40 protein-coding genes (2 of these 40 running past the window's edge) are annotated in these 57,671 nt (G+C 56.3%); 21 read left to right on the top strand and 19 right to left on the bottom strand.

Annotated elements, in window-relative coordinates; translation table 11 throughout:
- Nucleotides 1–494: the beginning of a DUF1559 domain-containing protein gene (locus ACGY09_RS22875; protein ID WP_397569582.1), read on the bottom strand. Its footprint begins 1,810 nt before the window's first position; 494 of the gene's 2,304 nt are visible here — the first part of the coding sequence; the start codon lies at nt 492–494; its stop codon lies beyond the left edge, outside the window.
- A 682-nt stretch (nt 495–1,176) separates the two neighbouring features.
- Between ACGY09_RS22875 and ACGY09_RS22870 the strand changes: the two genes are divergently transcribed.
- A complete protein-coding gene (locus ACGY09_RS22870; protein WP_397569581.1) occupies nt 1,177–2,139 on the top strand; it encodes an amidohydrolase family protein in 963 nt (320 codons plus the stop codon).
- Nucleotides 2,140–2,266: 127 nt separating this feature from the next.
- On the opposite strand, the gene lnt is transcribed toward ACGY09_RS22870, so the two are convergent.
- The gene (gene lnt, locus ACGY09_RS22865; protein WP_397569580.1) at nt 2,267–4,120 is read right to left on the bottom strand and encodes an apolipoprotein N-acyltransferase; all 1,854 of its coding nucleotides are present in this window, start codon (nt 4,118–4,120) and stop codon (nt 2,267–2,269) included.
- Between the two features lie 266 nt (nt 4,121–4,386).
- Here lnt and ACGY09_RS22860 point away from each other — a divergent pair, with 266 nt between their 5' ends.
- Nucleotides 4,387–5,343, top strand: a complete 957-nt coding sequence (locus tag ACGY09_RS22860; protein WP_397569579.1) for a radical SAM protein — start codon at nt 4,387–4,389, stop codon at nt 5,341–5,343.
- 442 nt (nt 5,344–5,785) lie between these two features.
- Here the strand turns inward: ACGY09_RS22860 and ACGY09_RS22855 are convergent, their stop codons facing one another.
- The gene (locus ACGY09_RS22855; RefSeq protein ID WP_397569578.1) at nt 5,786–6,766 is read right to left on the bottom strand and encodes a choice-of-anchor A family protein; all 981 of its coding nucleotides are present in this window, start codon (nt 6,764–6,766) and stop codon (nt 5,786–5,788) included.
- Nucleotides 6,767–7,468: 702 nt separating this feature from the next.
- On the opposite strand from ACGY09_RS22855, the gene ACGY09_RS22850 reads away from it, so the two are divergent.
- Entirely contained in the window at nt 7,469–8,614 is a 1,146-nt protein-coding gene (locus tag ACGY09_RS22850; RefSeq protein ID WP_397569577.1) for a lactonase family protein, read from the top strand.
- Nucleotides 8,615–8,711: 97 nt separating this feature from the next.
- On the opposite strand, the gene ACGY09_RS22845 is transcribed toward ACGY09_RS22850, so the two are convergent.
- The 6 genes from ACGY09_RS22845 to lexA form a co-directional block, all read right to left on the bottom strand.
- A complete protein-coding gene (locus ACGY09_RS22845; protein WP_397569576.1) occupies nt 8,712–9,467 on the bottom strand; it encodes a DUF3891 family protein in 756 nt (251 codons plus the stop codon).
- A 3-nt stretch (nt 9,468–9,470) separates the two neighbouring features.
- The gene (locus ACGY09_RS22840) at nt 9,471–10,397 is read right to left on the bottom strand and encodes a hypothetical protein (RefSeq protein WP_397569575.1); all 927 of its coding nucleotides are present in this window, start codon (nt 10,395–10,397) and stop codon (nt 9,471–9,473) included.
- A 10-nt stretch (nt 10,398–10,407) separates the two neighbouring features.
- Complete coding sequence (locus tag ACGY09_RS22835) at nt 10,408–12,258, bottom strand: HEAT repeat domain-containing protein (protein ID WP_397569574.1); 1,851 nt, start codon at nt 12,256–12,258, stop codon at nt 10,408–10,410.
- Nucleotides 12,259–13,050: 792 nt separating this feature from the next.
- Nucleotides 13,051–15,147, bottom strand: coding sequence for an FHA domain-containing protein (locus tag ACGY09_RS22830; protein WP_397569573.1), 2,097 nt, complete (start codon nt 15,145–15,147; stop codon nt 13,051–13,053).
- 314 nt (nt 15,148–15,461) lie between these two features.
- A complete protein-coding gene (locus ACGY09_RS22825; protein WP_397569572.1) occupies nt 15,462–16,079 on the bottom strand; it encodes a leucine-rich repeat domain-containing protein in 618 nt (205 codons plus the stop codon).
- A 104-nt stretch (nt 16,080–16,183) separates the two neighbouring features.
- On the bottom strand, nt 16,184–16,867 hold the full coding sequence (gene lexA / locus ACGY09_RS22820; RefSeq protein WP_397571901.1) for a transcriptional repressor LexA: 684 nt from the start codon (nt 16,865–16,867) through the stop codon (nt 16,184–16,186).
- Between the two features lie 176 nt (nt 16,868–17,043).
- Here lexA and ACGY09_RS22815 point away from each other — a divergent pair, with 176 nt between their 5' ends.
- A complete protein-coding gene (locus ACGY09_RS22815; protein WP_397569571.1) occupies nt 17,044–18,318 on the top strand; it encodes an acyltransferase family protein in 1,275 nt (424 codons plus the stop codon).
- Between the two features lie 272 nt (nt 18,319–18,590).
- Here ACGY09_RS22815 and ACGY09_RS22810 read toward each other — a convergent pair whose 3' ends face one another.
- Entirely contained in the window at nt 18,591–19,667 is a 1,077-nt protein-coding gene (locus ACGY09_RS22810) for a PIN/TRAM domain-containing protein (protein ID WP_373652667.1), read from the bottom strand.
- A gap of 156 nt (nt 19,668–19,823) precedes the next feature.
- Between ACGY09_RS22810 and ACGY09_RS22805 the strand changes: the two genes are divergently transcribed.
- The 3 genes from ACGY09_RS22805 (at nt 19,824) to ACGY09_RS22795 (ending at nt 24,308) form a co-directional block, all read left to right on the top strand.
- A complete protein-coding gene (locus ACGY09_RS22805; RefSeq protein WP_397569570.1) occupies nt 19,824–21,809 on the top strand; it encodes a GTPase in 1,986 nt (661 codons plus the stop codon).
- A gap of 62 nt (nt 21,810–21,871) precedes the next feature.
- Complete coding sequence (locus ACGY09_RS22800; RefSeq protein WP_373652669.1) at nt 21,872–23,338, top strand: serine/threonine-protein kinase; 1,467 nt, start codon at nt 21,872–21,874, stop codon at nt 23,336–23,338.
- Between the two features lie 214 nt (nt 23,339–23,552).
- Nucleotides 23,553–24,308 (top strand): hypothetical protein, encoded by a 756-nt coding sequence (locus tag ACGY09_RS22795; protein ID WP_397569569.1) that lies wholly within the window; start codon nt 23,553–23,555, stop codon nt 24,306–24,308.
- Between the two features lie 290 nt (nt 24,309–24,598).
- Here ACGY09_RS22795 and ACGY09_RS22790 read toward each other — a convergent pair whose 3' ends face one another.
- On the bottom strand, nt 24,599–25,798 hold the full coding sequence (locus ACGY09_RS22790) for a ribonuclease D (RefSeq protein ID WP_397569568.1): 1,200 nt from the start codon (nt 25,796–25,798) through the stop codon (nt 24,599–24,601).
- Nucleotides 25,799–26,171: 373 nt separating this feature from the next.
- On the opposite strand from ACGY09_RS22790, the gene malQ reads away from it, so the two are divergent.
- From malQ to ACGY09_RS22745, 9 genes are all read left to right on the top strand, one after another.
- Nucleotides 26,172–27,719 carry a 4-alpha-glucanotransferase gene (gene malQ / locus ACGY09_RS22785; RefSeq protein WP_397569567.1) on the top strand — a complete coding sequence of 516 codons (1,548 nt, stop codon included), beginning with the start codon at nt 26,172–26,174 and terminating at the stop codon, nt 27,717–27,719.
- Between the two features lie 544 nt (nt 27,720–28,263).
- The gene (locus tag ACGY09_RS22780; RefSeq protein WP_397569566.1) at nt 28,264–29,661 is read left to right on the top strand and encodes a hypothetical protein; all 1,398 of its coding nucleotides are present in this window, start codon (nt 28,264–28,266) and stop codon (nt 29,659–29,661) included.
- Nucleotides 29,662–30,030: 369 nt separating this feature from the next.
- The gene (locus ACGY09_RS22775) at nt 30,031–30,531 is read left to right on the top strand and encodes a VOC family protein (RefSeq protein ID WP_373652674.1); all 501 of its coding nucleotides are present in this window, start codon (nt 30,031–30,033) and stop codon (nt 30,529–30,531) included.
- A gap of 1,597 nt (nt 30,532–32,128) precedes the next feature.
- Complete coding sequence (locus ACGY09_RS22770; RefSeq protein WP_397569565.1) at nt 32,129–32,659, top strand: PEP-CTERM sorting domain-containing protein; 531 nt, start codon at nt 32,129–32,131, stop codon at nt 32,657–32,659.
- Nucleotides 32,660–33,178: 519 nt separating this feature from the next.
- Nucleotides 33,179–34,609 carry a cardiolipin synthase gene (gene cls / locus ACGY09_RS22765; protein WP_397569564.1) on the top strand — a complete coding sequence of 477 codons (1,431 nt, stop codon included), beginning with the start codon at nt 33,179–33,181 and terminating at the stop codon, nt 34,607–34,609.
- A gap of 201 nt (nt 34,610–34,810) precedes the next feature.
- Nucleotides 34,811–35,863 (top strand): type II secretion system F family protein, encoded by a 1,053-nt coding sequence (locus ACGY09_RS22760; RefSeq protein WP_397569563.1) that lies wholly within the window; start codon nt 34,811–34,813, stop codon nt 35,861–35,863.
- A 210-nt stretch (nt 35,864–36,073) separates the two neighbouring features.
- Entirely contained in the window at nt 36,074–36,580 is a 507-nt protein-coding gene (locus ACGY09_RS22755; protein ID WP_397569562.1) for an acetolactate synthase, read from the top strand.
- 463 nt (nt 36,581–37,043) lie between these two features.
- Entirely contained in the window at nt 37,044–38,702 is a 1,659-nt protein-coding gene (locus ACGY09_RS22750; RefSeq protein WP_397569561.1) for a S41 family peptidase, read from the top strand.
- Nucleotides 38,699–39,598, top strand: a complete 900-nt coding sequence (locus ACGY09_RS22745; protein ID WP_397569560.1) for a hypothetical protein — start codon at nt 38,699–38,701, stop codon at nt 39,596–39,598. The genes ACGY09_RS22750 and ACGY09_RS22745 overlap by 4 nt, the downstream gene beginning before the upstream one ends.
- A gap of 126 nt (nt 39,599–39,724) precedes the next feature.
- Here the strand turns inward: ACGY09_RS22745 and ACGY09_RS22740 are convergent, their stop codons facing one another.
- Nucleotides 39,725–40,621: an ADP-ribosylglycohydrolase family protein gene (locus ACGY09_RS22740; protein WP_397569559.1), complete on the bottom strand. Its 897-nt coding sequence runs from the start codon at nt 40,619–40,621 to the stop codon at nt 39,725–39,727.
- A 372-nt stretch (nt 40,622–40,993) separates the two neighbouring features.
- Between ACGY09_RS22740 and ACGY09_RS22735 the strand changes: the two genes are divergently transcribed.
- Nucleotides 40,994–41,428, top strand: a complete 435-nt coding sequence (locus tag ACGY09_RS22735) for a hypothetical protein (RefSeq protein ID WP_397569558.1) — start codon at nt 40,994–40,996, stop codon at nt 41,426–41,428.
- A 371-nt stretch (nt 41,429–41,799) separates the two neighbouring features.
- Here ACGY09_RS22735 and ACGY09_RS22730 read toward each other — a convergent pair whose 3' ends face one another.
- Together ACGY09_RS22730 and ACGY09_RS22725 are read right to left on the bottom strand one after the other, a co-directional pair.
- Nucleotides 41,800–42,423, bottom strand: a complete 624-nt coding sequence (locus ACGY09_RS22730; RefSeq protein WP_397569557.1) for an FMN-binding negative transcriptional regulator — start codon at nt 42,421–42,423, stop codon at nt 41,800–41,802.
- A gap of 250 nt (nt 42,424–42,673) precedes the next feature.
- Nucleotides 42,674–43,675, bottom strand: coding sequence for a GlxA family transcriptional regulator (locus ACGY09_RS22725; RefSeq protein ID WP_397569556.1), 1,002 nt, complete (start codon nt 43,673–43,675; stop codon nt 42,674–42,676).
- Nucleotides 43,676–43,878: 203 nt separating this feature from the next.
- Between ACGY09_RS22725 and ACGY09_RS22720 the strand changes: the two genes are divergently transcribed.
- Together ACGY09_RS22720 and ACGY09_RS22715 are read left to right on the top strand one after the other, a co-directional pair.
- Entirely contained in the window at nt 43,879–44,331 is a 453-nt protein-coding gene (locus ACGY09_RS22720; RefSeq protein WP_397569555.1) for a DUF6010 family protein, read from the top strand.
- Nucleotides 44,332–44,413: 82 nt separating this feature from the next.
- Nucleotides 44,414–45,238 (top strand): DJ-1/PfpI family protein, encoded by an 825-nt coding sequence (locus ACGY09_RS22715; protein ID WP_397569554.1) that lies wholly within the window; start codon nt 44,414–44,416, stop codon nt 45,236–45,238.
- Between the two features lie 434 nt (nt 45,239–45,672).
- Here ACGY09_RS22715 and ACGY09_RS22710 read toward each other — a convergent pair whose 3' ends face one another.
- Entirely contained in the window at nt 45,673–45,996 is a 324-nt protein-coding gene (locus ACGY09_RS22710) for a polyhydroxyalkanoic acid system family protein (protein ID WP_373652685.1), read from the bottom strand.
- 2,530 nt (nt 45,997–48,526) lie between these two features.
- On the opposite strand from ACGY09_RS22710, the gene ACGY09_RS22705 reads away from it, so the two are divergent.
- Nucleotides 48,527–51,319 (top strand): cation-translocating P-type ATPase, encoded by a 2,793-nt coding sequence (locus tag ACGY09_RS22705; protein ID WP_397569553.1) that lies wholly within the window; start codon nt 48,527–48,529, stop codon nt 51,317–51,319.
- A gap of 159 nt (nt 51,320–51,478) precedes the next feature.
- On the opposite strand, the gene ACGY09_RS22700 is transcribed toward ACGY09_RS22705, so the two are convergent.
- From ACGY09_RS22700 to dgoD, 4 genes are all read right to left on the bottom strand, one after another.
- A complete protein-coding gene (locus ACGY09_RS22700) occupies nt 51,479–52,471 on the bottom strand; it encodes a universal stress protein (RefSeq protein ID WP_397569552.1) in 993 nt (330 codons plus the stop codon).
- Between the two features lie 585 nt (nt 52,472–53,056).
- Nucleotides 53,057–54,487, bottom strand: a complete 1,431-nt coding sequence (locus tag ACGY09_RS22695) for an MFS transporter (protein ID WP_397569551.1) — start codon at nt 54,485–54,487, stop codon at nt 53,057–53,059.
- Between the two features lie 46 nt (nt 54,488–54,533).
- Complete coding sequence (locus ACGY09_RS22690) at nt 54,534–55,457, bottom strand: dihydrodipicolinate synthase family protein (protein WP_397569550.1); 924 nt, start codon at nt 55,455–55,457, stop codon at nt 54,534–54,536.
- 162 nt (nt 55,458–55,619) lie between these two features.
- Complete coding sequence (gene dgoD, locus ACGY09_RS22685) at nt 55,620–56,798, bottom strand: galactonate dehydratase (RefSeq protein WP_397569549.1); 1,179 nt, start codon at nt 56,796–56,798, stop codon at nt 55,620–55,622.
- A 99-nt stretch (nt 56,799–56,897) separates the two neighbouring features.
- On the opposite strand from dgoD, the gene ACGY09_RS22680 reads away from it, so the two are divergent.
- Nucleotides 56,898–57,671: the 5' portion of a GntR family transcriptional regulator gene (locus ACGY09_RS22680; RefSeq protein ID WP_397569548.1), read on the top strand. 105 nt of this gene lie beyond the right edge of the window; the window shows 774 of its 879 coding nt (coding positions 1–774); its start codon is at nt 56,898–56,900; its stop codon lies beyond the right edge, outside the window.

Here is a 57,671-nt window from a genome sequence, read left to right as displayed (position 1 = left end):
CGAGGAAACTTCCCGTATGTGTCGTGGTAATTGTGAAAGGCCAGCGCAATCTGCTTCATCGCGTTCTGGTACTGGTGGTCACCTTGCTGTGCCGGCGCGGCCAGATTTGCAACCGGGAGACCGACCTGCTGTGCGATCCCTGTCACCAGCGATTGATCGATCGCGACGGTCACTCGTTCGAGGTCAGAGAACTTGAGCCCCAGCCGGCGCAGCAGATCGCTGGGAGTACCCGACTCAGTCTCAAATCCCAGCTCAATCAGCAATCGCCCCATTTTGGTCTCAAAGTATGCCTTGGGGTGAAGGACCGAAATGCCGACAAGATTGTCCGGAAGAAAGACGGCTTCAGTGAGCGGCTTTGGCGGCGTGCGAACAGGCGACTCCTGGGTTTGCGCTGTCGTCGCCGTAGACTCCCCGCCGGTCGGTTTCAATGAATTCGCGTTCTCAGACGCATCCTTCACAGGGGTTTGACCGGGGGTCTCAGCCTTCGTTGCCACAGCGGGTTCGTTGTGATCGGATGGGGACGCCGCTGGCTTTATCGCACTTTCGCCTGCTTGGTCGCTGTCCGTCACGGCAGCTTTTTTCTGCTCTCCGCAGCCTGCCATTAGACTGATCGACAGTAAGAGAAACGTCAAACTCGCGGGAACTTTGTACATGACACGCCTGCTATCGGGGAGAAGTAAGCATTTCGAAGTGAGGAGCACAGTTCGCGACAACTGTCGCACGTCATAAACTAAAGCACAATGATGCCCCTCAACATCGACCCCAGACTATGAGACACAACGTCTGATTTCAAGGACATTGATGACGGACCGCCTGACATTCACCCGTGACGGCACCACCTTGAACAACGCCACGTGGCCAAGGCTCACTCCGATTTGAGTCCAAAACGAACTCAACCTGAAGCAGGCCCTGTGTTCCTGCCGCGCCGGGTGCGCGCCCGAGTCGTGAACAACGACTCAAGACCGGATGAAGACCAGGGCATGCTACAGTTGTTTCCCACTCCGTTTTTCGCAATGGTGTTTCAGCGGCAGCAAGCCTCGCGTGGGTGACGCGCCTACTCGATCTGAGCCATCGCTCGGGCCTTGTTAACGCCAATCCGACTTGCCGTGCTGTCGGGACTTCATATCTGTCGGGACTTCATAAAAGTGAACTGACCATCCAGGGGAGAGCCAATCGATGCAGATCAATCGCCGCGATTTTATGACCTCCAGTTTGATCGCCGCTGCGGGACTGACTAACACCCTGGGCACGATCGCAAGCGGGGCCAACGAAGAACGCGACAAGTATCCTATCATCGATGCGCATACGCACTTTTATGACCCTTCACGTCCCGAGGGTATTCCCTGGCCATCAAAAGAAGATTCCGCACTTTACCGCACAGTGCTCCCCCCTGAGTTTCGTCGAGCCACCGCCCCTTATGGAGTCACCGGCACGGTCATCATCGAAGCCAGTCCGTGGGTTGAGGACAACCAATGGCTGCTCGACCTGGCGGATGCGGACCCGTTCGTAGCAGGGATCGTTGGGAACCTGTCACCGGGTGAAGAATCGTTCGGAAAACTGCTGGCCCGCTTCTCAAAGAATCCCCTTTATCGTGGCATCCGGATTGGCTCCGATCTCCTCGCCAGCGGATTAGAGAAACCGTCGTTTCTCGCCGATCTCCGAAAGATGAACGACGCCAACCTGCAACTCGATGTGAATGGCGGAATCGAGTCGCTGCCGCTGGTGGACCGATTGGCGAAACTGCTTCCCGATTTCCGGATCGCCATTAATCATCTCGCCAACGTTCGTATCGACGGGAAGGAACCTCCTGCGGAATGGTCACGTGGGCTAAAGGATTGCGCTGCTCATCAGAATGTGTTCCTCAAAGTTTCCGCGCTGACGGAAGGAGCACGGACAGCAGAACACATGCCCCCCGTCGAAACAGACTACTATCGCCCGATTCTGGAGACCGCCTGGAAGACGTTCGGCGAGGATCGTCTGATTTACGGCAGCGACTGGCCGGTGAGCGATCGGGCGGCCCCCTACAAAGTCGTGATCCAGATCGTGAAAGATTTCTTCGGCGATAAGGGGCAGACCGCTACCGAAAAGTTCTTCGCCAAAAATGCGACCGTCGCGTACGGATTACGCGCACGAACATAGCTGCGCCTTGACCTTTTTCCCGGGCAGATGCGCCGGAAGAAATTCGAATGCGCGGGGGATCCTCAATGGAGAGGGCTCAGGCCGCAGTCCCGGCTTGAGCCCTCATCCCACAGAGAAAGACGTCCGGTTAGGCCAGAGAGGGCGTCGATTCCGCAACTTTTCGAGTCGGAACAAAGCCGAACAGGCCGAAGCCCACTGCCGCGGCGGCACACAGCGCGGCGAACCAGTCACCGTACTGCACATACAGACTGCGGCGAGCATCCAAAGGAACCGTCTGGATGACCGCGGCGTTCAGGTTCTTGTGCCAGGCCCCTGTCTTGGGATCGCGCAGTGTGGTCCGGGGCGGGGCGTCACCGTTCTTGCGTGCATCACCATCAATAAACACGTCCGGTTCGCGAATCGCTCCATCCCCATCAATCACTGCAGAAATCCCGGTGTTCACAGCACGCACCACCGGAGTGCGACATTCCACGGCGCGAAACGCCGCGGTAATCAAGTGCTGATCCAATTCACTGGAACCGTGAAACCACCCGTCATTCGTCATGTTGACCAGAACATCGACCGGCTGCCCCCGCTCAAAATCGGACCCCGATGCGACGATCCTTCGCACCAGGTGCGGCACGGTGTCCTCGAAGCAGATCACCGGGGCCATTCGCCAGCCCAGATATTCAAAGATCGCGGCCGATTTTCCCGCCGACAATCCGTGCGATTCATTATAGGGCGAGAACGCTTTCAGGAATGGAAGCACGTTCACGAGTGGGATATACTCACCAAACGGGACCAGGTGAATCTTGTCATAACGTCCGGCGATGCCGACGTCAGGACGGACAAACACGGCCGAGTTATGTTGCGAGACGATTCCCGGCTTGGCTTCGGCGGAGTGGATCCCGAAAATCAACGCGGCACCCGAGCGCTGACTCTCTTCCGTCAGAACAGAGCGGACCGTGGTATCACGCCACATCGCGGGATTCACTGTCGGAACCAGTTCCCGCAGTTGGTCATTCGACAGTTCTTCTGCGGGCGTCATTAAGGGCCAGGGAAACATCGCTTCCGGCCAGACAATCACCTGTGCCTGCTCACGGACAGCGCGGGCATTCAGTCGAAGATGCGTAAGATAGATGTCATCCTGCGACGCTGGTTCTTCTCGCAGCGACGCCACAAAATTCCCTTGAATCAACGCCATGCGTGGACCGGGCTGAAAGTCGGCCTGCCCCCTTCGAACGTACCCGTAGACCAGAACGGAGGCAAACACACTGAAGGTCGCCGTGACTTGGACCAGATCAGACAGCGTCAATCCGGAAGCGGTTACTGGTCCGGTTGACGGCAGAACCAGATTGAGGCGAATCAACCAGCGATGGGGCACCATCAATGCCAGCGCCGCCGAAGTCATGACGATCAAAAAGCTGACACCGTACGCCCCCACAATGTCACTCACCTGAATCAGTTCCAGCCAGCGGTACTGCGAGTGCCCGAGGAAGTACCACGCGAATCCGGTCATCAGATGAGCTCTGAGATATTCCAGGCCGGTCCAGACAGCCGGACCAACCAGGGCGAGCGGCAACGCACATCGGTGCACGGCGACGCGTGAGATCAGTACAAATGCGACGGCATAAAATGCGAGGTAGATCGAAAGGGCAATCCACGCGATGTACATCGTGGGATCACCCAGCCGCATCCACTGCAAAGTTGCCAGTTGACTGATCAGGCTTCCGACATAGATTGAAGGATACATCCATCCCGTCCGATCCGGGATCCTGACGAGGAGCAGCAGCGGAATCGTGGCGAACCACGCCAGCGGACTGGCATCAACAGGAGTGAAGCAAAGCCATAGCAGCAGTCCCGACAGGCACGACATCCCCAGGGCACCGACCAGGCCGACCCGCGATTTCGCCTGCTTCCGGACCGACCGGGCCGAAGCGATGATCTGGCGTACCGATCGATCGGAATCGTTCCTGGTTTCTCTCATTGTGACCGTCGCCATCTCCGATTCCCTCCGTGGACTATTGGATGGGGTTAAGTTAATCCAATGCTGGAAATCAGGGAAGCCGATGTTTTCGAGCCGGTCCTTTTCGAGTTCAATGCACCGGTAAAGACTCCGCCACCTCGCATTCCGGACATCGTCACTGGCCTTACTTCAGTGTGCCTGTGTTCAGGTTGCAACCTTTGGCAAGCGAATGATTTATCACATTCCACGCACAGCGTTTTCCAGGACCGCCAGCACAGGGAAACCCCCGCTGAGGATCAACAATGTTCAGCCTTCCCATCAGCGATGCCGAGGTCGTGGCCACCCGCCCGACAAAGAATCGTCTCGACCCCTGGAAACCCTATTTGACCCTGATTGAGCCGGAACGATCGTCACAGGGTCGGATCGAAGATGTTCTGACGATCTTCCTCACCAACCGGGAGTGTCCGTTCCGCTGCACCATGTGCGATCTGTGGAAGAATACTCTGGACGAACGAGTCCCCCTGGGAGCGATTCCCGCACAAATTCGACACGCGTGTACTCCGCAGTCTGCTGCGAAGCATGTCAAACTGTACAACGCGGGAAGCTTCTTCGATCCCCAGGCGATTCCGCGGGAAGACCACGCCGAAATCGCCTCGCTCGTGTGCAGCTTCGAAACGGTCATCCTGGAAAACCATCCTCGACTGATCAATCACCGCTGCCTCGAGTTTCACGACCAGGTCCAGACCGGGTTGGAAATTGCACTGGGACTGGAAACCGTTCACCCCGCAGCACTGGCATCCCTTAATAAGCGGATGACCGTGGAAGACTTCGACGACGCGGCACAGTTTCTTGTAAAGAACGGAATCGCCGTCAGAGCCTTCGTCCTGCTGAAGCCACCGGGCATGGACGAAGAGCAGGGGATGGAATGGGCTCTCCGTTCGGTCCAACATGCGGTCGAACAGGGTGCCAGGTGTGTCAGCATTATTCCAACACGGGGGGGAAATGGGATGATGGAGCGGCTTCAGGCCACAGGCGACTACTCTCCCCCTGTCATCCACAGCATGGAACGAACGCTGGAACGGGGTCTCGACTACGCGAACCAGCAAAGTTCGAAGCCCCGCGTCTTCATGGACACCTGGGACAGTGCCCGTTTCTTCGATTGTCCTGAATGTGGGCCGGCCCGAGCCAAACGGATTTGTGAGATGAACCTGACGCAGCTAATCCCGCCCACCGTCACTTGTGCCAAGTGCCATTCCTGAGCGGGAAGATTTTCACCGACGTTCGCAATCAGGCCACAAGTGAGTGAGCATCGCCATCAGAGCCTCTTCGAGGCCGGGCTTCAGTTACCGGAGATGGACACACGCACGCGGAAACTTGCGCATCCCGGTCTCAACTCGGGGGACGGGTGCACAGGAAATGCAATAGCCGTTCGCAGGGGGGGGAAAGGGAACTGACGCATTCTCAAAGTGGTCCGCGACGACTTCGGGCAAAGTTGAGGGTCCGAAGTCGCCGGAAGCTGGTGAGAAAGAGTCCGTTCCCTGCGTCGCCTGCGAACGGCTACTGTCGGGAAACCGCAAAACAAATTCAGCGGGAAAGTGCCTCTCCCTCCTTCTCCCGAGCAATCTCAGGTCGAAGAGAGAGGGGGGGGAGGAAGAGGAAGAACTCCAGAAGTTCTTCCCTGTGATTGTGCAAGAACCTGGATCAGACCGCGTTCTTTCGACGACGGTAGGAATAGACACTGAACATCACAGAAGCGATCGACCCCAGGGCCAGCGTACTTGGCTCAGGAACAGGCGAAGGATTCAGCGGTCCGTTACCTGCATAGAGTGGATAGTGAACCTCACCACCCGCCTTCAGAGAGTTCGCCCAGATCGACCCATCCATCGAAGGACCTGTCTTCACGTCAGCAAAAGGGGCCAGAATTGCACCGTGCATATTAGCTCCTGCGTTGAGCTTGGTTGTATCGGTAAAGTTCCAGATCAGGTGCGACGTCAAATAGGAATTGTTCTGAAAGCCGTTGAAGTGAATACTGCTACCGATATCAATATCTCCGGCCCCGGTGACGTTAATCACCAGCGATGAGATGGACGCCAGCGGGACGTTGAAGTTAATACCAAAATTCGCATTCATTGCGGTCAAGGCACTGCCTGCAATGGATGCAATCGCGTACCCATCGGAGTCAACATAGTTGATCTGAAAGACGTTGGAGGCATTCAGTGTGTTCTGGGCGAACAGCGAGTTATCAGCATACATCTGAGCGAAACCGGACGAGACCGATTTGATCTCTTGAATGGCAGAAGCCAGCGTCGAAACCTCGGAACTACTCAGATTAATCTGGCTGCCGCGAACACCATTTGAGTCGGAATTGTAGTTCACATTCGCGTTGCGGGTACCGCCGATGGCCAGGCTGCCGCCACTGTTGATATTCAGGTTCTGACCATTCAGATTCCCCAGAACAGTCACCAGTGGAGCTCCCCCCTGCGGCGGGGCATTATTTCCGACCGTGGCGAGGTTGGCGTTACCACCGATCAAAGAAGGCCCCTCAATGTCATTCTGGGTATTAACGTCCTTCACGGTAATAACGTTATACTGATGGATAACGCCAGCCGAAACGATCAGATTACTAAATCCGACCATCACTCCACCGATGAGTGCGGGCAGTTTCTTACTAAAACGTCGCAATCCACAAAATTCCATTGAGCCGAATCCTTACAGTCCAAAACGAAATGGGAGTCACCTAGACAGCCTGTGGCGACAGCGAAAAACCGGAGTTATTGGCGGGTAAATAGGCCAATGGCTGCGGATAAGGCATCTCGGCAAAGAATGCCGAGCGCGCACTTGCCCGTGATCTGAATCGTGGCCCGCCCCTCCAACAGGGGGCGATGCCGAGGCCTCGATTTTCGAGCGAGGTTACTACCCAACGGGAAAATTCCCGCCGCAGCAGATTACGGTCGCTCGCCACAGCTGAGACAAACTGTTCTAGGCACGTAGCTGGAAAGTTCCAGTCGATTTCTTCAGACAATTTTGTGAAATCGAATATCCGACGCGCACGAGTTGCGGGGACTTCACCGCACGGACGATCTGCGAACCGACGTGCCGTCTAAATCTTTTGTGCAAGCGAGTTTCTGGTGCGTCGACGAGAACTCGTTAAGATGGCACCCCCTGCATTCCCGGGGGCGTTTCGCGTCGTGAATTGCGATACGTGGATGGTCAATGGTTCAGCAGCAATCGAGGAGGACGAGCCCTTTTTCACCCCTGAAGCGCAACAAGGGAGAACTGCAACCGCGCCAGGCCCGAGCGTTCCGATCTGGGAAAGTCATCTTTCGATTGCCCGTTTGCCATCGCCTTCATATGGGATCTTGAACACTTCTGACGGAGCCACTGATGAATCTGATTCGACCCCGGTCTCTTTTTGCACTCTTGATGGCCACCATGCTCAACCCCACAATCTCGACCGTCACAGCAGAACAACCCGTCGTCCTGATTTCTTCGTTCGCCCCCGGTAAGGAGGGCGGAATCCAGGCATACGAACTGGACCTTCAGTCGGGTTCCCTCAAGGCGACTCACCGGACGGGAGACATTAGTAACCCGTTCTTCTTCGCAATCTCACGCGACGGAAAATTTCTCTACACCATTGATGCCAAGACCTTTGGTGGTGAAGAATCCGAGCACGTCTCTGCATTCGCCCTGGATGGGAAGACGGGCCGAATGAAGTTTCTGAACCGACAGTCGACACAGGGAACGGCGAGTTGCTTCGTTGACGTCGACGCGACTGGGAAGTCGGTGCTGGTCGCCAACTATTCAACGGGGAACATCGCCTCATTTCCCACACAGGCTGATGGCTCACTGAAGGAAGCAGCCACCTTCATCCAGCATTCAGGATCAAGCGTCGATCCCGTCCGCCAGAAAGGCCCGTACGCTCACTGTCTCGTCGTCAGCCCTGATAACCGCTTCGCCTTCGCAGCCGATCTTGGTATCGATCAGGTCCTCGGGTATCAACTCGACCCGGCGACGGCCAAGCTGGTGCCCAATACCCCTCCCTTCGTTAAATCTCCGGCAGGGGCGGGACCGCGACATCTGACGTTCCATCCCAACGGCCGCTACGTCTACGTGATCAACGAACTGAATAACTCGGTGACCCTGTTTGACTACGCCACCGAGACCGGAACCTTGAAAGAGCGACAGAACATTTCGACTCTTCCTGCGGACTTCAAAGGAGTGACTCACTGCGCTGACCTCAAGATCACTCCGGATGGCCGGTTCCTCTACGGTACCAATCGCGGACACGACAGTATTGCTGCCTATCAACTGGGCGCGGATGGTGAAATGACGTTGATCGGAATCGAACCGAGCTTGGGCAAAGGTCCGCAGAACCTTCTGATCACGCCTGATGGAAAACTACTGCTCTGTGCGAATATGCCGGGAAACAATGTGGCCGTCTTCAAGATTGATGGCCAGTCCGGAAAATTGAAGTCGGTCGGAGAGCCGATTTCACAGGTCAGCCCCGCTTGCATCCGATTGCTTCCCTAAGTAACCGGTTTATGACCGTCGAGCGGGCAACTTTCGTTGCTCGCTCGACCAAGTGCTTCCCGGAAGCCGCGTTTGTGTCTCTCGCTCAACCAGCCGCTTAATGACCCCGGTTGGAACGAGCGGTTTTCTGAAAGTGCCATGTTCGCATCTCGACAGGGCAGGCCCTCAGCTGCTCCTGCAGCTCGCTGTCCGAAGTAAAGGTGAGCTGCTGGAGCGTCCGAACTTCAACATGTTCAACAAAGATTTTTGCCGAGAACGGCCAAGGGTCTATGGCGACGGTATTATCTGGACGCTGCCACATCTGATAGCGCTGATTTTCCAGCGGCGCAATCTCAATTCTGCGGTGCATGGCAGGAATTGCCCCTTGGCACAAGATCAGTGAAATTCGATCGCACCACTGCAGGACCGCATACGCGGATTCCAGTGCGGCCTTCGTTGTTCCCAGCTCGTGCAGAATCGAAGCCCGCCGCTCAATCTCGTCATCGATCAAGGCCCGCAGACTCGGGGAAATTTTCTCCGACCGATAAAGTTCCTCGGCGTGGCGGGCGGCCAGCAACCCAATCCAGCGGTGCTTCCGATAGCCGTTCTCAATCCTGCGGCTCACTTCCCGCGCTCGCTCTTTGGCGGTGAAGCGAAACTGCGTGAAGTCCTTGGGTGCTCCCAGGCTGGTCAAGTAGACATTTTTGCCAAAAGACGTCTTATGGTCATCATGCTCAAACAGTGCCGCCAGCGTCTCTGGCCAGTAATGAACCGCAGGGAGCTGCCGAAGCTGTGTCGCAATTTTCCCGGCCAATAGGGCGTGAGCGGCCTGGTAGACAACTTCCCAACCGGTTTCCACACTTTTGACAATCATCTATTACTTCACCGTTGCCGCCATGCGGTCCAGAAACTGGCGAGCTTCGGAATAGTCCTGCAACGGAATGATTAGAATCTGTGTACGAAGAATTTCACGCATGTCCTGAACCGCCAGATTCACTTTCGACGCCGTAGCAGATTTGTCGTACCCTCGTGTCTTCTGCTCGAACAGATCGTCGATCGACTTGCGCGTTTCGTCAAATTCTGCTTCCATCAATGCAGCAGGCCATTGGATTCTGCCATTGTCGGGATCGTAGTGCTCCTGACTCAGCGGGCGGGGTCGATTCGCAGCGAGAAACTCTTCTCGACGCTCTCGTGTCGCTCGATCGGCGTCCCGTTGTTCCGTAACCTCAGCCGCCTTCATTCGCTTGAAAGCCTGCCGAGCCTGATAGATCTTCTGCTCATTGTCGATGTAACGGGTCCGGGCTTTTTCGGTATGTTCCATCGCCTTAGACTCGTCGAGGGTGTAGCTTCCGTACGCCCTCAACAGGTTGGCCATCCCATTGTACTGGACGGCGGCGTAGTTCGAATAAGGATCGACGGTGATCCCGCCTCCGTATCCGCCATAGCCCCCATATCCCGCGGCCGCAGCACTCCCATACAGCAGAGCATCGCCGTATCCGCCGAATCCGAGCCCACCCGCAGCGTTCGCGTAATACCCGCTGGCGACGGCCCCGTTCAGCGTGCCGTTGGCGGTGACGCTCCCTCCACCAAAGGCACCCCCGATGTTGAGGTCTCCCACAGCCCGAGGCTGTGTCATTCCAATCGGTCCCGCTCCCAGACTCGAAGCGGGTCCGGCACTGCCACCCATCGGTCCGAAGCCTGCGTTACCAAATCCCTGATTGATATACCATTGTGCCGAGGCCGGCGCTGCGAAGCTTAACTGTGCGAGCGCAAGGAGTATCAGTGTTCTAAGAGTAGTCATCATTGGTTATTCCTTATTTCCACGAGTTGATTGCTTTGTCGGCGGCGGTCCGAACGGCTTCGTCAGAGTCTTTAAGAGCAAGCTCCAACGCTTCTTTCGCCAAAGCCGATTCTTCCCCGACTTCTCCGAGTGTCTGTGCCATCTGGAGTCGCATCTGGGGATTTTTATCACCATGTAAAGCCGCTACGAGCAGCGGAATCGCCACCTCTTTTGTCTTGGGTTCCGGAGAGACACGGACAAGCGCCCAGGCCGCCAGAGTTTTCTCGTGAAGATCAGGGCTTTCCAGCAATTGCTGCAGCGGTGCAGTCGCTGCGTGAGCCGGCTTTCCAATCCGCCCCAGGGCGTAGCTGGCGACCGACCTCACCGTTGGATCATTCTCACCCAGCAGATCAACGAACAGCTTGATCGCAGACTCCCCTTTGGGTGCCATCTCTGCCAGAGCCACCAGCGCTTCCCGCCGGACGACCGGATCCGGATCGTAAATGGACTCACTCAGCACGGGTGCGACGACCTTAGCCCGCTCTCCCATTCGACCGAGCGCGAAAATCGCTTCCCGTCGCAGTTGTGGCCGTTCATCTCGAAGTGCGGACGTGACATGAGGCAAAGCCGCGTTGACGTTATCTTCATCCTTGGGATCTACGTCGATTAAGGCACATGCGATGGCCAGACGAGTCAGTGGGTCCTCGGCTTCGTCCAGTGCTGTCCGCAAAGCATCCTTGGCGTCTTTCGCCCGAAGTCTTCCGAGACAATAGGCGACGACTCCGGGATACGGGAACTGCTTGTCTTCCAGTGCTTTGATTAACTCCGGGACGTGTGAAGTCGCGTCACCGCCAATCGACGCCAGGGCAAAAACGGCTTCACGCCGTACGCTATGGTTGGGCGATTCGACTAGATTGGCCAGTCGACCAGCCGCTGAACTGGCAGCCGGTCCCATCCCACCGAGAATGGAAGTGGCGACCAGTTGCGTCTCTTCATCATCCAGAGCATCAATCAGCGCAGGAACCGCGGCCTCACCCAGTCGATAGAGGGCCTGCTGCGCACTGAATCGAACATTCGCATCCTCATCTTTTAAGGTTCCGATCAGTACTGGTAGCGCTGATTGAGATTCCTGCCCACCTTCGCCAATGGCGGTGACCGCATGCCAGCGCACGGCGGCGTTATCGGATTTGGCTAGCTCGGCCAATTTCCCGATTGTTTTCGGATCAGACGGGCCGATTGCCGCAAGTGCGCTACACGCATTGCAGACAGTTTGTACGTCCTTGCTATCCAGCAGGGCGACGATCTCCGGCAGCGCCGACACACTCAGAATCACCAGCCCGCTGATGGCGTTGCCAGCGATCTGGGGATGAGGACTCTGCAGACTCTCGACCAGCACAGATCGCGCCTCGTCAATTTCGGAGCTCCCACGTTTGCTGATCTCCGCAACGGCTCTTGCAGCGCTAAGACGAATGAGAGGTGATTTGTCTTTCATAAACGTTCGCAGTTTGGGCAATGCAGATTCCGCATCGCTTTCGAAATCCCGCAATGCATTGATCGCCGCGTGGTGGATGACGGGGTTACGATCTTCGAGTTGCCGGGTGAGGGCAGGAACAACCTGTTCCGACTCTGAATGAATTCGCCCGAGCGCGATGATCGCTTCGTAGCGGACTCCCGGATCCTCCTCTTCCAGCAAGGGGAGCAGCGAAGCGACCGAAGCAGACGCGGGAGAACCAATCTCGCCCAGCAACCTGACCGCTTCGACTTTTTCCCGCAGCGACTTCGAGTCGAGTCGCTTGGTAATTGCGTCCAGTTCGCTGACTTCCTGCGCGACAAGCTGTGTGGAAAGCCCCAGCAGTAACAAAAGTGATTTCGCTATTCGTTTCATCGCAGTCTTATCCTCTCTGGGTTTCAGCTTAAATGCCTGTCATCGCTTGGGTGAAAAGAGGGCGCAATCATGTGGGTCAGTCAGTCATCAGTGGGTGATGCTCACAATTCAAACTTCGGGGGAAGGGGGTAAGCGCAGCGTCTCACCGGAGGCAACCTGCATCCCGCCGAAGGATTCGCCCGGCCAACGGTCTGCAAAGCTCACCCTTCTCTGGACTGGGGCCTGGTTTGCCGGTCGCAGTTCAGCGGGATAAGGATGAGCAGTTCGTTCGTATGAAGGCATGGACCAGACCTGAGACGGCTGTCGCTGAAGAGGAAACGACCCCGTCTCAGGCTGGTCATATAGAAACAAACACAGCATCCCGATCGGTTGAGCGACCAAGATCACTCTGTGCAAGGACAATCTCCCTTGTGAATCCATCAGGAGTAGCATCGGCGCGCTAATGCAGCGTCAGATAATGCAATTCCCGGACCATCGTGGGCTTAGCGTAGGTCAGCAGAAGGCTGAAACGGCGGCATTGCCATTTTCGCAGCACAAGGCTTCAGATTCGCGTCCGTCAGCAGAATGAACGCGTACGATTCCCGGTCCTGCATGAGTTCATTTCGAGCACGGCGTTCAATGTCAGTTCAATGACGCGCGCGAAGTGGCCCCATTCCAGGGGAGCTGGGCAGGGGGAAGAACGAGCAGACGCAGTGGCACTGATCGTAGACACAATCGAATAAGGTGACGGTCACTCCGATCGTGAGCGCCCCTGCAAAGTCGCTGAGTGGGAATCGGGACGATGTTGCCAGATCAGAACTCGTCGTCGATGCTCACAGACTTCACCGCATCCTGGGCGAACTCACGCAGCAGCCCCACCCAGACGACCACCGATTCCGGGCGTCCTTTCCGACTTTCAGCGGTTTTCGACGCAGGAAGTTGCGCGTAAACGCCAATGACCTGATTCTGCGCGTTGATCACGGGGCTTCCTGCCCAGTTCGGATCCTTCTCATGCCAGGGAAACTGGATGTTCAGTGAAGAATCCTTAGCCTGCAATGGGGAATTCCACGATGGCCGCAACGAATGCCTTTCCCTGAGGACTGATGGCGGAACCGCCGCAACCTTGTCGGGTTTTTGGAAGGGAAGCCCTACCATACTGAACACCGCCTCTTTGGAATTCTTCAAAGGGGCGACCGCAACTTCCAGAAACGATTCCAGCTTATCAGCAGGACTGACGTTCATGACCGCGATATCAAAGCGTACCTGAGCCTTCTGGAACTGAATCTGTTTTTTTTCGTTGTTCTTTTCAATGGCTTCGTCAACCAGTCGAGCGGCCTGACGATAGTGATTGTGCATTCGGACGCTCGCTATCTGAACTTTACGTTCAGACGTTGGATGCAGGGCATACACTACGCGGGATTGCTGCCGTGACTCTTCCACAATGCGAGCAACCGTTGCGGACGTGACCAGATGGCGGGGCGATGCAGCCCAGGCAGTTCCCACCTGTCTTTTCCGTTGATTCGTCGGGTCTTCGACCATGACTGCATAGATGCTGTCCATTGTGGCAAGCTGTAAGGGAGACAAGCTCCCCTCTTCTGCTTCCACTTCTTCGGCAGCTTCACCTTCCACGGGCTCAATCGTCGTTCTTTCTGAATCAGCACCAATTCGTGCAAGCAGTTCAGAACTCGATTCGCCGTCCACGTTCCCCTGATCAGCCCCTGAGTCCTGGGGCGTCGCCGGATCTTTGTTTGTAACAACCTTCGTTTCCGTCGTTGTCGTTTCCGACTGGGCGGGGGGTTTCACCATTGCGGGCGAAGTGGTGTTTGTCTGCCCTGCGTCTTTCGGGACGGTCCCTTTCGTGACCGCGTTTGCTGGCGTGGTCGTGCGAGGTGGCACGTACGGGGCGACATTTGCCACGGCAGCAGGGGAAATATCGGCGACGCTCGCCGAACCTGCCTCCGGAAGACCAGCAGGGGCGTTCCCCAACGACTTCCAGATCGTGCTGATCGTCAACCACATGACAAGAAGTGCCAGCCCCCCACCGGCGCTCCGTCCGACTACCATCATGATCCACTTCATCTCGGCATCGTTGCTGGAACGACGGCTGCGGGGTGCGAGGGGCAGATCGTCGTCGTCGGAGGCGATGTCCCAGGAATTCGTCCGCGTTAAGACCATTCCAGTAGCGATTCCCTCATCGTCCGGTTGCTTATGAACCGGGATCTGCCCACTGCTGCGGGACCGCTTAGCGCCGGATGCAGGAAGACTCGGATCGGATTTGCGCGCGGGGAGATTCGAGTTCGATTTCCGGGCAGGAATATTCTGATCAGATTGCCGGGACTTGGATTCTCCTGCGGCCTTGCCGGAAGACTCTCGGTCCAGGCCGACTGCACGAATCGTCCCCGAGCTACGGGGCTTCACCGGAATCGCTCCGGAAGTAGGGGATTGAGGTACACGGACTTTATCAGATGACTTGCCTGCGGACGGAGCGTCCGTAGTGGGAATGGTCGCGGACGAAGGAGAACGGCGCGCAGGAATCGTTCCAGACGATTTGGGGGCATCTTCGAGCGGCACCAGACGAAATTCATCCTCGTCCTGGGTGGACGAATCGGGAAGGAAACCATCGTCCTCAGGTTCAAAAGTTAGCTCAGGACAGTCGGGCGACAGCATAATGACATCGCCGGGCATCAGCTCGCATCCGCGATCGAGCTTCTCTTTCCCGACAACCTGCACCTCACCCTGACAGGGTTCGATCATCCAACGCCCCTGGACCTCGTGAATGATCGCGTGGATCGACTTCACGTCTGCCAGACCCGGAAAGGCGATGACGCAACTGGGATGGCTCCCGATGGTGATCTGCGGTTCGTTGGTACTAATGGGCGGCCTGCCCGAAACTGCGACTGTGATGGACATCGATTTTCGACCTCTGCCGGACCCGCAATCCCACTCTCTCTGTGCGTCGTGACAAAAAAGAGGTTGGACGAACAAAGCGGTCCAAAGTTCCGTGTAAACCCGGGTTTTCCCGACTCCACTCAGAAAAACGCAGCTTTTTGCAACAAACAGAGTAGTGACTGGCCGCTGGCAGTTAAAGCCCAGATGGCAAAGATTGTTGGCAAAGGCAACAAATTGGCTGCAATTAAGAGAAAAAACGCGAAAACGATTCAGACATGAGCATGAAAGCCCTGTTGAACGCCATAGTAATCACGCGCGCCCTGTGATCCTGTAAATCATTTCAGGTACTTGCGTTCTGAATTCTCCGCCTTCCACTCTCTCAAGGTTTTTGACGCGACGGACGTCCCGGTGAGTTCCAGATTCAACAGACTTTCCTTCCCCAGCAGGTGCTCTCGAAATCCCGCATCAGTGATTTTCGTTCGCGCCAGTCGCAGGTCCCGCAGGGCAGGGAGCTCTGCCAGAATTTTCAGACCTTCGTCGGTGATCTGCGTGTTGTTCAGATCCAGTTCGCGAAGCTGAGTCTGGCCCGTCAGATACTTGAGAGTCTCGTCGGTGACGTCCGGGTTCGCCATCTGCAGGACGACCAGATCATTACTTGACCCGATGATCGAATAGTCATCGCGGTCCCAACCGGTGAGAGTGAGATGGCGCTCACCTGAAACGTTCTTGTCATGGGGTCCATGCCCGACGAAGCGGATCATCATCGAGTTCACGACGATCGGTAATGCCGTCAGCAGAATCGACAGCAGAATCAACCGGATCGGAGGATAGAGCGACTTCGGACCGGACCCACGAAAAAAGTTTCGGATCGCCCGGGCTGTAAACCAGAAGAATCCGACAGACCCCAGGATCGTTCCGATGATAATCGAGACTGCTGCGATTCGTTCCAACATGACAGTATACCGCTATCCTTGACTTCAGTATAAAACCTGCGAGTGACTCATGATCCAGCACACGTGAGCCATCCGCGCGTCGCGCTCAGGTCGTTTCCCACGCCTCAGTTCTGCGTGGACGAGCGACGGACAGCCACAACCTTTCCGACAATCCGAAAGTCATCTTCCGGGCCGACGGGAATCGGCTGATATCGTGTATTCTCGGGCAAGAGCATGATCTCACCATTGCGGTGATGCAGCCGCTTGACCGTGGCCTCGTCATTCAGCAGTGCCACGACAATGTCTCGGTGATCCGCAAGTGGCTGCTGACGTACGACAAGCAGATCACCAGAATCGATTCCTGCGTCGATCATACTTTGCCCCGAAACCCGCAATGCAAAGTGCCGACCGGATCGTACCGTGGCAGCGTCAACCAGCAATTCTCCAAGTTGATTTTCCGGAGCCAGCAGCGGGGTACCCGCCGCGACCGTTCCGATCAAAGGAATCGAAACCAGGCCCGCGACTTGAGGCTCGTGAGCAGACCGGAGCACGACCAGACTTCGTGACTTGCCTGCCGTCCTTCCGATGAAGCCATTCCTCTCGAGTCGCTGCACCAGTTTGTAGACGCTGGCGACTCCCTGTTCGAGGTGTTCGGCTAACTCTCGCAATGTCGGCGACAGTCCTTCCCGATCAATGTATTCCTGAATCGTCGTGAGCAGTCGCTCCTGGGACGGCGTCAGGGTTTCAATGATCGGCCGTCCTCGTCCCCGTTTCGTCATGGTATCTGTCGAGTCGCCTCCTGTTCGCACACCGTCCAATTTCTGTTCTTTTATAGAGTACAAAAGTGGAAATTCCTATCTAAACAGGCGATTTCCCTTAAAAATGCCAGCTCTATTGATCCGTTCAGTCGAGTGTCGCGTTATGTGGCTGCATCTCTCCTCTTCCCGTCGCAGGTCGCGATCTCAAAGTTCAACTGAGAGGCATTATGACTGTCCCCCAGCGCCTGCACTCGATTGACGCCGTTCGGTCATTTGCCTTACTCAGCGGGATTCTGTTACATGCCGCACTTTCCTTCTTGCCGGGACTGAGAAGTGTCGGTTTCCCGATTGCCGACCAGTCTGAGAGCGTCGCCCTCGGACTGATGTTCTTTTTGATTCATTCCTTTCGAATGAGCCTCTTTTTCCTGATCGCCGGTTTTTTCGCGCATCAGCAGTATCACAAGCAAGGTGCTCGTTCATTTCTGGTGAATCGTGGGAAGCGAATTGTCCTGCCGCTGCTGCTGTTCTGGCCAATCCTCTGCCCACTCGTCATTATTCCGATTGCTTATGCGGCGATTCAGCATTCCGTTTCGGGAACACCGTCTCCCCCTCCGGCACCAGATTCCCCCTTCTTCTTCCCCCTGATGCACCTCTGGTTCCTCTACGTCCTGATCATCCTCTACGTCGTCACCCTCGCGCTTCGGGGGGTGGTCGTGCGATTGTTCGATCGAGAAGGGGTCGTTTTCCGATCGGTTGACCGCACCGTCCGAGAGATTCTGATTCGTCCCGCGGGGGCTGCCATACTGGCCATACCCGTTGCGGTCGCGTTCTTATTCGAACCCGACTGGATTCTCTGGATGGGAATTCCCACTCCAGACAAATCCCTGATTCCCAATCTCACCGCGTTGATTGCATTCTTGCTGACCTTCGGCTTTGGCTGGCTACTCCACCGACAACCTGCATTGCTGGACAGCCTGAAAGCAAGATGGAAGATGAACCTGATGCTGGCGGCCGGCATGTCGGTGGCGGCATTAACGATCAACGGCCCGGTCCCCCGGTTTGAACCAGTGGAATCGCTGGGAGTCAAGGTCCCCTACGCCGTCTGTTATGCAACAGCCACTTGGTACTGGATCTTTGCAGTGATGGGGATGGGTTTGCGTTTCTTCGACCAGCCCATTCCGACTGTCAGATATCTTTCCGATGCGTCCTACTGGCTCTACCTCGTCCATTTGCCGCCGATTTTTCTTGCCCAGGCCATCATCATGGATTGGCCGCTTCACTGGAGCGTCAAATTTCCTTTGATTCTGTTGGCAACAGTGCCATTGCTGCTGCTGAGCTACCACTACTGCGTCCGATCCACTTTCGTCGGTGCCTTTCTGAACGGACGACGCTACACGTCAGCCGATCTGCCACAGCGGACGACCGAGCCAGCAATTGCGGTTGATCCTACTGATCGGCTTTCGTCAACGCAGGAACGGGATGAAGCCCAGACAACGCGATGAGTTGAATGGGCCTCACAGCGGTAGCGGCGATCGACACATCGTCCGTCGAACCCCCGACCAATCCGGAAAGAATTCCGCCTGCAGGCCTAAACAATGACGTACGGGTCAGCAACGGGAATGGACCGGAAGTCCCTCGATAGAGGAAAGGACGATCTGATCCACCACCCGCCGACCCCTCGTCCTGAGATAAGGGTCGGCGAGGGGAGTTCGTCTCGTCGGTCGCGTCCAACCAGAGATCGTCCACGATGGAAGTGTGACCCGATAGAGCGGGGTCAGCGAGCTGCGGGGACGTGCGAGTTGAGCAGCCTGCCGAAGATCATCCGACCCGCACTGTTCTGCAGCATACTTGTCACGATGACATCGATTTCTTTTCCAAGCAGATGGGCAGCCTGTTCGCAAACGACCATTGTGCCGTCGTCGAGGTATCCCACTCCCTGCCCGAACGATTCACCTTCCCGCATGACTTTGATGTGGAGCTGTTCGCCCGGCAGATAGCGGGGCTTGAGGGCATTGGCGACATCGTTCAGATTGATGACGTCCACCCCTTGAACGCTCGCCACCTTGTTCAGGTTGAAATCGTTGGTGACAACACGGCCGCTCATCCGTTTTGCCAGCGATACGATCCGCTGATCGACGGTGTGATCCAGGTCGTCCTTTTCCCGCACTTCCAGCATCCGCACTTCGACCTTCGGTTTCTGCTGGAGTTTGGTGAGTACGTCGAGTCCGCGACGACCACGCGTGCGTCGATTCTTGTCCTGACTGTCCGCGATGTTCTGTAATTCCTCCAGCACGAAACTGGGCACAATTAATTCGGTATCGAAGATGCTCGTATCCATCACGTCCGAGATTCTGCCGTCAATCAGCGCACTGGTGTCGATGATCAGCGGCCGACCGCCCTTAATCTCTTTGGCGAACTCGACATACGGAATCACAAAGCGGAAGTCGTCTTTCGTCTGCAGCAGGAATGAAATACACATGTAGGGCAGCATGATCCCCGCCATCCCCCCGATCACCCGGGCATAGGGGTTGTCGCCGGTAATGTTATTTCCTTCGGCATCCCGCTGAACGCCCACACCGATCGAAGTCATGAACGCCTGTGCGGCATATTGCAACTGAAACGCCAGCAGCCATCCAACCAGCAGGCCGAAATAGATGGCCGAAATCACGTCGAGTCGCTTCCGGGGAAACAGAATGTCGATGAACGTGACAATCTGCGTCAACAACATCATCAAGATGAATGACAAAGCGGAGTAGCGACGGATAAACTCCGGAGCCATGGGGTTCTGCACCAAAGCCACGGCGGCTCCCGCACAGATCAGGACGTACGTCACGCGAAGAAATATCAACATCTTGTTAAAACCCCAGTCCGAGGTGTTTCATTTTTATGCTTTTCCCGACAGCGGGCTACAGTATAGAGACCGAATCGAGTTCTCACCACTACTCAAATCCCATCCCGTTTCAGTAATTGTTTTGTTATTACGACTTTGCGAAGGTAGGCTTTGGCGATGACTAAAGCGTTTTCGTCTTCCGTACTCGGCCCGTCAGCTCGATCCTCTCCGAATCTGGAGGTCGAGACGGACACGCTCGCCACCTTCGGCTCACTCGTCCAGCGATTGAGCGGAGCGATGACACGGCTGGAAGAACTGACCCAGCCGCTGAAACTTCCCCCCCTGGAAGGGCGTGAGTGGTACGATCTGCTGATCCGTAAACTGTTGCCCCAACTGGGAGATAGCACCTATCTGGTGGTGGCGGTCGTGGGGGGCACCAACATCGGCAAGAGCGTCATCTTCAATCATATTGCCGGCTTCCGAGCAAGCGCCAGCAGCCCCCTGGCCTCGGGAACAAAGCATCCTGTCTGTCTCATTCCGGATGGGTTCGACAGTCGTCACGACCTCAAAGCCCTGTTTCCCGCTTTTGATCTTCGCCGCTGGGGAGACAGTGAAGAGGCATTGACCAGCCATACGGAACACTGCCTGTTCTGGCGGACAAGTCCGGATGTGCCGGAAAATCTGGTCATCCTGGATACTCCGGATGTCGACAGTGATGCCCCGGTCAACTGGCAGCGCGCCGATGCCGTGCGGCAGGCCGCTGACGTGCTTGTCGCTGTCCTGACCCAGCAGAAATACAACGACGCTGCCGTAAAACAGTTCTTCCGCAAGGCGGCCGACGAAGACAAGGCGGCGATCGTCGTTTTTAATCAGGTGGAACTCCCCGACGATGAACCTTACTGGCCTTTGTGGCTGAAGACCTTCTGCTCCGAGACAGGACTTCGTCCTGAGTATGTCTATCTCGCCCCTAACGACCGCAAATCCGCAGAGGCGATTGCACTGAATTTTGCAGAGCGTACCTGGCCCTCAGCGACGAATCCGACCGATTCAACCGCCACCTCTTCAGCCGGCCCCGCTGGTTCAAGCCCCCCGGTTCGACTGAATCAGGTCCTGTCCCAGCTTCGCTTTACAGAAATCAAGCTGAGAACCCTGCGCGGATCCCTCAAACGACTGGTGGCCCTGGACGACGGAGCACCAGCCTACCTCCAGGAGATTCGCCAGAAGAGTCAGCAATTTCGGGAAGCGGCCACGATCTTTGCCTCCCGTGGTCTGATTCGGAAAACGCATTGGCCAGCACCGCCAAACTCATTGCTGGTCGACGAAATGTGGCGCTGGTGGAATAGCCACAGAGAAGTCTGGACATCCAGCGTGCATGGCGTTTATGCGCACATCGGCCGCTGGGTGAATGGTGGCGTCCGCGTCGTGCGAGACCGAATCTGGGGACAGTCTGTCCCTCCGCTCGACGAATACCGCCGCGCCGAATGGGAGGCGATCGTTCAAGTCCTCGAGCAGGTCTTCAATCAGTTGGATCTCATTACGACGCTCGGCAACGAACTTTTGACCGAACGGCTGGACCGGGTCCTCAGCGGGACGTCACGGGAAACGGTGCTGGAGCGACTTCGAAAAGAGCACAACGAGTTCGATTTCGAGAAGCTGGTTCAATCGCTGGTCGAAACGGAACTCTCAGCCCTGCGAACCGATCGAGCACAACTCTTCAACATTATTCGCAACGCCGACCGTGCCGCCGCAATTGTCCGCCCGGTGCTGACCGTGTTGCTCGCATTCGGCGGAGTATTCGGTGCTGAGCACATTCTGGTCAATGCCGCTTCCCAATCGCTCACGCACGTCGCAGTCGATGCGACGGTCGCGGCAGGAACGACTGTTGCCGGGAATGCCGCGGTTGATTCCGCCACGGGGGTTCTGAGTCAGGTGAAGGCCTGGCTCCTTCAGTTGCATCACAAATTCAAGTTGCGACGTGAAGAATGGCTGACGAACCGGCTGAGCGAATACCTGCTGGGGGGACTGGTCGACGAATTGCACGCCGGAGCGATCATTCCCAACTCAGCCGCGTTTCAGGAAGCAGAAGAGCTGATCCGGCAATTCAGTGCTCAGCAAATTCGCCTGCTCGCGGGCAAACCGATTGACGAGACAACTGCCATGTGATGACAATCCGGTACCGGCGGATCCGGTGATGAATTTCATTGCCTTACACGAACGTTCAGACCATGACAGAGCCGCATCGACATCCCGGACCGAACACGAAGCTGTTTACAGCGGCGTTCTGTCCCAATTGTCAGTTCCAGTTTCTGCCTGATAAAGATGCGTCTCCCTGCCCCAGTTGCGGCCAATCGCATCCCGCTCCTGCCGACGACCCGAATAACACGCTGATCCATCATCCCAAAGAATCCTCGGGCCCGACGCGGCGCAGTGGCCCCCGAGCCTCTCAGTTAACCGAAGTTGATCAACTGATCGGACAGAGACTGGGTGTCTACGACTGTGACGCATTGCTGGGTACAGGCGCGATGGGGCGAGTCTACCTCGCACGACACCGCGACCTTCGCCGCAAGTGCGCTCTCAAGATCCTGCCCCCGGCAATGCTGCTGGACGATCCCGCCTTCCTGACCCGTTTTATCAACGAAGGGCAGGCGGCTGCCGCGCTGAATCATCCGAATATCGTCACGGTCCACGCGATCGGTGAGGCACGGGGATACTACTTCATTGAGATGGAATTCGTCGCGGGTCGGTCACTGAGGGAACTGGTGGAGGATGAAGGAGCACAATCGCCGGTCCGCGCTACGGCACTGACCCTGCGCATCGCCGAGGGCCTGGCCGCCGCCCATTCCGCCCACATTCTGCACCGCGATCTCAAGCCCGACAACGTCATGCTGACGCACCAGGGGGTACCAAAAATCACGGATTTTGGTCTGGCCAAACGAGTGATCCTGCACCCCAACGCCGTCGAACAGCAAGAGTTTGTCGGCACCCCGACATTTATGGCCCCCGAGCTGTTTGACCATCAGCCTGCAACCGCCGCCAGTGACGTTTACTCGCTCGGAGTCATTTATTTTTACCTGCTGACCGGCACCTTGCCGTTTCAAGACGACAACATGAGCGAACTGATCCGACAGGTTCGCCACAACCCGCTTCCCAGCTTTCGGTCGTTCCAGGAACCGATTCCGATGGAAATGGCCGAATGTGCAAACATGCTTCTGGCGAAAGCACCCGAGAACCGCCCCAAGACGGGACTGGAGGCGGTGCAATTGCTGCAGGCCATCCTGGGACAGGCCGAAGATATCGAGAGCCTGCTGATCCAGGCCTTCGCGCACCATCCCGAGATTCGCTGGACTCGTGACGGTCAGCGTTATCGGATTAATCTGACATTTGCAAACGGGAGAAGCCAGACGGCTTTTGTCGAAAGAAGTGAACATGCGGCCGCAGACCGGTTGCTGAAGATCTCAAGTATCTGTTGTGCGGCGCTTCCTGTTTATTTTGAGCCGGCTTTGCGGCTGAACGCGGAAATCCTGCATGGAGCACTGGCAATTGCCGAAATCGATCGTGAGCCTGTGTTTGTCATGGTGGATAGCTACCCGCTGGCCACAGTGGATTCGGAAGAAATTCGAAGAAGCGTCCTTGAGGTCGCGCATCGAGCCGATGCCATTGAAAAATTGCTGACGGGACTCGACCTGAACTGATTCCGGATAAAATATTCAGCATCAGGAAGCATCACAGCGCAGAACGGAGTTTCGGCCGACGGAGCACGATGAAAGGAATCGAGACTGACCGAAATAGATGTTGACCGTGCCACAGAAGCGGTCCTATTGTAATTTTTTGAGAATCGACGGGTGCGAATCGACGGGGCAGTCCGGTGAGTTCAGCCCAGTTCCTTTTAGCAGGACAGATGCAGGCATGAAGACTCTTTTCATTCAGTTGGCGTGCGCGCATTTGATCGCTGTGGGATTGATCCTGTCATTGTCCTCGACCGCCAGCGCACAGGCCCTGCGCGGTGGCGAAGTCCGATTTCCCGCTGTCATCTCGGGTGAAGAAAGGACGTCACAGACCGAACTTTGGGCCATGGACGTCTATCTGAAGCCGATGCGGCTGATTCCTGTCGAACTGACCGACCCGATCACGGGGAATAAGAAGCTCGAATACGTCTGGTACATCGTCTACCGGGCGTTCCCTCATAAATTCGAAGAACTGACAGGGGATAATGCTCCCGTTAACGTTCTCGATCCCCCTGTCGCACCACAGTTGTTCATCCCCGAATTCACGCTGGTCGTCACAGACAATGACCGCAAGGAAGTCTTCCCCGACCAGGTAATCCCTGAAGCTCTCGCTGCCATCAACAAGCGGGAAAAAGGCCGTTACAAGAGTGCCGTCGATGTCGTCGGACCGATTCCTGACGCCTCGCAGACGGACGGCAGTGACCAGTATGCAATCGAAGGAGTCGCCATGTGGCGCGGAATCGACCCGGACGCAGACCGATACACAGTCTTCATGACCGGGTTCACGAATAGTATCCGCAAAGTCGAAGGCCCCGGGGGCAAGCCGATCATCCAGACGAAGACGATCATGCAGAAATACTGGCGTCGCGGAGACCGCTACGATCAACGCGAACCCGAAATTTCGCTCGATGGCGACATGCAGTGGATCTATCGCTAGTCGCACAGGTCACCAGACTGACCTGAGCAAGTGTCTCGCCATCATCGGTGCGCGGCATCATCAGGTCAGCCAGACGACACTGGCCCACACTCAAGCCGTAGAAATCTATGCCCCGTCCAGAATCCCCGAAGAATTCGATTTCTCACTAGCGGAGCAGGAATTGGGGCCAGCCTCAGCGGCGACCGGGATCGCCGGCAACTCATCGTCCGAGACGGGATGGCGAAACTATCGGCACTTGCAGCCTGAAATGAGGACGCAATCGCGTCCTCATTTCGTTGGCGGACGGACGGTCATGACGAGGAGACGTCGTCCCGGCGTTCGAAGACCAGCGGGTGATCCGATTGAGGATCCGCAACTCGCAGCGCGATCTTCCCCGCCAGGACGTCGGTTAAAAGGTCACCACAGACTTCCGCTCGCCACCCCTGAGTCAGTCGGGGGGGCCCACCATCCCGCTCATTGTAGACGTGCCATCGCACCAGATGTCTGAGATCGGCAGTCTTGCCCACCAGCCCCATCGCGACGTTCAGTTCAGCGCACCGGTTCGCGAGCGCCAGTCCTAGCAGTTGGCCGACGACCTGTTCGTCATGCGACTTGTCTTCGTCGAGTGATTTGGGCAGTTGAGGGAGATCTTCTTTGGGCAGTGCCATTCCTGCCGCGACACAATCCAGCAGAGTAGGGGCCGCCCGTTTATATTCGGGCCGGTTCATGTCGCGAACAGCGAGAAGGTCGGCTTCGCTGGTCGGTCGTCGTTTTGCCAGTTCAATGACCAGATCGTCCCGGAGCATCTTCCGCATTGGCCGGTCTTTAGCCGCAGCTTCGTTCTCGCGCCAGCGATAAACCTCACGAGCAACCGCCAGTTCTCGTGGAGTCAATCGATGCAGACCGGGAAGGCGCTGCCAACTGTCCGGCGATCGCTCCGCAGCGATCTCGTCAATCATCCGCTGGATCTCTGCTTCTGCCCACGGCAGTCGCTTCATTTTCTGCAGCGATGTCCGCTGCCGGTCATAGATTTCAAGAATGTGCTGCACGTCATCGAGAGCGTACTCGAGTTGCGTTGCCGAGAGAGGCCGCCTGCGCCAGTCAGTCCGCGTCTCCCGCCCCTGAGCCGTTCGGCCCAGAATTCGCTTCACCAGCGCTTCGTAGCCCAAAGGGAAACTGCGCGAGCGAAGTCCCTCGGCGATCTGAACGTCCCATAACTTCCGGGGAGGCAAGTCAGCATAGGTGAAACAAAACCGGACTTCCTCACGTCCCCCGTGAATGATGACGGTCGTTTTGTCGTCCGCCATCATCTCCCACCAGCGCCTGTGATCGACTTCGTACGGATCGACTGCAACACAGCGCTCCTTGGTCGCAAACTGAAGCAGGCAGAGTTCTGGACGGTACGTGTGCTCCGAAACGAACTCCGTGTCAAACGCAACCAATCCCGACTCGCGGATGTGATCGCAGAGGTCATCGAATGCAGACTGCTTGGTAATCAGTGTCGATGTCATGGGACAGATTGCTATGGCTGGAGATACGGAACGCCTCAATTCTTTACAGGGCAACGAGTTCTATGTTGGCAAGGTTTGTGATGACTCGCAAGCGTTCAGATGTTCAACTTACTCCTGTAAGATTTTTACACATTCCCACAATCGGATGAACACTGCCGCAATCGGACTTCCCTTCTGACGTTTTCGATGTCAGGATGCCCCTTGTCAGCAGTCGTCCACACTGATTTTTTGGCGACTCAAACCCTTGCTGCATGAGGCCATGGAATTCGGATTTCCACCGAAATTTGTTCGTGCATGATACGTGTGGATGGTCTTCCCCCTGGCACCATCCTTGAATCCGCACTTCAGGGAAGATTTTATCGGATGATCAACTATGCTTCAGGAACGAGCCAGCGGCGTCCTTCTTCACCCGACTTCATTTCCCACACGTTATGGCATCGGTGATCTGGGCCCCAGCGCCTACCACTTCATTGACTGGCTGGAGGGGGCTGAGCAGCGCTACTGGCAGGTCCTGCCACTGTGTCCCACGGACATGGGTGACTCGCCCTACCAGTCCCCCTCATCGTTCGCCGGTAATCCACTCCTGATCAGCCCGGACCTGCTGGCGCGGGATGGCCTCCTCAATGAAAACGATCTGGCGAGCGCACTGCTGCCCGAGGTGGAGACAGCTCCCCACGTCGACTTTCAGCGAAGTGCCCTGCTGAAGAATCAACTTCTCAGCACCGCCGTCCTGAACTTCAGAAATCTCTCGCCCGCTCATGAACTGCATCAGGAATTCGCCGAGTTCAAAAAACAGCATCACAGTTGGGTCAATAATCATGCTCGGTTCATGGCGCTGCGCGATGTGAACCGCAACAGGCCGTGGCGGCAGTGGACAGAGTATGTCACTGCACCTGATCAGCCCGTCATGCCCGAACTGGAAGTTCGCTTCGAATACGCGCTGCTTCTGCAGTTCTTCTTCTTCCGCCAGTGGCATCAGCTTCGACAGTATGCTCGAGAACGGAATATCCAGATTATCGGAGACATCCCAATCTATGTCTCGCACGATAGCGTGGATGTCTGGGCCCACCAATCTCTGTTCCAACTGGATGAACATGGTGATCCCACTCGAGTCGCAGGGGTTCCTCCCGATTACTTCGCCGCCACAGGACAACTGTGGAATAATCCCCTCTACAACTGGGACGCGATGGAGCAGGATGGGTTTCGCTGGTGGATCCATCGGCTGGAAACGGCGCTCCAGTTCGTCGACCTGGTGCGCCTGGACCATTTTCGGGGGTTCGAAGCGTACTGGTCCGTCGCGGCCGGTGAAGCGACGGCCATGAACGGGCATTGGGTCCCGGGGCCACGGGGGAAACTGCTGACGGCGTTGTGCAATGTCAAAGGGGCCGACCCGGTCGCGAATGCTTCCACCTCGACGGCACCGATTATCGCCGAAGACCTGGGCATGATTACGGAAGAAGTCCATGCTCTGCGGAAAGAGTTTCACCTTCCCGGGATGAAGGTCCTGCAGTTCATGCTGCCTGGTGAGCCCTGGGACAATCATCGTCCCGAAGAGTTCGAGGCGAATTCCGTTGCTTACACCGGGACCCACGACAACGATACCACCCTTGGCTGGTTCCGCTCACACATCCTGCCAAATCCCGATCAACTGGAACGATTGAAGCAGTACACGCGCTGCGAGGAACACAATATTGCGTGGGAGTTCATCGAGATTGCCTGGCGCTCCGGCTCCCATCTTGCCATTGCCCCTCTTCAGGACCTCTTCTCAATGGGTTCCGAAGCAAGAATGAATACGCCCGGAACAAGCGGCCCCGGCTGCCACAACTGGCGTTGGAAATACAGCCCCGGCCTGCTGACTCGGGAAGTCCAGGAGCGGCTCGCGAACCTGACTCGGTCGACCAACCGCGCGATATACAAGTAACAGTGCCGGCTCACAGGGCTTGCGTTCCTTCGGCGCGAGCCCTGTACTGCGCACTGGGCCATCGAATGTTGTCCCGCCCGATTCGGCTGCACGGTACCTGGACAAGGTGATCTCCCTGGATCACCTGCCAACAGCGCCAACTTCTTCCTGGCGGTCGTGCCCAAGAGGTCGCGAAATCTCCTCCCGATCGCTCTTCGTGCCGCCAATGACTCATCCTTGGAACCGAATCCCATCAGGTAAACGAATTCAGATGCTTTCTGGAGTCCGTTGGTTGACATTCACGAGTGGCAGTATTAATTTGCGACCCCTCTCCATCTTGCTTGAACTATTACGCTCGCTTCACAGGCGAGAATCTGCACATCCGTGTATTAACACAGGAACGTAAGAGCCACTTTTTCCGATCGTAAATCGCCTCGCTAATCCGTGTTGTTGACGTCACACCCCCATCGCAATTCGGCGACGTCGAGAATCCTGATTGACCCCGTCCATTCTGATACTCTGGCATCAACCTGGCGCAGGTGACCTGCGCGTGAGGGACTTCATCATGACGATCAACTTCCGCGTCTCCCTCACTTGCTGCCTGGGACTTTCAGCCCTGGTGATGGCAGCGGCGACTCTCAGCGAACGGAGCAATGCCCGGGCGGCTCAAGATGATCAACCGTACGTTAATCAGCACTACCCTGACTTTGGTTTCCTCCCTTCGCCGCTCGAATACAAGGGGCGTGTCTTTACACTTAGCCAGCACTACCCAAAGACAGAGCCCCCTGCGTCCGAGCGACCTGACTTCCTGAAGATCGACTTTCAGAAGAACTGGCGCGATTACTTGCTGGCGGCACAAGATTACTGCTTCAAGGACAATGTCCTGGGTGGCGACGTCGCTGACGACTTCGATGCGGCGATCAAAGATCAGCCAACCTGGTTCCATGTTCCGTGGCAGCACTGCGGACCCAACGGCCGGGAAGGGGTCCATGGCCTGACAAAAGAAGCCCCCGTCGCTCCTCAGCAATTGGCCATCAGCCAGAGCCACCAGGGAGGCCAGATGTACGCCGTGGCGATTTACAATCACTTCGGTGGTTACGTCATCGGCAAAGTCTGGGCAGACAAGGACAAGCCGAATGCCCACGATGTCCGTTTTCCAGTGGGAACCGTGGTCATGAAGGTGCTGTTTACGGATGTCCCTTCAACGGAAGTTCCATCGCTCGAGAACCCGCTGAAATGGAACGCCTACGTCACTGAAAACTACCTCGCGACGAATCGCGTGTTCAAGGAAATGACGCTGATTCAGATGGATCTGATGGTTCGTGATGAACGAGCACCCCATGGATGGGTTTTTGGAAACTACCAGTACAACGGAAAGATGAACAACGCGAACAAGTGGAAGAACCTGGTCCCGGTCGGCATTCAGTGGGGGAATGATCCAGACGTCACCGATGGGACGTGGGGCGGATACACGAACCCGATCCCCGTTGTCACCCGACGCAATCCACACCTGAAAGAGACGATCATCAATCCGGACGACAACGAACTGCCCCCCACGCATCTGGGATGGAACGGGCGGTTGAATGGCCCTGCTGACAACTATCTGAGCTCCTGCATGAGCTGCCATATGACGGCTCAATCCCCCACCAAGTCTCCCATCAGCCCCTTGTTTCAGCCCGCTGACAAAGTCCCCTCAGTGGGCTCAACAGGCTGGATGCGCTGGTTCCAGAACCTGAATTACGGCGAACGCTTTGATGCGGATAAGCCCACATCAAGCATGGATTACAGCCTGCAACTCGCATTGAGTCTCCAGAACTACTATCAGTGGAAGGATGCCGCTCATCGAACCATCGCGGCTCGCTATCGCGACGAACAGCTCAACCCGGTGGGAGAAGATGTCACCGAGGATTACGAAATCCTGCGATCTCAGCCCGTTGAACTGAACCAGATCAATCCGCGGTAATCCGATCTCCCCGCAGCCAGCCCGTCCGTTTGCCATCGTCTGGCCCCCACTCAAGTGACAGGGGCCCCCATGAGTTGTGATCATCCAGCCCCCCATCAGCACCCGTCGGTATTGCGAGGATGAAGGGCCACGGACAGGGTGAAGACGCCCGTCGGCAGGTCAGCCTCCGCCGAGGCGACTCTGGTGACACGAGGTCGGCCAACACAAATCACTCCACTGCTTACGAAAGAGAAGGCGGTTGCGGATTCGCCCCACTGGCAGGGGCGACAGCCGATCGGGCATAATCTCAGGCCGAGATCGAAACGGTCTGATTCCCGTACCGGGTCATGAGTCAAGACAAACTCATGCCGAGGAAGTCAGGAGTGAACCATGTCCTCAAATGAGCCCCGCCAGCCGATTGATCCTCAAACGCGAATCGGCCATGTCCACCTGAAGGTCGCCGACCTGGAACGTTCGATCCGGTTTTACCATGGTGTCCTGGGGTTTGAAGTCACGCAACGATACGGGACTCAGGCAGCCTTCCTTTCCGCCGGTGGGTATCACCACCATATCGGACTGAATACCTGGGAAAGCCTCGCCGGCCCGACACCCCCGCCGGGAACGACGGGCCTGTATCACGTGGCGATTCTCTATCCCACCCGCAGAAGCCTGGCTGATGCTCTCCAGCGACTCCGACGGGCAGGAATTGCCTTGAATGGTGCAAGCGATCACGGCGTCAGCCAGGCCCTCTACTTGCGCGATCCCGACGAAAATGGAATCGAACTTTACTGGGATCGTCCACAAGATCAGTGGCCACGCAATCCGATCGGCGAACTCGCGATGTTCACCCAACGCCTGGACCTGGACGACCTGCTGCGGGAACTCGAATGACTTCCCCTGCTGTCGAACGTCGTTGACAGCGAGAAATCCCGTCTCAGACCAGACGAGCCACGTCTCCCTCTTCGGTCGTCCGCCACACTCCGGCGGTCATCGCCTGTGAAATTCTCCAGTGAGCGAGTCGGGGCAATGGACGGTATACGGCCCAACACGACTACATGCCTGCCTGCCTACATCTCATAACTAATCAACATCGTATAGCAACTCTGAATTAGGATTTCCCGGCACAGCATCCGCACCGAAATCTAATTTAAGCTTCTCTTAATCCTGCTTGACTACCTATTACATTTACTGCGGAGGAGGATTTCGCACGACAGAACCGAGTTCTGCAGGCCCGAGAACCATGCAAGGCATCGCGAACTTATCAACATCCTCCAGACTCAACTCCCTTAGCGAGACTCGTTAAGACGAACCGGAACGCCCCTCACTGAGACTGAGTTTCGCAAGTCTCCGATCACCCTGCCGGGACTCCGTGGGGCTGCTCAGCAGACCAGCCCGCAAAACAGGGGGAAGTTCCAAATATCCAGCCATTCCGCAATGTTTTCCCGACGACACACGGGAGAGTTTCACGCAGGAAACCTTCAACATGCGCGCAACTATCGCAGGGGAGCAGAAGCCTGCATCGGAAATCAGATAGATCGTCCCGAGACATACGAACCGTCATAAGTTGAATGATGCCGGTACACGCTTCGGCAATGCTAGGTACTCCGGTTGTCACACGCTTCAGCAGCACCTACTAACCTGTTGCGACAGTCTCATTTATGAGAATCACAAAAGCGGCGCGACCCTCACAATCAGAAACTGCTATTCCCCGGACGACTGTAAGTGGATATAAGATTTCCAAGTCACGGAAAATTTCTTTCACTCTCCTCATATAACGATGAGTGATATCCGTGCCGGTCTTGTCTGAACGCTTGCGCACAGACTGCATTGATGCAGGGGGCTGCAACTCCGGAGAAGCGCAACAAGATCGAACAACCACTGTCTCGCGTCGCCGCAGACACGAGAGTCGTAGACGTTCTGAGCGACGCATTTTCTGAACGGGAGTCACTGGAAATCCGCATTTTTGATCGCTACAGTATCCGCGACCGGCACAATCGATACTTACAGCAAAGACAGAATCCGATTGTAGTTGCGTTTAGATACACAGTAAACGAATATCTGAATATGAGATTTGTGTTCATTTGTGCGCAGTGAACTTTTGCGGCAGCAAGACTGATGTGGCCTTCATCACAGCATGGCGCGCCTGACCGACTCGCACGACCCCCGATGGGTCGACGGGGCGAACGCCGCCCTCCCGGTTGGGTGTCAGATATTCGGATTGTCTCGTTTCTCGACTGGGAAAGTTTTATTGCCGTGATCATTTCGGTTCGATTCAGCGGGATTCCTCCGCCGGTCGCAGTTCCACGCCTCGGCGTAAGAGGTCTCAATCGATGTCAGTCCACTCCCTCTGAACCCATCGCTCGGACTCAGGATGTGGGTTCCCTGTTTTGTCTTCTCGAATGAGTGTCTAGTTAAACGTAGAATAAGTGAGTACCGTCCCATGAGTATTTCCCGCCGATTCACACGTGCAGCCGTAATTCTGAGCTCGATGACATTCGTTTTGGTCCTGTTCGGACAACAGAGCAGCGTAGTGGCCGGAATTGTTCCCGATACTGTGGTCATCGATGAACCCTTGAAACTGGAAGTGACCTGGTACGGAAAAGGAATTCTGGACGATGGCAGCAACAATGATTCACTCGCAGTTCCTGTGCTGACCAACTGGTCGGTAGGGCCGAACCCAATCACTCTCACCTACCTGGGCGGTGGGGACGGCTGGTTCGGAAAGCTGACGGGTGAGCACACAACGGCGCCTCATCCGGGTGAAGGAGTCGGTCCGCTCGTCCAGTTTATGATCGCCTTCGACCAGCTCACCCCCACCTCAACCACCAGCACGAAATCTGTCCTCCACGGCACACACACCGACGTCTATACCCTGACGTACACCTACAACCCCGCTACCGACACTGTCACGTTCGACCTCAAGGCAGCACACGTGCCAGAACCAACAAGCTTTGCCCTGTTGGGCGTTGGCGCTTTGGGTCTTATCGGTGCACGATACCGTCGTAACAAAGCCAAGTAATCCAGACTAAAATGAGATGTTCGGGCAGCGACGCCTCGACCGTTGCCCGGAAACTCACGCAAAAGTGGAATCAGGATGTCCACTCGTTTTCGCCGTGTGTGATTCAGCTTAACCGTGATCGCTCCGTCACCGATCACAGAAAGAACCCACCTCGCCCAGCCTTCTCAACACGGCAGCCAGGGCGAGGAATCGTCTCCACAGGGTTTGCCGAGACATCGGAGTCGTGCCTCGAATCGAGGGCTGTTCCCTCCACCGCCCGCCGCCGTCTCTTGCCCACCTGCATCCCCCCTCTACAAAAATCGGGCAGGCCCCCACCGCTGATCTCAGCGGCCGGCCCAAAAAGCCGCAGGTTGACTTGCCTTCCGTTGCAGCGGGCATCGAATCCCGGCAGCAATGGCTTCCGTTCAATCGAGGGAGGGGGCGCGTCAATGCCGGCAACGGACTGTGCGCCGCGAGAATGTCATTCACCGCAGGAGTGCATCAGATGATTGATGCAACCAAATCGATTATGCTCGCCGCATGCAAACCGCTCTCGCAATAATTACGATCTTCGGCTACGTCCTCACCCTCACCCTGTTGCCGGTTGTTCTCCTCACCAAGAAGAAACAACCGGTCTCGACAGTGGCCTGGATGATGACGATCATCACCATGCCCTATGTGGGGGCGTTGCTGTTCGTCGTTTTCGGCATCAATCGGGTCGAACGACGCCTGCGCCGGAAACAGGCAGCCACCCGATCCGTCACTCGGATTTTGCCTCAACTCTCACATCAGCATCATGTACACCACGAACTGCTCGACGAAACTCAGCGGGAACTGAGGCGACTTGCCGAACGGATTTCGGGCAGCCGTGCGACGGTGGGTAATCGAGTGCAGTTGCTCACCAACGCACAGCAGGCATTCGATGAAATTGCGGAGGCAATCCTCGCTGCCGAATCGACAATTCATCTGGAATACTACATCTGGCGTCCCGACAAGCTGGGCACACGACTGCGAGACCTGCTGATCTCCAAAGCACAGCGCGGGGTACGAGTTCGATTCCTTTACGACGGAATCGGCTCCAACCTTCTTACCTATCGCTTTCTCAAACCGATGCGGGATGCCGGAATTCAGGTTTTTTCCTTTGTCCCCGGCCGTTCGCTGCGGGAACGGTGGTCGATCAACCTGCGCAATCACCGCAAGATCGTGATTGTTGACGGGCAGATCGGTTTCACAGGGGGAATGAATGTTGGCGACGAATACCTGGGACTCGATCCGTTCTATGGCAAGTGGCAGGACACGCATCTGCGACTGGAAGGTCCCACAGTCCTCCAATTGCAGGAGGTCTTCGCGATCGACTGGAAGTATGCCACAGGCGAAGTGTTGACGCATGATCGATATTTTCCGACCCCCGAACAGACTGGCAACGTTGTGGCGCAGGTCGTCGCCAGTGGCCCTGACGAAGGGAGCGACGTTTTTCATAACCTGATGTTCGCTGCAATTAACTCCGCACGTCATCGAGTCACTCTGGCGACGTGTTACTTCGTGCCCACGCCATCCCTTGTCTCGGCCCTGGAGTCTGCCTCGCAGCGAGGGGTCCAGACGCGGGTTCTCATTTCAGGCCCGAAAACTTACTGGGCAACGCTGCAAGCCGCGCGGTCCAACTACGATTCACTTCTTTTGGCCGGAGTCAAAATCTACGAATACCAGGCGGGGCAGTTCCACTCCAAGACACTCTCCATTGATGGCAATTGGTCGCTTGTCGGTACCCCGAACTTCGATTCTCGCAGCCTCTATCTGAATTTTGAGGTCGGTGCCGTTCTTTACGACAGAAGTCTGGCCGAGCAAATCGAGCATCAATTCCACACTGACCTGGAATCAGCCATGGAAATCGAGCCCGACAAGTGGTTCGCCCGCCCGGTCTGGAACCGCCTTCAGGAAAACTTCTGCCGCATGTTCTCTCCCGTGCTTTAGGCACGGCCCCGGGACCACAACGAATGCGGCCGCTGCGAACGCCGCCTCCTGGACGCGCCTGACGGATTGCCACAGCCGATCGTGTTCGATTCCTAGGACTCAGATCAATGTTGGTAGGGCAGGCGAAATCGCTATGCTGATCCGGTGGGCGACTTTCATAACCGGTCACTTGATCCGCGGCATTTCGCCAGGAAGAACTTCATGCTGTCATTCTGGTCTGAATCGACGTTACCACTGTCGAATCTGGCAACCTATTGCCGCTCTCTCTCCACAATGCTGAAATCGGGAGTGCCGATCCTCAAGTCATTCCGCGTTGCAGGAGAGAACTCACATTACCTGCGACTGCGATCCATCACGACCCGCATTGTAGATGAACTTCGCAAAGGATCGGATGTCTCGACGGCGATAGCAGAGCAGGGGAATGCGTTCCCGGAACTCATGATCGACATGGTCCGCGTCGCGGATCAAACAGGGTCCTTGCCGGAAGTGCTGCTCGCCCTCGCGGATCACTACGACAATCTGATTCGATTGCGTCGTACGTTCCTGGGTGCGATTGCTTTGCCAATCCTGCAATTGCTGGCTGCCATTTTTATCGTGGCACTGCTGATCTGGATTCTGGGCATGATTGCGAGCAGTAACGGGTCCGAGCCCTTCGATGTTCTGGGGCTGGGATTAACGGGAACCGTGGGTGCCTTGACGTGGCTGGGAGGGTGTTTCGGCGTCGCGGCCGGGGGATTTTTCCTCTATATGTTTCTTTCCCAGGGCTTGAAAGGACGCACTTTTGTCCATTCGGCCTTACTCGGCATTCCCATCGTCGGTGACTGTTTTCGATCGTTCGCCCTGGCGCGCTTCTCGTGGGCCTTTGCTCTGACTCAGCAGGCGGGAATGCCGATTATTCCCAGCCTCGAAGCAAGTCTGAAAGCCACAGGAAATCAGGCCTTCGCCTCAGCAATCCCCATGGTCGCGGCCATGGTTTCTGCAGGAGAAGACCTCTCGTTCGCACTCAGCCAGACGAAGCTGTTTCCGAGGCAATATCTGGAACTCGTCCGTGTGGGTGAAGCAACGGGAACGGTTCCCGAGAAGCTGCAGGAACTGAGCCCCCAGCTTGAAGAACAGGCTCATCGCAGCCTCTTCGCGATGACAACCGTGCTCGCATGGTTCATCTGGGGAATGGTCGCCATGATCATAATCTTCTTTATTTTCCGGATTGCCATGATGTATATTGGCTTGCTGAATAATGCCTCGAACCTCTAGAGCGCAAGGCGCTCGAATCGCGTTTTCGGGTCACTCGTTTGGCTGCTTCGCGCTTTCAATTCGCTACTCAACCCAAGACGCAGATTGACCATTTACGGACATTTGCCGTAAATTGGGCGGTCGAGAGAATGGAGAGAGGACGCGCGAGCACGTGTGACCTGGCTACGGCCTGCTTTTGTCCTGGTCGAATCAAACTGATGGAGCGATGTGATGCCGCACGATTTTCAAGGGGGTGAAGGCGCCGGTACCGAGACGATGCGAGGCCGCGCCTGGCCCTGCCTGCGCCAGTTTTGCATTTTCCTTGAGAATCGCGTCGGCCGCTTGAATGATGTCATGCGTCAGCTCGAGTCCATCGACACCCGTGTCATGGCCCTCAGCATCGTCGATTCAGTCGACTTCGCCATGATTCGCCTGATGTTCGATAATGCCGACCGGGCTCGGGAAAAACTGGAGCTTTCTGGCTTTTTGTTCAGTGAGAGCGATGTCGTCGGTGTCGAGCTGCCTGAAGGGGACAAACCGTTTCACGCGGTCTGTTCTGCTCTCGTCAAAGCCGAAGTGAACATCCACCACGCCTATCCACTGCTGTACCGTCGGCACGGTCGCGGGGCCGTCGCCATGTTCGTCGACGATGTCGACCAGGCGGTGCATATTCTTCAGGACGCTGGCCACCGAATCGTCACAGAAAGCGATTTGCATGACGACGATGAATACCTGTAACGGCGGCGTGGAAAAAATTCATCACCTGACTGTCCGGTAGCGAAAGTTCTGGCCCGGCCGTCCAATTCGCCGATTTCATCGATCTGGCCGCGGAACCGGATGGTACTGAATCTGCGGCCCGAAATCCGTCGCTTCAACCGGCCGAACCCCTCTATTCTTCCCGGTCGAAGCCCCGTGCTCCGGCCAACCGGCTCATACCTCGAATCGATAACGAGGTCTACGTCAACTCTAGCGTCCATACGGGTCGTTCCGCACACGGTCCGCATGATGCCGTTTGACATCACATTTTCTCGGCTTATATTCAATTTCGACGACGCGGATGCCGACGGCTGGCCACCCCAGCCCTCGACGTGCCACAGGGATTGAGGGCCGCATGTCCGCCGTTCACACCTCGAGGGGGGGTGTGAAAGACCGGCGATGAGAACTCCACTGCCTATTCCTGACAGAAGGGCGATGTTCGATCATGCGACTCTGTAATTACCTGAAAACAACAATATTTTTGTACACTGCGGGATCCGTCTTCGGTCTTGTCCACGCAGCAGACCAGGTCGCCGAAGGACGCTTCACCCGAACCCGAGCCGTCTCAACGGAAGATGGTCTGACGAGTGCAGTGGAGGAAGGCCTGGAACTTCGCTCGTCACGCCGCTGGGCCGAGGCGATCGAGTTCTACGAGAAATCGCTGAAGTCCTGGCCGAATAGCGAACAGCTGAAGCAAGGCCTGCGTCAGTCGAAGGTCCATTTCTCGGTCGAACGACGCTACGCCGACAAATCCTTCGTCAATAACATGCTTCCCATGTCCCGGGTCGAAGCCCTGGTCTATCTGGATGATGTTCTCGATAAAGTCAGACAGTATTATGTCGACTCCATCAGTGCGACAGACTTCATCGCACACGGAACCGAAAGTCTCTACTTCGCACTGAATAACGAGAAGTTCCTCCAGAAAAACATTCCATACGGCGAACAGGAAAGTATTTCCCAGTTCCGCCGCATGCTGCGGGATCAGTACTGGAACAAGAAGGTCAATGGTGCGGAAGGAGCACGACGGACGGTCATTGAACTGTCGGACTATGCACAGCGTGACCTCAAACTGTCTGCCAGTGCGATCATCATGGAGTTCGTCTTCGGCGGATGCAATTCGCTGGACGATTACAGCAGCTACCTGACGCCCGGTAAGCTCGACGACCTCTACAACAATATCGATGGACAGTTCGTCGGAATCGGCATCGAGATGAAAGCAGAAAGCGGCAAAGGACTGCTGCTCGTCAATGTGCTGGCGGAAAGCCCTGCTGCGGAAGGAGGAGCACAGATTGGTGATTACATCGTCGAGATCGATGGACGTGACTGCCGCAAGTTAAGTACCGAAGAGGCTGCGACAATGCTCCAGGGCCAGCCCAACAGCCGGGTCCGCTTGACGCTGGCGGATGGTACCACTCAGGAAGAACGAGTCGCGACCCTGACTCGCCGCTCTGTGAAAGTGCGAAGTATTCCTGTCGTTAAGATCATCGATAGTGCCAATCGAATCGGCTACATCCGGATGACGGGATTCCAGAAGAACACGGCGGAAGAACTCGACGCCGCCCTGACCAAACTGCGACGCGAAGGGATGGAAGCACTGATCTGGGATGTCCGCGGAAATCCGGGGGGCCTGCTGACCGCCGCCGTCGAAGTTCTCGACCGATTCATGGGGAATGGGGTGATTGTCTCAACGCGTGGACGAGTCCAGGATCAGAACACGACGTACTCGGCCCATTCAGATGCGACTGACTGGACGGGCCCTCTGGTCCTGCTGGTCGATGGCGATAGTGCCAGTGCCAGTGAAATCGTCGCAGGAGCCGTGAACGACCATCGTCGTGGCACCATCGTCGGACGGAAAACCTATGGGAAGTGGTCGGTTCAAAGTATTCTGCCCGGTCACGCGGACACCGGTTTTCGTCTGACAACAGCCAAGTTCTATTCGCCCAACGGCAGCACCTACGGTAAGATCGGAATTCAACCACACGTTCAAGTAGCCGACGATTCTGATCGCCTCGCTCAGCGAAGCAAGGCTCGTGGTCAAATTGAAGATGATCGAGACGTCGAGGCAGGACTGGAAACACTGCGTAAACAATTGGCGAAACGATGAGCGATGGAGTGGCGGACTGGCTGATTACCACGGGGCGCGGGAACCGACCGACGCTCCGTTGGTCGTTTTCTGTCGATGCCCCGCTGACAGACATCCGTTTCTCACGAGAATCTGGCGAAGTCCTCGCTGCCGATGTCTCTGGCGGAATTTATCTTCTGGATCGCCGAGGTCAGGTCCGGGCTCTGACTCGCACTCGCCACTCCGTACAGCGACTTGCCTGGGCTGATACCGGGGTCGCCGGGGCAGCCGTTCTCGATGATCATCTGGTCGGCTGGTTCAATCGAAATCTGCAGTTTCAGTGGACACGAGATCTCTCGGATCAAATTCTGGCCATTTCCGTCGATCCGTATGGTTCCCACGTCGCTCTGGGTCAGGCCGACGGCGTCAACCTGATCTATTCTCAGGAAAATAAGAAGTTCAGCCGGTTCGAAACCGTACGGCCACTGCGCCACATGCAGTTTCTTTCCGGCACGACCGATCTGCTGGTCGCCTCGGAGTATGGACTGACCGGCCGCTATAAGATGAACGGGACACCCGTCTGGACCAGCAAGTTGTGGTCAACGGTGGGGGATGTGGCGGCGACCGGTGACGGACGGTCCTTTTTCCTCGCCAGCTACGCACAAGGGATCCAGGCCTTCGACGGGCAGAACGGCAACACCCGCGGGACCTTTATCTGCGACGGGACCGTGGGACTCGTCACCTGCGGTTTCGCCAAGCGGAAGATCGTCGCCTACACGATGGAACGAACCCTGTTCAGCGTGGACGATGCCGGCAATCCCGAATGGAATGTCACTGTCCCTGACGACATCCGGAAAATTATCCTCTCGCCGCTGTGCGACTTCATCATCTGCGGCTTCGCCTCTGGCCGGATCATGCGGTTCGACATGTCGAACTGATATCGAGACATGCGAGCGTAAGACCGTCGGTTGTTGAATCGCGTTCGAGCGGCTCAACAGCGAACAGGCCGGCTTGAACTCTGTTCCGCTCGCGCGGGAGCACGATGCAGAAACGGACAAGACTTCTCACCCCAGCCGCTCTCGCTGACGACTCCATTCTGACGGAATGGCATTCTTTCCATTCGCCAGCGCAACAATTCCTCCAATAATCGCGCAGTTGGTATCGATATCACCGTGGACTCGAATCGCGGTCCAAAGTGCCTCGGAATAACTATCCAGGTGCGCAGCCGCGACCCACAAACAAAAGGGAACCGTATCTGCCGAAGAGACTTCGGAGCCATTGCCAAGTCGATTTGCCACATCAAATTCCCACTCAGTCAGCGGAATTGTCAGAGCTTGTTCAATCCCGGTCCGAGTGGGCCCCGAAGGCGTTAACTCGTGAGCGAGTTTCAGCAGGTCGCTGGCAGGGAATTTCTGTTGAAACTGGCTCCGGTTCCAGGCCCAGGCGGCAGCCACCGCCACGGCAATCGCCCCGGCCACTCCGTCTGGATGAGCATGCGTCACCTCGGCCGAAAGTGCGGCCTGCTCGACAACGCACGAGAGATCATCTGCAAAATAGGCGCCGACGGGTGCCGCGCGCATCGCCGCTCCGTTCCCAAATGAACCGGTTCCCCCAAATAACTCCCGCGACTCGACTTCCCAGTCCGCGCCACGGTGAATGCTCCGCAGCAAGTCGTGCTGGGCGGGACCGTATCCTCGATCAGGATCCAAGGTGTAGCGTCGACCGAAGACGCTGGCTAACTCGTTCTGATCAATCCGTCCATGTTGATCCAGGACTTCGATGATTCCCAGGGCCATCGCGGTGTCATCGGTCCAGCGCCATGGCCCCTCAGGCACAATCCGGTTCCGCAGACACATGTCCCGAACCCACGGCGACAAGAAACGCTCTCCCAGCGCATCGCCGACCGACAACCCCTCCAGCGCCAATTGGGCCCGCATCACTCGCAGTTCAGTCGAATCCATTCCCATTCCGTCGTACCCCGCTGATTCAGACATAACAGAGCCAAGCATCGAGATCTACGAGCAATCAAAGGTCAAAGCACCCCTTCGTTCAGCAACGGTACCGCCCAAAAGCGAGTTTACCAGAATCGGACAATCCCCTTTTATCCTGGTTGTCTCGTATCACTCGGCCTGAGACAACGCTCGCATCTGCCATCCGACAACCGTAAATGAATGTGTTTCTGCCAGCAACCAGATCTGATATACCCCGATCACCCTGCCTCAACCACCAGTTGCGGCAGCAATCGTTTGTGGAGCCGTTCCAATACTCCATATTTTTGTTCAACTTGAAGATTGACTCTCAAGCAGACGTCGCCAATGCGCGGGAACGAAGAGATGCGACTTGTTGATGAGAGAATACTGTATGCTTTCTCTTTAACTGCGGTCTTAATCGTTGTCTACGTCAGTGTAAAATGGAAGTTGCATGAATTATACGGGCCCGACGACGCATATGCCGTGTGGGGCGCGTCTGATTTAGTCACGACATACATGATAGAGAATCATGACGCATGGCCTCGATCGTGGGAAGATCTCCGTGAACTGTACGAGCGTGATGGAGCTCGTGTCAGCGGTTGGACATTCGAAGAATATCAAAGTCGCGTGCTCATCGACTTTACGGCTGATCCAATTCAACTCAGAGAATTGTCTTTGCAGCCGGGAGATGTAAAATTTAATGTTATTCGCGCGAGATGGTCTAGTGGTATGATGGGGGCTGGCCCCGATGTGGATATTCGCGATTACTTTCGTCACAAATCAGGATACACAGAGTAGACCAACCGTTTCGATTCGCGTTGCGCGATGATGAGCGAATTCCACACTCCCGAGTGAGAGATCCACGTTACTGTTTGGCCTTTCTGCAAATGGATCCTGATCCTATACCGACGTATGCAGTTCCGCATTACAAACCACTTGAGCTGTTGACGCATTTCGTGCTTGGCGCATGCGTCTCAAGTGAGAAAATGCCATCCCGCGGTTTCTTTCCTTCGACCCGGAAGAAGACGTCCAGTCGAAGTTGAAATTGGAGAGAACAGACGGTGATTGAACTTTTCCAGGAAGGTCTGCAAAGGGAGGGCGCGGCCCCTTTCGCATATTAACGACGCACGCCTTTTCTGGAAGGACGTTCGGACGAAGAACCGTGGAGTTCAGGTAACGTCAGAAAGCGAGGCTGCCATTCGCTTGGCGATGTCGCGGGAGTCGTCGCCTGGCTGCGATTCCAAAGCGCGAATCACCCGACGGCGACGCTCTTCAGGATGGTTCTGATTGAGTTTTGCTTTGCCCTCTAAGCGGCTCACGTTGATTTGAAAGCCTACGATTGACTTCAGCATCTTCTCCATTTCTGGGTCATTGATATCGTAGGACCACGGTTTCGGCATTCGTTCCTCATAGACCGTAACGGTCCGAGTGAGAATGTCATGGAGACGATCGCGGTCCTCTATCAGCTGCAACGAACCGTATGCGTGCACTGTCACATAGTTCCAAGTCGGGACAGTTCTTGGAGTCTCGTACCAGGTCGGTGAGATGTAGGCATGGGGACCTGGAAAGATCACCAGAACCTCACCCTCCGTTTCCCGCCACTGCGGATTCGCCCTTGCCATGTGACCGAGTAAGACACCGTGGGAATTTTCCCCTGCGTCAAAAAGCAGTGGAAGATGTGTTGCAGTCATTCCACTTTTGCCATGCGTGACCAGCATGGCGAAGCTGTGTTTCCGTATGATGGCGTGAAGCTCCGAAGTGTCGGAGATTCTGAACGAGTTAGGGGTATACATATCGAAGCTCCTCAGTGGTATGCCGCAGACTGGCTGAAGTGGTGACGGCGATCGGCCCCATGGCCGTGATTGCTCAGAGGGAGTCGTCGTTCATGGCGCCTCCTGGAAAGGTCTTCTTCCGACAACTCCCTGGTCGCAGACGCCGTTTTTCCTCTGCGCTTCAGTCTGCTTTTCACTGCGCATTACGCAGCCGAAACTGAGTCATATCATTTTTTGCGCTTCGAACAAGAACGATCTCGGGTTTTGATGATCACTGCCGACAGAACCGTTGACGGTAGTCGCTGGGAGCGACTTTCATCACCCGCTGGAACGATCGTCTCATCGAATCTGCGCTGCCAAATCCGCACTGCTTTGCGATGACCTCTAACGGCTGATCTGTCTCTTCTAATCGCCGGCGTGCCGCTTCCACTCGTAGTTTCTCGACAAACGCTGCAGGCGTTTGTCCGACCTCGCTACGGAACACGCGAGAAAAGTTGCGGAGGCTCATGTGAGCCCGTACCGACATCCCCTCAACCGAGAGATCACCTGCCGGATTATCGGTCGCCCAGGCGATGAGTTCATTGATCACGTTTCGTTCCGTCTGCTGCGATTCCAACGTGGCGCTGAACTGAGACTGCCCGCCCGGGCGGCGAATGAACATGACGAGATGTTTTGCACACTTGAGCGCGATCGCGCGCCCCAGATCTTCCTCAACGAGAGCCAACGCCAGGTCGATCCCGGCCGTCACTCCAGCGGATGTATAGACATTTCCATCCTTGACGTAGATCGAATCAGGCTCGACCACCACCTCGGGAAACCGGGCAGCGAGTTCACCCGCGACGAGCCAATGCGTGGTTGCGCGCTTGCCATTCAGCAGCCCAGCCGACGCTAAGAGCATCGCACCGCCACAGATCGAAACGACGCGTCGAGAGCGCTCCGCCAAGCCTTGCACGATCTTCAACGAGCGAGCCGATGGTTGCGTTTCCCCACTCATGCCGTTGGCAGGAACGATCAATGTGTCGATCGCCCCGCGACAATTCCTGGCCATGCGGTGGCTTCCCACAGAAATTCCTCCGCAGGACAGAATCTCCATCGAATTATCACCACTTACTAACTCCAGTTCGTAAGGAGGTGTCTTTCCTCCGGTCAGCACATTGGCCAAATATAAAACCTCCCAGGGTCCGATGAGATCAAGCAGAACAACATCGCGAAACGCCAGAAACACGATGCGGCGAGTTCTCAGGGCCGTTCGATTGTTACCGCGTGGTTTCATCTGTCTCTGCTGTTCCCTGATCCGATAAGAATGGCCGATTTTGTCGGAAGATTGTCATTTGTGCCATCTGCCGCGTCAAGTAGAGTTGCAGCACGTCAACCGTACATGCCTTTGACGTCCTGCGTGAGCTCATTGAGGGGGGCACCCAGCGTCTACCGTGCCCTTCGTGAGATGAATGTTAAGCGGACGTATCAGGAACCACGATGAACCACATTCAAATGCATGATATCTGGGGTTCGATCCTGGTCGGGCTGGTGGCAATCACAATAGGATCGCTTGTCACAGAGCCGACACGCCAGAAATCGATGGCGATTATCCTTGCCGGCGCAAGCGGTTCCTACTTCAACGACGGGCTCGGTATTTACGAGATCCCATTGTCCGCCGCGATTCTGCTGTGTGCAGGGATCGGACTTCGCTTCTATCCGGCGATTGGCGTCGGTTGGCTTCTGCACACGACGTCAGACGTGCTGCATCACTCCATCGGACAACCCATCATTTCCTTTCTGCCGACATCATCGATTGGATGCGCCGTGTGTGATGTGGTACTCGCTGTCTGGTTCTTCATGAAGGCCCCCAGCGTATTCAACCTTTGGCGGCGAACTGACATTCAAGAACCGTCGTCAGTCCGAGAAACCACGTCTGGCAAAAACACATGACGCTGGCAGTCGTCATGCAGCCGCGCACCCGCGCGGTTTTCATCACTGCACGTATTTCAGGGTTCTTCCAAGGGAGATTACGATGAATCGGAGAGAGTTTGGTGGCACAGTCATGACGGCAGCGGCACTCGGTTCGGCAAGCCATTTGTCGGCCGCGGAGCAACCCCGCATTCAAGGGAGTGGCAGTGGGTTCCCGATGATGCACCAGGGGCGGCTCCCCGAGGTCGGGATGTTGTTGTACCCCGGCATGACGCTGCTGGATTTGCTCGGCCCTCAGACCGTGCTGTCAACGTCGTGCAACCTGCATCTGGTGTGGAAGAACACTGACCTGCTCGAAACCGACACGGGAATTGTGCTTAAGCCGACCAAAACTCTCGCCGATTGCCCCAGCAACTTAGACGTGTTATTCGTCGGCGGCGGACCGGGGCAGATTCCCGTGATGACCGACCCGGAAGTGCTGACCTTCATGGCGGATCGGGGATCCCGAGCAAAATACGTGACAAGCGTCTGCTCAGGTTCATTAATCCTCGGTGCCGCTGGTCTACTGCAAGGTTACAAAGCGTCCTGTCACTGGGCTCTGCATCCCGCGATTGCGTTCTTCGGTGCGATCCCTGAGCAAGGGAGAATCGTCGCTGATCGCAACCGATTGACGGGCGGAGGAGTGACTGCCGGTATTGACTTCGGACTGGCGCTATTGGCCAAACTCCTCGGTGAGGACATCGCCAAGATGATGCAACTGGCACTGGAGTACGACCCCGCCCCTCCATTCGACGCCGGCTCGCCTCAGAAGGCTGGCGAAAAGATTACCAGAATGGTCCAGGACTGGCTCGGACCGTTGAGCGACAACTTCGCAACGACGTGCCAGACAGCTTCAAGCGACATGAGCAAGTACACTCCCGTAAAGTAATGCACTTCACGACAAACCGCTCAGGTCGCTCCGCTTGAAAGATGGGGAGCGACCCGAGTTGGCTAATGGCAAGCGTGTCCAGATAACCACCGCTCTCCAGAACGTCGCTCGATGATTCCATCTTCGGGCGACGTTTTAAGCTGCGCGGAGATTCGGAGGGATAACGTCCAAAACGGGTCCTCACCCCCTCGGAATAGGAATCGCCGCTGTATCGCCCGAGTGAGTGCGTGGCCTCCACGAGCAAGATTCACTGCGCGGTGCGACCTCGACGAGGCCCTCAGCTCTGGAATTCTTGCCGACGTGATCGGCGAGCCGTCATGGATGCACTGACGGAAAACTTCTCGTCATGGCCTCTTCGGCGGGGCAGAATGAAAGGAAATGGACGACAAAGGCTGGCGGACAGTCTGCTCGAAGGGACCGTGAACCGACGCTCGCTACCGGGAGTGCCCAAGGGCTTTAACGGTTCCGCTGGTGACGGCGGCTTTGATGAATCCCCCCAGGGCCGCGAGGAATTCGGGAACGCTGACCGTGACATTGACCGAATCGTCGAGGATTTGGAATTCGGCCGAGAACTTCTGGCCCAGTCCAGTCGCTTGCAGATGAAATTGGTCCCCCTCCCATCGCTTCTCAAGGGACATCATCCCCAGCACACCGCCACCGTCGAGGTGCTGCATCGCCCCGAATCCCTCCTGAATCCGGCGCCTGGCTTCCGCCTTGCCCAATTTGTGCGGCACGTTCACGACAATTGGCTGGCTCATGAATTGGCACCTGATGAAATCGAGTGAGTGGACGTCGTTGTGCTGTGCGCACGGCAGCGGGATTATTCGGGTATGTCACACGGAAGGCCAGACTCGCTCGTCAATTTGCACAGCCTTTGACGCAGAAAAAATTAAACTACGCGTTGGGTTTGCAGCGGGAAGTCTTTCGGTAGCTGCAGTCAGCTACTTGCGAACAATCCAAACCTACAACATTCGCTCGGAATCCTGATACTGCATCAAAACCATCGCCGTACGATTTTAGACAATCACCGTCATGAGTCTCGCGACGATCTTGGGGGCGGGCTTCGGCCAGATTGATCCCCCCGTGCGAGCGGCCTCTGGTCTGCTTGTTCGCGTCGACCGGAAATTCCGTCTGGCGATGCGGGTATTCTCACGAACGGACCCAACTCAGTTATTCGGAACTTGTCGGCTCTGGATTTGATGCTCCTCGATCAGTTTCCGTTGAGAGGATCGCATCCAGCTTGTCCCAATCCACGACTTCGGGGCCGGACTCGGATGAATTGACGAATCATCTGGAATTCTCGAAACAAGACACCCAGTGTGAACGCGCCAATAGACCACCCCAGGAAGCCTTGCCCGCGTGCGTGCCAGAAGTACCACACTATGGCACTGAAGAAGATAAGGAAGAATGCAAAGGGAGATGAAAGAACGGCCACGCGCCAGAATGTTGGCGGTTGAGTTCGGAATCTTTTGCATCGTTCCAGAAAAAGCAACGCGACTGCACTTCGTCCCATTCTTCCAGCCCTTCATAAAACGGTAAGCGGACAGCCGACAAGGGTATCTCGCGAGTTGCTCCGTTGGAACTTACAGTGTATCCGGGCAACTTGATCAGTGCTCGCGTTGTTGCCCGCTCAGGCATGGAGTCAGCTTTCCTGGGCGGGACGATTTCGATCCAGCCGATGGCATCGGACCAAGAGGCATTGTCGTCGAGCGATTGATGCGGGTCACAGCAGCCGACGATTGTGTCAGCGGTCCCCGTCACGAAGACGATGTGTACCGCGATCCTCCTTGCGATCTTGCTGGACTTTTGGACAAGTACAGGCGTTACGGGGTCTCGCCCATCGAGCGTCGGTCCACTCTTCCTCGACCGTTCTGCACTCCCCGCCTCTCAGACACTGCGACGGTGGCGAAGCCGCAGGCAGTTCCACTGAACTTGGGCGTCCTGGTGAATCCCGATCTCACGGGAGCCTCGACCAGTTTGCCTGTCGCAAACATCCAATCGACCATCATTGATTCTGGACGGCTTGAGGCCTCATTGTTGCTCAGCAACCCAGACGTCCAAAGCGACGACTGGGCCACCCTCCAGAGCTCGAACTGACCGACGACGATCATTGCGATCGTCATCGAATCACTCGGCATAAGATCGATGAGCACACCGCTTACCGCAACCTCATCCGAAAATGATCCTCCCCTCGCATGCGAGACCGACGCCACTTCGAACTGCGGGCGTGATTTCTTGTAAGTTGATCCGACCCAAAAATCCACAGCACCTCAGACTCAACAAGAAACGGTCTGCAGATCATGTCCCCAGGACTCTCCCCGGCAGGCAACCGCACGAAGACATCTAACGACAAGAAATCTTGACGCAACAAACGCCACGCACTAGGATGAGAGGGCTTAAGTTTCAAACCTGATTTCGTTGCTGTCAGAGGTTCCGATTTGTCGCCTGGTTTGGTTTGCAGGGGGCGACCGGGGATTCGCTCACGCTCCTAAGCGGGTCGGTCCTGAATTCCCTGACCTATTACGAATTCAATGCTGAGGGAGCGGTTGGCCTGCCAAAGTGGTTCGCTGAGTTTTGGTTGATCTGTCGTGGATGTTCGCTGAGCCTTCCGCGATTCCGCGGTCGGTGGTCTTTCATCAGGTGGGCGGCTCGCATGTTGGCGGCTTCGTGTAGAGTGAATGAAGACGGTGGCCTGATTCCTGGGTCTGATTCTGGTGACGACTTCGAAGTTGCTCAACTTGCTCAAAATGAGCGACTTTGATTCTCGGTTTGGCCCCTGAAAACAGGGAAGTTGCTCAACTTGTTCAACTTGCTCATCTCTGTTTTTTTTGTCGAGTCTTTGAATTGAGGCGGGGGGGGCCAATTTCAGGATCGGCGCTGCGGCCCGAACATCGCTTCGCTGCCTGATGAAATTGTGGTGCAGGCGCCTGGAACCGTGCAAGTTCCTCGTTGATTTCGGGACACCTTCGGAGTCGATCCCCGTTCTTGAACAGACTATGAACGCACGCCTGACGCACTCCGCCAGAAGCTTGCCTGCAAAAGAGTCGCTGCCCGAGGAGGGCGAAAAACCTTATCATTGCTCCCTGCATCAATGGGTTTCCGTGAACCACCTCGATGCTTGCTCGTGCCCGTATTCCAAGGGAATTTGCACCATCAAATCCCGAGTCATTTTACTCGCATTGGCACACGTAATGCTGTCTCAGCTTCTGATCGAGATGACGATTTTGTAATGATTGCTTCGGATTGGCATCGGGGACCTGCGCCTCTACTTCTTTGTGAGGAATCGACGTGCAAAAGCACACGGACACAGCTTCGGGGTCGACGGAATCAGAAAACGGGGCTTCGCCTGACGCTGCGACGAAGTTCGATGCCTGGCATACGCTCTCTGTCGATGACATTTCTGGCCGGTTAAACACAGATCAAGAAGCAGGTCTCACTTCCGCGGAAGCCGCAGAACGACTGAAACGGGTTGGTCCCAATTCGATTGCTCAGGCCGCAGAACGCTCAGCGTTTTCCATTCTCATCTCACAATTCAAAAGCCTGATTGTCGGCTTACTGCTCGTCGCCACGGTCATTGCGTTTGCGATGAACGAACAGATCGAGGGAGCGGCGATTCTCGTTGTGATCTTCATTAACGCCATGATCGGATTTTTCACCGAATGGCGGGCCGAACAGGCATTAACCGCGCTGCAACGGCAAACCGTTCCTGTCGCTCATGTCGTCCGCGATGGTCATGAACACGAGATTCCCGCCCAAGATCTCGTCCCCGGTGATCTGGTCGTGCTGTCTGCCGGGACCCGTGTTCCCGCCGATGGGCGCATTCTGGAAGCCGTCCGGCTGCAGATCGAAGAAGCCGTCCTCACGGGTGAATCCGTCCCGGTTACGAAAACATCCGAACCGATCGCCGAAGACGATGCCGCACTCGGCGATCGCTTGAACATGGCGTTTCTGGGGACCACGATCACCGACGGACGGGGTCGCATGCTCGTCACTTCGACGGGGTCCCAGACCGAAGTCGGCAAGATTGGAACGTTGATCAATGAAGTGGTCGCACGGACGTCCCCACTCGAACAGCAGCTTGCCCAACTGGGTCGACTGATCATTGGTGTCGTCCTGATCTTATGCGCCGTCATCGTGCTGGCTGGCTGGATCAGAGGAACCACGGATTTCTGGCATATGATGGAGATCGGTATCTCGCTCGCCATCGCTGCCGTTCCGGAAGGATTGCCCGCTGCGACGACCATGACGCTGGCGCTCGGAATGCAGCGAATGGCCAGAACTCGGGCGCTGATCCGCCGACTCCCGGCCGTCGAAACATTGGGTTCGGTCACCGTCATCTGCACAGACAAAACGGGAACGCTCACCAGGAACGAGATGACCGTGCGCACGATCGTTGTAGACCAGCGGCATTTTCAGGTGACTGGCACAGGCTATGAAGTCGAGGGGACGTTCCAGGAAGGTAATCAGACCGTCGAAGCGTCAGCCAATGAATCGCTCGTCCAGGCGCTGCAAATCGGGATGCTCTGTAACGATGCCGCGATTGAACGTGAGGGGGACGAGACGACCGTTCTGGGGGACCCGACGGAAGCCGCGCTGGTGGTCGTCGGCGAAAAGGGGGGGCTCGATCGCGACGCGCTGGCCGACCAGTTTCCCCGGATCGGAGAAATCCCGTTCAACAGCGATAACAAACGCATGGTGACAGTACACCAGACTTCCGACGGTCAACATATCGAATTCATTAAGGGGTCGCCCGGCAGCCTTCTCGCCGACAGTCAGCATCATCTGAGAGATGGCCAGGCCGTTCCGCTGACATCGGAAGATCGTAAATACTGGGAGGAACAGAACGAAGTCCTCGCCGGCGCGGCTCTCAGGGTTCTCGCGCTCGGCCGACGGGAACGGGCAGAAGGGGACGAAGAGGGCGAGTCAGGCAATCTGGTCTTCATCGGGCTGGTAGGCATGAGTGACCCGCTACGAGAAGAGGCCAAATCAGCGATTGAAGTCTGTCGCACGGCGGGGATCAGGACCGTCATGATGACGGGAGACCAGCAGGCAACCGCCGGCGAGATTGCTCGCCAACTGGGAATCGATCACGACCACGATGGCCGCCCCTTGCGGCTGGTGCATGGTAAAGAACTGGTTGATCTCGACGACCAGCGCTGGGAACAGGCGGTCGCCGATGCCGGGGTTTTTGCCCGTGTCTCGCCAGAACACAAACTGCGGATCGTGGCGGCTCTGCAGCGACAGGGGCACGTCGTCGCGATGACGGGGGATGGAGTCAACGATGCTCCTGCACTGAAAGAAGCGGACATCGGAATCGCAATGGGCATCAAGGGGACCGAAGTCGCCAAAGAAAATTCCGACATGGTGATCACCGACGACAATTTCGCCAGTATCGTCGGTGCGATCGAACAGGGTCGAATTATCTACGGCAACATCATCCGGTTCATCCATTACCTTTTCTCGTGCAACCTGTCGGAAGTCATCACCGTCTTTGCGGCCCTGATGATTGGCTGGCCCCTGCCACTGGCGGCACTGCAGATCCTGTGGCTGAATCTGATCACCGACATCTTCCCGGCGTTTGCATTGGCACTTGAGCCTTCGACGCCCAACATCATGAAGCGGCGACCCCGTGACCCGGATACTCCCATCCTGCCACCTCGTCTTATCTTCCTGATTACCTGGGAAGGGTTGTTGCTCGCCGCAGTGACGCTGCTGGCCTTCGCCGTTGGTTTAAACTGGCACGGCAGCGAAGGGGACGGCTTGAAACGCGCCACGACGATTGCCTTTATGACGCTGGCACTGTCTCAGGTCTTTCATGCGTTTAACGCAAGGTCCCGCAACGGGTCCGCCTTCACGCGACATCTCTTCGCGAATGCGTGGTTGTGGGGGGCGGTGATCATCTGCGTGCTTCTCCAACTGGCGGCTGTCAATATTCCACTTCTGCAACGAGTGTTGAATACGGTTCCACCCACGTCTTCCGAATGGGCACTGATCGTCACTTGCTCCCTGATCCCGGTGGCCGTTGTGGAGATTGTCAAACATGTGCAGCGAATGGCAGGCAAGGGGAGTGATCAGGACTGAGCCGGGCTGAGGGGAGTCTCTTCGGGCAAAAACGGGGTCGGGTATTCAAGTTTCCGAACTGGTCTGGAACGACTTGGACGTCATGACTGCCGTCGCCCGTCTGGAAATCTGAACGCCCGACCCCGGGTTGTTTGCGCCTTTCAGGAGCCGTCGTCGAGGTTATGCGTCGGTCTTTGGTTGACCCGCGACTGACTTAAATGGAAGGATGATCGGTGAAACAAAGTCGGCCGGCTTGACGGTCAGGATGCTGCAGTCGCAGGTATCGAGGACTTTCTCGGCAGTGTTACCCAGCAACAGTTCCCGGATGCCACTGCGGCCAATGGTGCCCAGCACCACCAGATCTGCATTGATGTGCTTCGTCAGCCTGCCGATTTCCTGCCACGGGGTTCCGTAGCTGAGATGTTGCTGGACGGTCCGGGTTCCGAGATTCAATGAAGAGACAAACTCGTCGAATCGCTTTTTCGCTTCGACGTTGACTTCGCTTCTCAGCGAGCTTCCGTTCGGAATTTTACTCAAGACCTCTTCCGTGGCGTCAAGTGAGTCAATGACATGCACCAGATGCAGTTCGGCATTCGCCTGATTCGCAATCGAGATCGACTCTTGCACCGCCTTGCGGCTGACATCCGAAAAATCTGTCGCTGCGAGGATCCGTTGAGGCTGACTTTGAGTTTCCCCCTTAACAATCCAGACCGAGGCAGGGCAGTTACGAACCAGCCGCTTCGCGGTACTGCCAATGAGAAAGTGCTGCCAGGTCGACATCCCGCGTGTCCCCGCCAATACCAGATCGCAGCCTTCGCTCTGAACGGCTGTCGCAATCTGCAGGTGAGGGGCCCCGAGCAGCGTGATGGGGCGGATCTGATCGCTGCCAATATTCGTCTGAGCGATCAGCTTCTGCATTTTGGCAAGCGAGTCACGCTCGACCTCATGATGGAACGTACTTCCTTCGCCATAGAGGAAGTCTTTCTTCCCCTCGTAGGAAGCCGACTCCAGCAGCTTGCGAATATTGGGAAGGCAATGAGCCAACGTGATCTTCGCACCTGTTTTCTGTGACAGCCAGACAGCCTGCTTCAACGCGGCTTCCGCAGGGGGAGAAAAATCGGTTGCGACGAGGATATGACGGTAGGCAACATGAGCACTGACATCGCTATTCATCTGGAAATCCTTTTACTGAAATTGAACGTGGCCCGGGTGCATCTTCAAAGTTGCAGTGCGTTCGCTTGAAGACTCGACGAAGAGAAGGCATGTACTCCGCGACTCGTTGTCGCCCGCGAGGATGGATACGGTAGCAGGAAATCACCGACATCAGAGCCCGAAATTGAAGTGCCCACAGGGAAATTGTCTCGGTTCGAGTCATAAAAATCGCAAAACCACGACTCCAGTGCGCCTGGAATCGCGTTCGAGACTGAATTTCCCACTACGGGACTGCTGGATTAAATTATTTGAAACCCAGGACACGATGACAAGCAGCAGACTCGTAAAAAGAAAGAACGGTCCGCGACCGTTGCCCCCGGCGCAGACGACGGAGTGCCACTTCCTCGTCGCATTCACCGCCGCTGCACTGATGGCCGTCATAAAAATGCTGGTCATCAGACGGGAGCGAAATGCTGTCCGAGGCCAGACATCTCAACAATTTGCGCTTTCCGGGGTCAAATCAGGAATGCGCGTTCGAATCGCGAAATCTGGCAACAGACTGCGGCGACTTGCAGAGGCGCATGGCAACCCATTGTGGCGCACTCTTCACGAGTCAGCTTGTAGCGGAGTGAAAATCCGGCGGGACGGATTCACGAAGGCCCAGCAGAGCGCCCCCACCAGATATGTCGCAGCGAACAGAATCAGGACGAGATTCCAGTCCTCGGTTTGCTGGAACAGTTCGCCGACGATGATCGGGCAAACCGCCACTGCCAGATTGCCCGCCATGTTGACAGTACCCAGTGTTTGTGCAACGCGCGCTCCACCGATATCAATCACGGCCGCCCCCATCGCCGGACCAGCGAACGACCCGCAGAAGACCGCGACGGCCAGTAACATCAACGCCGCAGTCATGTCCTGCACATACCAGCTTCCCAGAATGAGCAATCCACATATTCCCAGTGAATACGCCCCGATTCCACTTCGGCTGAGCCAGAGACTGCCGGTCCGTTTCCAGACCCAGTCAACGAGAAGTCCGCCGAGCAGGCTCCCACCCAATGCTCCTGCAAAAACGATCCCCTGCATGTAGCCTGATTGCGCGATGGATACACCCCGGGTTTGCTGCAGAAAGGTCGGAAACCAGCTCGCAAAGAACATGTAGCCTGCCGCACGGCAAATCTGTTGACCGCAAATCAGCAACAGGCCCAGGTGACTGAACATCGCCAGCCAGTTCGTTCGGTCAGCTTCATTCTCCCGGCGAGAGACATCGTCAGGAGAGACATTCGCGCTAATGAGTTCCCGCTCCGCGGAGTTAACGCCGGCGCAGCCCTCAGGACGATCCCGGAATCGAATGAAGAAGATCAAGGCCCAGACAAAACCGGGTAGAGCGAAGAGAATGAAGACACTTCTCCACGTCATCACCTCCATCCACGTCATCACCTTCACCTCCAGCAGTCGCCCCGTAAGGACGCTGGCCGCGATGGCGCCGACTTGCATTCCCACTGCCAGCAGACCGCACCCGAGCGATCGCTGTGACATCGGCATCCAGTACTTAATGGAATTGATCGAAGCAGGAAAAAAGCCTGCCTGCGCAATTCCCATCACCATTTGAGCGACAATCAACAATGCAAAACTGGAAGAGAGGGCGGTGCCGAACATGGCCGCTGACCAGGCGACCGCAAAGCAGGTCATCGCCAGTCGCGTACCAAACCGATACGAGAACGATCCGGTCGGAATTTGAAACAGGGCATACGTCCAGAAGAAAGCCCCCATGAACTGGCCAGATTCCGCCAGGGTTAATCCCAGATCATCCCGGATACGGCTCTCTGCCACGCCAATCGAATTTCGGCACAAATAGGCCAGCCCGCTGGCCGTCGCTAGCCAGCCAATCGCCCGGTAGCGAACGGCCGTTGCACGCAGACTCCCGTCCCACACGATCTCTGATGAAGAGGAAAGTTCCTGGGTGGGTCGCTGGAACGTGGGATCTTCCAACGACTCGACTTGTCCAACCGATGTCTGATCGTCATCGAACGTTTTCATCGTCGAGTCCTCCCACGTATGGTGCTGCGGGTTTGTTGGTCGCCACTTATCGAATCGTGGCCTGCAGCCTCAGAAACAGTCGATCCACCTCGGCCTGAGTTTCGGGATCGAGTTCCCAGCCAACCGGTTGCCGTTGAACAGTGTTGGGAAAAATCCCCCGTTTCTTCATCAGATACTTTTCGATCGACAGGAATCCATCCAGACCGGCCGAGAGCTGCAAAGCGACGAGTCCACAGATCGGCAATGAGAGCTGATAGATCCGCTCGTCATCCCCGGCTTCGAGCGCTCGCCAGAGGGAGATCACACCATCCAGCAGATCCGTACCGGGCATCGTTCCCTGAATGCCGCGACGGTAACAGTCGACCAGATTGATGCCCCCCGACCCTTCGAAGATCTTTGCCTCTCCCTTGGTCGCATCTCGCAATCGAGACAAATTCGGGCCCAGTGGGTGCGCCTCTGGCTTGAAAAAGATCCGTTCAGGGCCGAACCGATGAAGCAGTTCCAGATAGACATCCAGCGAAATGGCGGCTCCTACATACCCGGAGGCATCCTGGACAATCAGCGGAATCGAAACTCGTTCGGCAATCGCACCGAAATAGTCGCGTGTCCTGGAAGCAGGCAACCGGGTGGCGATGGGTGGGATCGCCATCACGGCGCTGGCTCCATGGCGGGCCGCATGCTCTGCCAGTTGGCACGCTTCGCCCGTGCTCTCGGCCCCGACACTGATCACCGAGAATCCGCGTCCCTGCGCACGGCGGCAGACAAATTCCGCCAGCTCACGTCGCAGTTCCATGGGAAGCCGACAGACTTCACTGACCATGGCGACCACGACACCGTCTGCACCAACCTCAAACGCCCAGTCGATCTCTCGCTCCAGCGTGCTCCAGTCAATCGACTCATCCTCAAAAAAGGGAGTATGGAGGACGGGCAGCACACCCTGGAGCGTGCCATGATCACGGGAAACCGCCATGAAGTGATATTCCTGTCGCTGCGGGATTCAAATCAAAGCAAATTCCGTCACACGAAATCTGCTTGCCACAAACCGTACTTACGTCGTCGGGCGCTCCAGAGCGCAGGTCAGTCCAGCGTCCAGCTCATCAATCGGGCTCCCGCGCTGGACCGGCTGGCCAGATCACCAATCGCCCACCGCACCGTCGCTGTAGAAGGTTCGCTGCAGTACTTCCTGCTGGAACGGATACTTCTTGATCGCCTCTTCATTGACGGTGACCCCCAGCCCGGGACGCGTATTGGGAGTGACGGTCCTTGTTCGAGGGTCAATCACGTAGCCCTCATCGACAACTTCATCACGCCACGGAACGTCCTGATGCACGGATTCACAGATGATATAGTTCGGTTGCGAGAACCCGAATTCCAGCGAGGCGGCCGTGCTGACGGGCCCTTGTGGATTATGGGGCGCCAGGGCAATCCGGTGAGCGTCCGCCAGAGCCGCGATTCGCCGCGCTTCAGTGAAGCCACCACAATGAGTCAGATCAAGCTGACAGATTTCACATCCGCGGACAGCGAACAGGTCCCGGAACGCCGCCAGATGAGTCAATCGTTCCCCTGTTGCGATCGGAGTAACTACCGCGGCATTGATCGCGGCCAGACCATCCAGACTTTCCGGCCAGCAGGGTTCTTCGAAGAAATAGAGGCCATATTGATCCAGAGCCTGCGCGAACTGCATCCCCATGGCCGGGGAAGGGCGAGCGTGGCAGTCGACCATAATATCAATGTCGTCACCGACAGCGTCGCGCATCGCGGACACGCAGGCATCGGCCGCCTTGATCGAACGCATCCCCTCGATCGGCATCGTCGGGGGGACCGCCATCGATTTGAAGGCGGTGAATCCTTCCTCAACCGCCTGCCGAGCCAGATCGGCGAACTGATTCGCGTTGTCGACGGGAGTTTCATAGAAGCTCTCGAGGTTTCCCCCGCCCAGATGACAATAGAGTCGGATCGAGTTGCGTACCGGGCCGCCCCACAGTTGATGGCATGGCACGCCATGAATCTTGCCCAGAATGTCCCACAGAGCCAGGTCGATTCCGGCGATGGCAGTCGATCGTACGATGCCGTTCCCGTGCCAGAAGTGCTGTCGCCACATCATCTGCCACAGGTATTCCACCCGACGCGGATCTTCCCCCACCAGTAATTGACAGAGATCTTCGATGGCGCCCACCACGCTGCGGGTATGCCACTCCAGCGTTGCTTCACCCCAACCGACGAGCCCCGGCTGATTCGTAATGACTTTGACAAAAATCCAGTTCCGCATGCGGGCATGACAGACGTGAGTCTCGATCGCCGTAATTTTCATTGAGATTCCATGACAGAGTGAAGTGTGCACACGACTGGAGATTTGATTTTGAAGACAATGTACTTGCTTTTGTATTCAATAACAAGTACGCTCTCTTTGATGTATATCGCCGACTTCATCAAAAGTGATCTCGAAGCCCGCCTGAAATCGGGCATGGTTCAGCCTGCGCAGTTGACAATCGACGCGCTGGCGGAACACTACGATGTCAGCCACACACCGATTCGATCTGCCATTGCCGAGTTAATCAGTGAGGGGTTGCTTGAAAAAGGCTCAAACCGTCGACTGATCGCCAGTGTGAACTGCCCGCCGCAACAAGGGGAATTGCCTCCTGCGGAACCACCTGAACCTCTTCGCGACCCGTACGAAACCATTTCAAACGACCTCGTTAAGGCGAGCCTGGAAGGAGATTCGATTTACCTGCGGGAAGAAGTGACCGCCGAGAAGTACGACGTCAGTCGTTCGGTGATACGGAACATTTTTCACCGATTGGCGGGGGAGGGGATGCTTGATCACATTCCCCGACGGGGATGGCGACTGCGGGCATTTCGTCAGGACGACTTGAAGGCATTCGTTGAAGTTCGCGAATCGTTGGAACTCAAGGCACTCACACTCGCGTTTCCCAGACTGGACTCACAAGAATTACGGCGAATACTGGACGCAAACGTTTATCCGGCCAATCCATCAAGTTTGCCTCTGATTGATGAATCACTGCACAACTATCTGATCAAATTGTCGGGTAACGTCTACATTAAAGATTTCTTCGTTCGTCAGGGCCGCTACTACGAACTGCTCTTCCACTGGGAAGACCACGACCTCGATGCCGCGATCGAAACAGTCCGTCAACATCGAGAAATTTTGACGTTTCTTCTCAAT

The sequence above is a fragment of the Schlesneria sphaerica genome (assembly GCF_044336245.1).
Lineage (GTDB): Bacteria > Planctomycetota > Planctomycetia > Planctomycetales > Planctomycetaceae > Schlesneria > Schlesneria sphaerica.
This window is presented reverse-complemented; position numbering and strand designations above follow the sequence as displayed.

What these genes read in the sequence shown, in the direction of transcription:
- ACGY09_RS22870 (WP_397569581.1), top strand. Translation starts at nt 1,177, where the DNA reads ATGCAGATCAATCGCCGCGATTTTATGACCTCCAGTTTGATCGCCGCT.
- lnt (WP_397569580.1), bottom strand. Translation starts at nt 4,120, where the DNA reads ATGGCGACGGTCACAATGAGAGAAACCAGGAACGATTCCGATCGATCG.
- ACGY09_RS22860 (WP_397569579.1), top strand. Translation starts at nt 4,387, where the DNA reads ATGTTCAGCCTTCCCATCAGCGATGCCGAGGTCGTGGCCACCCGCCCG.
- ACGY09_RS22850 (WP_397569577.1), top strand. Translation starts at nt 7,469, where the DNA reads ATGAATCTGATTCGACCCCGGTCTCTTTTTGCACTCTTGATGGCCACC.
- ACGY09_RS22845 (WP_397569576.1), bottom strand. Translation starts at nt 9,467, where the DNA reads ATGATTGTCAAAAGTGTGGAAACCGGTTGGGAAGTTGTCTACCAGGCC.
- ACGY09_RS22840 (WP_397569575.1), bottom strand. Translation starts at nt 10,397, where the DNA reads ATGATGACTACTCTTAGAACACTGATACTCCTTGCGCTCGCACAGTTA.
- ACGY09_RS22835 (WP_397569574.1), bottom strand. Translation starts at nt 12,258, where the DNA reads ATGAAACGAATAGCGAAATCACTTTTGTTACTGCTGGGGCTTTCCACA.
- ACGY09_RS22830 (WP_397569573.1), bottom strand. Translation starts at nt 15,147, where the DNA reads ATGTCCATCACAGTCGCAGTTTCGGGCAGGCCGCCCATTAGTACCAAC.
- ACGY09_RS22825 (WP_397569572.1), bottom strand. Translation starts at nt 16,079, where the DNA reads ATGTTGGAACGAATCGCAGCAGTCTCGATTATCATCGGAACGATCCTG.
- ACGY09_RS22815 (WP_397569571.1), top strand. Translation starts at nt 17,044, where the DNA reads ATGACTGTCCCCCAGCGCCTGCACTCGATTGACGCCGTTCGGTCATTT.
- ACGY09_RS22810 (WP_373652667.1), bottom strand. Translation starts at nt 19,667, where the DNA reads ATGTTGATATTTCTTCGCGTGACGTACGTCCTGATCTGTGCGGGAGCC.
- ACGY09_RS22805 (WP_397569570.1), top strand. Translation starts at nt 19,824, where the DNA reads ATGACTAAAGCGTTTTCGTCTTCCGTACTCGGCCCGTCAGCTCGATCC.
- ACGY09_RS22800 (WP_373652669.1), top strand. Translation starts at nt 21,872, where the DNA reads ATGACAGAGCCGCATCGACATCCCGGACCGAACACGAAGCTGTTTACA.
- ACGY09_RS22795 (WP_397569569.1), top strand. Translation starts at nt 23,553, where the DNA reads ATGAAGACTCTTTTCATTCAGTTGGCGTGCGCGCATTTGATCGCTGTG.
- ACGY09_RS22790 (WP_397569568.1), bottom strand. Translation starts at nt 25,798, where the DNA reads ATGACATCGACACTGATTACCAAGCAGTCTGCATTCGATGACCTCTGC.
- malQ (WP_397569567.1), top strand. Translation starts at nt 26,172, where the DNA reads ATGCTTCAGGAACGAGCCAGCGGCGTCCTTCTTCACCCGACTTCATTT.
- ACGY09_RS22780 (WP_397569566.1), top strand. Translation starts at nt 28,264, where the DNA reads ATGACGATCAACTTCCGCGTCTCCCTCACTTGCTGCCTGGGACTTTCA.
- ACGY09_RS22775 (WP_373652674.1), top strand. Translation starts at nt 30,031, where the DNA reads ATGTCCTCAAATGAGCCCCGCCAGCCGATTGATCCTCAAACGCGAATC.
- ACGY09_RS22770 (WP_397569565.1), top strand. Translation starts at nt 32,129, where the DNA reads ATGACATTCGTTTTGGTCCTGTTCGGACAACAGAGCAGCGTAGTGGCC.
- cls (WP_397569564.1), top strand. Translation starts at nt 33,179, where the DNA reads ATGCAAACCGCTCTCGCAATAATTACGATCTTCGGCTACGTCCTCACC.
- ACGY09_RS22760 (WP_397569563.1), top strand. Translation starts at nt 34,811, where the DNA reads ATGCTGTCATTCTGGTCTGAATCGACGTTACCACTGTCGAATCTGGCA.
- ACGY09_RS22755 (WP_397569562.1), top strand. Translation starts at nt 36,074, where the DNA reads ATGCCGCACGATTTTCAAGGGGGTGAAGGCGCCGGTACCGAGACGATG.
- ACGY09_RS22750 (WP_397569561.1), top strand. Translation starts at nt 37,044, where the DNA reads ATGCGACTCTGTAATTACCTGAAAACAACAATATTTTTGTACACTGCG.
- ACGY09_RS22745 (WP_397569560.1), top strand. Translation starts at nt 38,699, where the DNA reads ATGAGCGATGGAGTGGCGGACTGGCTGATTACCACGGGGCGCGGGAAC.
- ACGY09_RS22740 (WP_397569559.1), bottom strand. Translation starts at nt 40,621, where the DNA reads ATGGATTCGACTGAACTGCGAGTGATGCGGGCCCAATTGGCGCTGGAG.
- ACGY09_RS22735 (WP_397569558.1), top strand. Translation starts at nt 40,994, where the DNA reads ATGCGACTTGTTGATGAGAGAATACTGTATGCTTTCTCTTTAACTGCG.
- ACGY09_RS22730 (WP_397569557.1), bottom strand. Translation starts at nt 42,423, where the DNA reads ATGTATACCCCTAACTCGTTCAGAATCTCCGACACTTCGGAGCTTCAC.
- ACGY09_RS22725 (WP_397569556.1), bottom strand. Translation starts at nt 43,675, where the DNA reads ATGAAACCACGCGGTAACAATCGAACGGCCCTGAGAACTCGCCGCATC.
- ACGY09_RS22720 (WP_397569555.1), top strand. Translation starts at nt 43,879, where the DNA reads ATGAACCACATTCAAATGCATGATATCTGGGGTTCGATCCTGGTCGGG.
- ACGY09_RS22715 (WP_397569554.1), top strand. Translation starts at nt 44,414, where the DNA reads ATGAATCGGAGAGAGTTTGGTGGCACAGTCATGACGGCAGCGGCACTC.
- ACGY09_RS22710 (WP_373652685.1), bottom strand. Translation starts at nt 45,996, where the DNA reads ATGAGCCAGCCAATTGTCGTGAACGTGCCGCACAAATTGGGCAAGGCG.
- ACGY09_RS22700 (WP_397569552.1), bottom strand. Translation starts at nt 52,471, where the DNA reads ATGAATAGCGATGTCAGTGCTCATGTTGCCTACCGTCATATCCTCGTC.
- ACGY09_RS22695 (WP_397569551.1), bottom strand. Translation starts at nt 54,487, where the DNA reads ATGAAAACGTTCGATGACGATCAGACATCGGTTGGACAAGTCGAGTCG.
- ACGY09_RS22690 (WP_397569550.1), bottom strand. Translation starts at nt 55,457, where the DNA reads ATGGCGGTTTCCCGTGATCATGGCACGCTCCAGGGTGTGCTGCCCGTC.
- dgoD (WP_397569549.1), bottom strand. Translation starts at nt 56,798, where the DNA reads ATGAAAATTACGGCGATCGAGACTCACGTCTGTCATGCCCGCATGCGG.